This window comes from Traorella massiliensis (assembly GCF_900104665.1).
In the GTDB taxonomy this organism is placed as follows: Bacteria; Bacillota_I; Bacilli_A; order Erysipelotrichales; family Erysipelotrichaceae; genus Traorella; species Traorella massiliensis.
Genome location: NZ_LT629969.1, coordinates 1 through 57,671, shown reverse-complemented (window position 1 = coordinate 57,671; position 57,671 = coordinate 1). Strand labels below are relative to the sequence as shown.

57 protein-coding genes are annotated in these 57,671 nt (G+C 33.7%); 12 read left to right on the top strand and 45 right to left on the bottom strand.

Annotation, left to right across the window (positions count from 1 at the left end):
* Positions 1–370: 370 nt before the first annotated feature.
* The 3 genes from BQ5367_RS07510 to BQ5367_RS07500 form a co-directional block, all read right to left on the bottom strand.
* Entirely contained in the window at positions 371–1,984 is a 1,614-nt protein-coding gene (locus BQ5367_RS07510; RefSeq protein ID WP_071441920.1) for an ABC transporter ATP-binding protein, read from the bottom strand.
* Between the two features lie 124 nt (positions 1,985–2,108).
* On the bottom strand, positions 2,109–3,365 hold the full coding sequence (locus BQ5367_RS07505) for a helix-turn-helix domain-containing protein (protein ID WP_071441919.1): 1,257 nt from the start codon (positions 3,363–3,365) through the stop codon (positions 2,109–2,111).
* A 17-nt stretch (positions 3,366–3,382) separates the two neighbouring features.
* Entirely contained in the window at positions 3,383–3,589 is a 207-nt protein-coding gene (locus BQ5367_RS07500; RefSeq protein ID WP_071441918.1) for a hypothetical protein, read from the bottom strand.
* A gap of 301 nt (positions 3,590–3,890) precedes the next feature.
* Here BQ5367_RS07500 and BQ5367_RS07495 point away from each other — a divergent pair, with 301 nt between their 5' ends.
* Positions 3,891–4,880, top strand: coding sequence for a hypothetical protein (locus BQ5367_RS07495; RefSeq protein WP_071441917.1), 990 nt, complete (start codon positions 3,891–3,893; stop codon positions 4,878–4,880).
* A gap of 41 nt (positions 4,881–4,921) precedes the next feature.
* On the opposite strand, the gene BQ5367_RS07490 is transcribed toward BQ5367_RS07495, so the two are convergent.
* The 3 genes from BQ5367_RS07490 to pfkB form a co-directional block, all read right to left on the bottom strand.
* Entirely contained in the window at positions 4,922–5,881 is a 960-nt protein-coding gene (locus BQ5367_RS07490) for an aldo/keto reductase (RefSeq protein ID WP_071441916.1), read from the bottom strand.
* An 84-nt stretch (positions 5,882–5,965) separates the two neighbouring features.
* On the bottom strand, positions 5,966–7,138 hold the full coding sequence (gene metK, locus BQ5367_RS07485; protein WP_071441915.1) for a methionine adenosyltransferase: 1,173 nt from the start codon (positions 7,136–7,138) through the stop codon (positions 5,966–5,968).
* Positions 7,135–8,049 carry a 1-phosphofructokinase gene (gene pfkB / locus BQ5367_RS07480; protein WP_071441914.1) on the bottom strand — a complete coding sequence of 305 codons (915 nt, stop codon included), beginning with the start codon at positions 8,047–8,049 and terminating at the stop codon, positions 7,135–7,137. Before pfkB ends, metK begins: the two co-directional genes overlap by 4 nt.
* A gap of 83 nt (positions 8,050–8,132) precedes the next feature.
* On the opposite strand from pfkB, the gene BQ5367_RS07475 reads away from it, so the two are divergent.
* Positions 8,133–8,945, top strand: coding sequence for a Cof-type HAD-IIB family hydrolase (locus BQ5367_RS07475; protein WP_071441913.1), 813 nt, complete (start codon positions 8,133–8,135; stop codon positions 8,943–8,945).
* A gap of 36 nt (positions 8,946–8,981) precedes the next feature.
* Here BQ5367_RS07475 and BQ5367_RS07470 read toward each other — a convergent pair whose 3' ends face one another.
* The 13 genes from BQ5367_RS07470 to BQ5367_RS07410 form a co-directional block, all read right to left on the bottom strand.
* Positions 8,982–9,533 carry a GNAT family N-acetyltransferase gene (locus BQ5367_RS07470; RefSeq protein WP_071441912.1) on the bottom strand — a complete coding sequence of 184 codons (552 nt, stop codon included), beginning with the start codon at positions 9,531–9,533 and terminating at the stop codon, positions 8,982–8,984.
* 610 nt (positions 9,534–10,143) lie between these two features.
* Positions 10,144–11,301, bottom strand: a complete 1,158-nt coding sequence (locus BQ5367_RS07465) for an alanyl-tRNA editing protein (RefSeq protein WP_071441911.1) — start codon at positions 11,299–11,301, stop codon at positions 10,144–10,146.
* Between the two features lie 61 nt (positions 11,302–11,362).
* Positions 11,363–11,617 carry a hypothetical protein gene (locus BQ5367_RS07460; RefSeq protein ID WP_071441910.1) on the bottom strand — a complete coding sequence of 85 codons (255 nt, stop codon included), beginning with the start codon at positions 11,615–11,617 and terminating at the stop codon, positions 11,363–11,365.
* Position 11,618: 1 nt separating this feature from the next.
* On the bottom strand, positions 11,619–12,113 hold the full coding sequence (locus BQ5367_RS07455; RefSeq protein ID WP_071441909.1) for a helix-turn-helix domain-containing protein: 495 nt from the start codon (positions 12,111–12,113) through the stop codon (positions 11,619–11,621).
* A 244-nt stretch (positions 12,114–12,357) separates the two neighbouring features.
* The gene (locus BQ5367_RS07450; RefSeq protein WP_071441908.1) at positions 12,358–12,879 is read right to left on the bottom strand and encodes a cysteine hydrolase family protein; all 522 of its coding nucleotides are present in this window, start codon (positions 12,877–12,879) and stop codon (positions 12,358–12,360) included.
* A 9-nt stretch (positions 12,880–12,888) separates the two neighbouring features.
* The gene (locus BQ5367_RS07445) at positions 12,889–13,758 is read right to left on the bottom strand and encodes a methionyl aminopeptidase (RefSeq protein WP_071441907.1); all 870 of its coding nucleotides are present in this window, start codon (positions 13,756–13,758) and stop codon (positions 12,889–12,891) included.
* Positions 13,759–13,835: 77 nt separating this feature from the next.
* Complete coding sequence (locus BQ5367_RS07440; protein ID WP_071441906.1) at positions 13,836–16,604, bottom strand: CDP-glycerol glycerophosphotransferase family protein; 2,769 nt, start codon at positions 16,602–16,604, stop codon at positions 13,836–13,838.
* On the bottom strand, positions 16,604–17,863 hold the full coding sequence (locus BQ5367_RS07435; RefSeq protein WP_161940481.1) for a CDP-glycerol glycerophosphotransferase family protein: 1,260 nt from the start codon (positions 17,861–17,863) through the stop codon (positions 16,604–16,606). Before BQ5367_RS07435 ends, BQ5367_RS07440 begins: the two co-directional genes overlap by 1 nt.
* On the bottom strand, positions 17,863–18,972 hold the full coding sequence (locus tag BQ5367_RS07430; RefSeq protein ID WP_071441905.1) for a CDP-glycerol glycerophosphotransferase family protein: 1,110 nt from the start codon (positions 18,970–18,972) through the stop codon (positions 17,863–17,865). Before BQ5367_RS07430 ends, BQ5367_RS07435 begins: the two co-directional genes overlap by 1 nt.
* 17 nt (positions 18,973–18,989) lie before the next feature.
* On the bottom strand, positions 18,990–20,171 hold the full coding sequence (locus BQ5367_RS07425; RefSeq protein ID WP_235858749.1) for a CDP-glycerol glycerophosphotransferase family protein: 1,182 nt from the start codon (positions 20,169–20,171) through the stop codon (positions 18,990–18,992).
* An 8-nt stretch (positions 20,172–20,179) separates the two neighbouring features.
* The gene (gene tagD / locus BQ5367_RS07420; protein WP_071441904.1) at positions 20,180–20,572 is read right to left on the bottom strand and encodes a glycerol-3-phosphate cytidylyltransferase; all 393 of its coding nucleotides are present in this window, start codon (positions 20,570–20,572) and stop codon (positions 20,180–20,182) included.
* Between the two features lie 10 nt (positions 20,573–20,582).
* Positions 20,583–21,401: an ABC transporter ATP-binding protein gene (locus BQ5367_RS07415; RefSeq protein WP_071441903.1), complete on the bottom strand. Its 819-nt coding sequence runs from the start codon at positions 21,399–21,401 to the stop codon at positions 20,583–20,585.
* A gap of 10 nt (positions 21,402–21,411) precedes the next feature.
* The gene (locus tag BQ5367_RS07410) at positions 21,412–22,218 is read right to left on the bottom strand and encodes an ABC transporter permease (protein ID WP_071441902.1); all 807 of its coding nucleotides are present in this window, start codon (positions 22,216–22,218) and stop codon (positions 21,412–21,414) included.
* A gap of 675 nt (positions 22,219–22,893) precedes the next feature.
* Between BQ5367_RS07410 and BQ5367_RS07405 the strand changes: the two genes are divergently transcribed.
* On the top strand, positions 22,894–23,850 hold the full coding sequence (locus BQ5367_RS07405; protein ID WP_071441901.1) for a FliH/SctL family protein: 957 nt from the start codon (positions 22,894–22,896) through the stop codon (positions 23,848–23,850).
* A 25-nt stretch (positions 23,851–23,875) separates the two neighbouring features.
* On the opposite strand, the gene BQ5367_RS07400 is transcribed toward BQ5367_RS07405, so the two are convergent.
* The 4 genes from BQ5367_RS07400 to BQ5367_RS07385 all read right to left on the bottom strand — a co-directional run bounded on the left by BQ5367_RS07400 (position 23,876) and on the right by BQ5367_RS07385 (position 28,360).
* Positions 23,876–25,852 carry an ABC transporter permease gene (locus tag BQ5367_RS07400; protein WP_071441900.1) on the bottom strand — a complete coding sequence of 659 codons (1,977 nt, stop codon included), beginning with the start codon at positions 25,850–25,852 and terminating at the stop codon, positions 23,876–23,878.
* A complete protein-coding gene (locus BQ5367_RS07395; RefSeq protein ID WP_071441899.1) occupies positions 25,845–26,609 on the bottom strand; it encodes an ABC transporter ATP-binding protein in 765 nt (254 codons plus the stop codon). Before BQ5367_RS07395 ends, BQ5367_RS07400 begins: the two co-directional genes overlap by 8 nt.
* 105 nt (positions 26,610–26,714) lie before the next feature.
* Positions 26,715–27,692 (bottom strand): sensor histidine kinase, encoded by a 978-nt coding sequence (locus BQ5367_RS07390; protein ID WP_071441898.1) that lies wholly within the window; start codon positions 27,690–27,692, stop codon positions 26,715–26,717.
* Positions 27,689–28,360, bottom strand: coding sequence for a response regulator transcription factor (locus BQ5367_RS07385; protein WP_071441897.1), 672 nt, complete (start codon positions 28,358–28,360; stop codon positions 27,689–27,691). The genes BQ5367_RS07390 and BQ5367_RS07385 overlap by 4 nt, the downstream gene beginning before the upstream one ends.
* Before the next feature lie 139 nt (positions 28,361–28,499).
* Here BQ5367_RS07385 and BQ5367_RS07380 point away from each other — a divergent pair, with 139 nt between their 5' ends.
* Entirely contained in the window at positions 28,500–29,072 is a 573-nt protein-coding gene (locus BQ5367_RS07380) for a hypothetical protein (protein ID WP_071441896.1), read from the top strand.
* Between the two features lie 206 nt (positions 29,073–29,278).
* Here BQ5367_RS07380 and BQ5367_RS07375 read toward each other — a convergent pair whose 3' ends face one another.
* Positions 29,279–29,941: a hypothetical protein gene (locus tag BQ5367_RS07375; RefSeq protein WP_071441895.1), complete on the bottom strand. Its 663-nt coding sequence runs from the start codon at positions 29,939–29,941 to the stop codon at positions 29,279–29,281.
* Between the two features lie 48 nt (positions 29,942–29,989).
* The gene (locus BQ5367_RS07370) at positions 29,990–31,327 is read right to left on the bottom strand and encodes an RsmB/NOP family class I SAM-dependent RNA methyltransferase (RefSeq protein WP_071441894.1); all 1,338 of its coding nucleotides are present in this window, start codon (positions 31,325–31,327) and stop codon (positions 29,990–29,992) included.
* Between the two features lie 54 nt (positions 31,328–31,381).
* On the opposite strand from BQ5367_RS07370, the gene BQ5367_RS07365 reads away from it, so the two are divergent.
* The 3 genes from BQ5367_RS07365 to bcp are packed head-to-tail and all read left to right on the top strand — an operon-like array spanning position 31,382 to position 32,863.
* Entirely contained in the window at positions 31,382–32,050 is a 669-nt protein-coding gene (locus tag BQ5367_RS07365; RefSeq protein WP_071441893.1) for an MBL fold metallo-hydrolase, read from the top strand.
* Positions 32,040–32,402, top strand: coding sequence for a VOC family protein (locus BQ5367_RS07360; protein ID WP_071441892.1), 363 nt, complete (start codon positions 32,040–32,042; stop codon positions 32,400–32,402). The genes BQ5367_RS07365 and BQ5367_RS07360 overlap by 11 nt, the downstream gene beginning before the upstream one ends.
* A 2-nt stretch (positions 32,403–32,404) precedes the next feature.
* A complete protein-coding gene (bcp, locus tag BQ5367_RS07355; protein ID WP_071441891.1) occupies positions 32,405–32,863 on the top strand; it encodes a thioredoxin-dependent thiol peroxidase in 459 nt (152 codons plus the stop codon).
* A 39-nt stretch (positions 32,864–32,902) separates the two neighbouring features.
* Here the strand turns inward: bcp and BQ5367_RS07350 are convergent, their stop codons facing one another.
* From BQ5367_RS07350 to BQ5367_RS07315, 9 genes are all read right to left on the bottom strand, one after another.
* Positions 32,903–34,276: an aldehyde dehydrogenase gene (locus BQ5367_RS07350; protein ID WP_071441890.1), complete on the bottom strand. Its 1,374-nt coding sequence runs from the start codon at positions 34,274–34,276 to the stop codon at positions 32,903–32,905.
* A complete protein-coding gene (locus tag BQ5367_RS07345; protein ID WP_071441889.1) occupies positions 34,266–35,477 on the bottom strand; it encodes an iron-containing alcohol dehydrogenase in 1,212 nt (403 codons plus the stop codon). Before BQ5367_RS07345 ends, BQ5367_RS07350 begins: the two co-directional genes overlap by 11 nt.
* Positions 35,477–35,929, bottom strand: coding sequence for a MarR family winged helix-turn-helix transcriptional regulator (locus BQ5367_RS07340; RefSeq protein WP_071441888.1), 453 nt, complete (start codon positions 35,927–35,929; stop codon positions 35,477–35,479). Before BQ5367_RS07340 ends, BQ5367_RS07345 begins: the two co-directional genes overlap by 1 nt.
* 107 nt (positions 35,930–36,036) lie before the next feature.
* Positions 36,037–36,465, bottom strand: coding sequence for an Hsp20/alpha crystallin family protein (locus tag BQ5367_RS07335; RefSeq protein ID WP_071441788.1), 429 nt, complete (start codon positions 36,463–36,465; stop codon positions 36,037–36,039).
* 165 nt (positions 36,466–36,630) lie between these two features.
* On the bottom strand, positions 36,631–37,572 hold the full coding sequence (locus BQ5367_RS07330) for a TIGR03943 family putative permease subunit (RefSeq protein WP_071441887.1): 942 nt from the start codon (positions 37,570–37,572) through the stop codon (positions 36,631–36,633).
* A 1-nt stretch (position 37,573) separates the two neighbouring features.
* Positions 37,574–38,644 (bottom strand): CobW family GTP-binding protein, encoded by a 1,071-nt coding sequence (locus BQ5367_RS07325; protein ID WP_071441886.1) that lies wholly within the window; start codon positions 38,642–38,644, stop codon positions 37,574–37,576.
* Between the two features lie 2 nt (positions 38,645–38,646).
* Positions 38,647–39,738, bottom strand: a complete 1,092-nt coding sequence (locus BQ5367_RS07320) for a hypothetical protein (protein ID WP_143052367.1) — start codon at positions 39,736–39,738, stop codon at positions 38,647–38,649.
* 115 nt (positions 39,739–39,853) lie between these two features.
* Positions 39,854–40,027 (bottom strand): hypothetical protein, encoded by a 174-nt coding sequence (locus tag BQ5367_RS13515; RefSeq protein WP_154667086.1) that lies wholly within the window; start codon positions 40,025–40,027, stop codon positions 39,854–39,856.
* A complete protein-coding gene (locus BQ5367_RS07315) occupies positions 40,024–40,590 on the bottom strand; it encodes a hypothetical protein (RefSeq protein ID WP_143052366.1) in 567 nt (188 codons plus the stop codon). The genes BQ5367_RS13515 and BQ5367_RS07315 overlap by 4 nt, the downstream gene beginning before the upstream one ends.
* 127 nt (positions 40,591–40,717) lie before the next feature.
* Here BQ5367_RS07315 and BQ5367_RS07310 point away from each other — a divergent pair, with 127 nt between their 5' ends.
* The 3 genes from BQ5367_RS07310 to BQ5367_RS07300 all read left to right on the top strand — a co-directional run bounded on the left by BQ5367_RS07310 (position 40,718) and on the right by BQ5367_RS07300 (position 44,868).
* The gene (locus BQ5367_RS07310) at positions 40,718–42,373 is read left to right on the top strand and encodes a GNAT family N-acetyltransferase (protein ID WP_071441883.1); all 1,656 of its coding nucleotides are present in this window, start codon (positions 40,718–40,720) and stop codon (positions 42,371–42,373) included.
* A 68-nt stretch (positions 42,374–42,441) separates the two neighbouring features.
* Positions 42,442–42,999, top strand: a complete 558-nt coding sequence (locus tag BQ5367_RS07305) for a LemA family protein (RefSeq protein WP_071441882.1) — start codon at positions 42,442–42,444, stop codon at positions 42,997–42,999.
* A gap of 21 nt (positions 43,000–43,020) precedes the next feature.
* Entirely contained in the window at positions 43,021–44,868 is a 1,848-nt protein-coding gene (locus tag BQ5367_RS07300; protein WP_071441881.1) for a DUF2207 domain-containing protein, read from the top strand.
* Between the two features lie 27 nt (positions 44,869–44,895).
* Here BQ5367_RS07300 and BQ5367_RS07295 read toward each other — a convergent pair whose 3' ends face one another.
* The 6 genes from BQ5367_RS07295 to BQ5367_RS07270 all read right to left on the bottom strand — a co-directional run bounded on the left by BQ5367_RS07295 (position 44,896) and on the right by BQ5367_RS07270 (position 49,973).
* Positions 44,896–45,396, bottom strand: a complete 501-nt coding sequence (locus BQ5367_RS07295; protein ID WP_071441880.1) for a GNAT family N-acetyltransferase — start codon at positions 45,394–45,396, stop codon at positions 44,896–44,898.
* Complete coding sequence (locus BQ5367_RS07290; RefSeq protein ID WP_161940480.1) at positions 45,375–46,031, bottom strand: HAD family hydrolase; 657 nt, start codon at positions 46,029–46,031, stop codon at positions 45,375–45,377. The genes BQ5367_RS07295 and BQ5367_RS07290 overlap by 22 nt, the downstream gene beginning before the upstream one ends.
* Positions 46,032–46,070: 39 nt before the next feature.
* Positions 46,071–47,384, bottom strand: coding sequence for a glucose-6-phosphate dehydrogenase (locus BQ5367_RS07285; protein ID WP_071441878.1), 1,314 nt, complete (start codon positions 47,382–47,384; stop codon positions 46,071–46,073).
* Positions 47,385–47,446: 62 nt separating this feature from the next.
* Positions 47,447–47,920, bottom strand: a complete 474-nt coding sequence (locus tag BQ5367_RS07280; RefSeq protein WP_071441877.1) for a nucleoside-diphosphate kinase — start codon at positions 47,918–47,920, stop codon at positions 47,447–47,449.
* A 66-nt stretch (positions 47,921–47,986) separates the two neighbouring features.
* The gene (locus tag BQ5367_RS07275; protein WP_071441876.1) at positions 47,987–49,300 is read right to left on the bottom strand and encodes a sensor histidine kinase; all 1,314 of its coding nucleotides are present in this window, start codon (positions 49,298–49,300) and stop codon (positions 47,987–47,989) included.
* Between the two features lies 1 nt (position 49,301).
* Complete coding sequence (locus BQ5367_RS07270) at positions 49,302–49,973, bottom strand: response regulator transcription factor (protein WP_071441875.1); 672 nt, start codon at positions 49,971–49,973, stop codon at positions 49,302–49,304.
* A 217-nt stretch (positions 49,974–50,190) separates the two neighbouring features.
* Between BQ5367_RS07270 and BQ5367_RS07265 the strand changes: the two genes are divergently transcribed.
* Positions 50,191–51,069 carry a DMT family transporter gene (locus BQ5367_RS07265; protein ID WP_071441874.1) on the top strand — a complete coding sequence of 293 codons (879 nt, stop codon included), beginning with the start codon at positions 50,191–50,193 and terminating at the stop codon, positions 51,067–51,069.
* Positions 51,070–51,164: 95 nt separating this feature from the next.
* On the opposite strand, the gene BQ5367_RS07260 is transcribed toward BQ5367_RS07265, so the two are convergent.
* From BQ5367_RS07260 to arcA, 5 genes are all read right to left on the bottom strand, one after another.
* Entirely contained in the window at positions 51,165–51,560 is a 396-nt protein-coding gene (locus BQ5367_RS07260) for a hypothetical protein (protein WP_071441873.1), read from the bottom strand.
* A gap of 145 nt (positions 51,561–51,705) precedes the next feature.
* A complete protein-coding gene (locus tag BQ5367_RS07255; RefSeq protein WP_071441872.1) occupies positions 51,706–53,136 on the bottom strand; it encodes a YfcC family protein in 1,431 nt (476 codons plus the stop codon).
* A gap of 26 nt (positions 53,137–53,162) precedes the next feature.
* Positions 53,163–54,098 carry a carbamate kinase gene (gene arcC, locus BQ5367_RS07250; RefSeq protein WP_071441871.1) on the bottom strand — a complete coding sequence of 312 codons (936 nt, stop codon included), beginning with the start codon at positions 54,096–54,098 and terminating at the stop codon, positions 53,163–53,165.
* An 11-nt stretch (positions 54,099–54,109) separates the two neighbouring features.
* Positions 54,110–55,102 (bottom strand): ornithine carbamoyltransferase, encoded by a 993-nt coding sequence (argF, locus tag BQ5367_RS07245; protein WP_071441870.1) that lies wholly within the window; start codon positions 55,100–55,102, stop codon positions 54,110–54,112.
* Between the two features lie 18 nt (positions 55,103–55,120).
* Positions 55,121–56,347 (bottom strand): arginine deiminase, encoded by a 1,227-nt coding sequence (gene arcA, locus BQ5367_RS07240; protein WP_071441869.1) that lies wholly within the window; start codon positions 56,345–56,347, stop codon positions 55,121–55,123.
* A gap of 292 nt (positions 56,348–56,639) precedes the next feature.
* On the opposite strand from arcA, the gene BQ5367_RS07235 reads away from it, so the two are divergent.
* Positions 56,640–57,476, top strand: a complete 837-nt coding sequence (locus BQ5367_RS07235; RefSeq protein WP_071441868.1) for a hypothetical protein — start codon at positions 56,640–56,642, stop codon at positions 57,474–57,476.
* Positions 57,477–57,671: the final 195 nt, after the last annotated feature.

Sequence of the window (57,671 nt, the reverse complement as noted above, 5' to 3'; positions counted from 1 at the left end):
TATTCATATTATGCTAGGATTTTTTTACTTGGGCAAAGTTAAGCATTAACTTTATCCTCTGTTGTTACTGGTTCAATCATTGCTCTATCCTCCCAAACTCCAATATATAGATAAAATTCAAGCATCCCCAATCCCTCATTTTATCTAATATATCTTAATATGAGTTTATTTTTCAAAATCATTATAATCGTTTTCATATTTTTTTGTAAACATTTTATTCGGCTGAATTTTCAATATAAAATGAATATTCTTATTTCTTTACTATATAATTACTACATAATTTAACCAATGATCCATATTTATTTTCTAAATATTTTATAATAAAAAGCATCTTCATCTAGAAAATGCTTTATAAATATTTATAATCTTATTATAACTTTAAAAGGGAATCTACTTCTTTATGAAAAGCATGATCATGACTTACACTAATGATTGTTACTCCCTTTTTTACCATATCCGCAAAATACTGACGTATTTTTTCAGCGTTTTCTTTATCTACATTTGCACAGATTTCATCCAGTAAATAAATCTTGGTATTTCTTAATAAAGCGATTGCTATACTAAGACGTTGCTGCTGTCCACCTGATAAAAGCTTGCCCGCTTCCTTGATATCACTCTCTAAACTTTGAGGTAATGCCATAATCGCATCATAAAGTCCTACAGCTTCTAAAACTTCTTTAATCTCTTCATCACTGGCATTATTTTTACCAAGATAAAGATTTTCACGGATAGTCATCGGAAATAAGGAAGGTTTCTGGGCTACATAAGTAATCTGTGAATATAGAGATTCAGTAGAGATTCTAGAAATCGATGTTCCATCTATCAAAATATCTCCCTTATCAATATCATAAAATTTTTCAATAAGCTTTAGAATCGTACTTTTTCCTTTTCCGCTTTCTCCTTCGATCCCATTCCATTTATTCATTTCAAATGTCCATGAAAAATCATCTAAGACCTTGACTTCTTCATTATAAGCAAAATCAACGTGATCAAATACGATTTTATCTTTGATTTCAACTTTCTCCAACTGTTTTCTTTCAGAAAGCTGGTCAAAATAACTAAATGTCTTAGTAAATTCACTTTCAATCTTCGTTTTCTGCAGTTGTGTCATAAAAATTGTACAGAAACCACTATATAATAAAGCACAATAACTCATGATCGAAAACATCTCTCCATAACTGAAAAGATGAATCTTTGAAACAATCAAATAAGCAATAAGCCCAAAACTCATTCCCGTAAATAAAGAGGTTACAAAACCACTCATCCACATGCCACTCAAAGAATCAAGCAAAGCAACCTGTCCCCATAGCTTTACGATCTTCTGATTGATATGATTGATATCTTCAATTCTTTTTTCTTCCAGCTGATTGCTTTTCACAAAAGCAACAGCCTGAAAAGTATCCGCCTTTGACTGATTCATAGAAGCGTTATATTCCATTACTTTCATCACTTTATCATTAACTATTTTCTGAAATTTTCTTACTGGGAAAATACCTAATGGAATAAAGCATAGCTGTAATATTGCCAGTAATGGATGATAAAAGCATAAAATGACTAAAAGAAAAACTGAAATGACAATTGTCACATAATATTTCGGAATATCACTAATCTTGAAATTCAGATATTTCGATATTTCACGTCCAGAATGGGTCATTAATTCAATTGAATTTTCTTTGTCGAAAAAAGATAATGGTTGTGACAACAGATGCCTCATAAGATCTATAGAATATTCATTCCCTTTATTTCTGGCAAAAACGATCGTTACATAATTAAAAAGAGAAGTAATCAAAACAAAAATACAAGGTATCAGAACAAAAGATAAGATACCTAATATGATCTGATTAATATTTTGATTTGCTATACCTTCATCAACAACATACTGCATGATCGTCGGTGTAATAAGATTTACTGTATGACTCAGTAAAAATAATGCTCCTGCAATCCATGCATATTTTCTTATTTCTTTTTCTATTTTCTTAAACATATATTCTTACCCCATTTAATATCATCGTATATTTTAGTATTTATAATAGTATTTATTTATCTAGTGCGTGATAATTCTCTTTTCGGCTGAATAAAGCTACATTTTCTAGAAAAACACCATAAAATTAATGTTTTTTTTGAAGAATTTTTAATAATTCTTTTTGATACATATATCCTTCATTGATTAATTCGTATTGATCGCAATATTCAATAATATATTCAAGTGCCATGACCCGATCAAAAGCATAGCCCTTTTTATTTAACTTCTTATATAGATCAACAAGTGTCTTATAATATGTCTTATCTTTATTATTTAATTTTGCTTTTAAACACTTTTCATAATGATCAATAATATAATCATCATGTTTATTTGTTTTTTCTAAATAATGATAATATTTTTCAAAATTTACATTATCTCCCATTTCCATGTACACCCATGCGAGAATATAATAACATTCTGTAAGGTAATAATTCATCTTAATTACTTGATTTGCATATGTAATTGCATCCTCATAACGTCTTCCATACATTGAATAATAAGCTAAATTATATAAAGATTTTCGTTTGATATCATCATTATTATATGTAATCGCAAAATCATAGGTTTTCAGATATTGCTGTTTCATTTCATCAAATCTTCTTAACTCAGCTAAAATATTCCCAACCGTTAATTCCAATTGAATAGACCTTCGATAATAACCGTACTTTTTTAGTATTTCTATACCTTTTTTTTGATATTCTAAAGCCATACTTAAATGATAATCAAGAGTTATTAAATTTCCTAATTGATTGTAAGTAAAACCAGTAATGGCTGCTTCAGGCGAATATTGAATTGATTTTTTCAGATTATCTTTAGCCAATTCAAATTTTCCCAGATCATAAAATTCATATATTGCTTTCATAAGTAAATATATACTTTTTTCGTGATTATTAAAAATAGTAAATAACTCTTCACACTTTGCATTAATATCATCATAAAAAAAATCAATTTCATCTAGAACAGTTGCCATAAATTTAGTTAGTTGTATTAAAGGGTAGGCATAGGAAAACTCCCAAGCAGAATTGCTGGTAAGTTTCACCATATATTCTTTTCGCTTTTTTAGATCCTGATTAAGATAAACATGGATCATTTCCTCAAATAATACATAAACTTCATCTAATGTTGTTTGATTATAGTTAAAATCAATTCCAATTAATGAAAACAATTTTGAAATTGTTGGTTCATATATTTTTTTATTCCCATTCTCAATTTCAGAAATATACTGAATCGTTTTTCCCGATGCAGTTAAATCCTGTAATCTAATATCTCTGCTTTTCCTTTCAACATTTAATATTTTTCCTATTAGAATTTGTTCATTATACAGATTACTCATTTGTTTCATTATATCTCCCATTTTATTTATCCTTTAGGTTTATTCCACTTGCCATCATGAGTATCCACCTGCCCCATCTCTTCTAAGCATTGAAGATATTCCTCTTCATTTTTGATGGTTCCATCTTCATTGTATTCTAGAACACATACTTCCGTTTCAGGTTCTTGGGCTTTTATGGGTATTAGTGCAAATACAAATGCACAAGTTGTTAATAAAATAAATAATTTTTTCATAAATATTCCTCCATTTTTAATTATTCTAGTGCAGTAATTTTAGAATGTATATCAATTTTTCGGCTGAATAATGGAGCTCTGTATAAATTATACTATAAATTTGCTCATTTGTTCTAAATGCAGACAAGATTTATCGAGTTTCATAAGAAAAAATTTGATATGTTAATACTGATATTAAGATCGTTATCACAAAGGTTTAAGTAATATATTTTCAAAACAGATGTACTCTTTCTTTTCAAAATTTTAAAGATTTTTGGGAATTTTATCATTTTTGTGCATATAGAATAGTAGGAGGTATTCAATGAAGATTAAAAAAAATAAAATCCCTATCGATCAAATCATCAAGATAATCCTAAGAGAAAAACCTGTTCTTTCTGTTCTCATGAAGGAACTTATTGAGGAATATAGTCCCTACTCTTTGAGGGAAATCGAACAATGTATCGAACCTCAAGGAGATGTACCTTTACATAGCCGCCTGACACCGGGGCACCGAAATGAAAACAACGAGGATTATAGAAGCATTTATTTTGATTCTCTTGTCTATGCCTCTTTACCACAGGATCATGGAAAGATCGCTATGATTATCAATCTTGAGGCACAAGGCGTTTTAAAAGGAAAAAGCCATGTGCTGAGCAGAGGAAATTATTATACCAGCAGAAATATTTCTATGCAGGTAGGGAAATTCTTTGACCATGGACAATATGACGATATCGTAAAGGTCGTATCAATCTGGATCGTGTTCAATGCACCCTTGTACAAGCAGGGATGCATCAACCGCTATCGGATGAGAGAGGAGCACATACTGGGAAATGTGTGCGAAGATGAGAAATATTTTGATAAACAAGAGATCATTGTGCTATACTTAGGGTATGAGGAAAACGAATCGATTTCATCCAATGTGTTAAGGATCTTGCTTGATGAGAGCATGACAGCAGCAAAGAAAAAAGAGGAACTAAAAAAATATGATTTTAAGCTGACAGAAAGCCTAGCAGAGGAGGTAGAAGAGATGTGTGACTATAGCGTTTATCTAGAACAGAAATACATGGAGAAAGGATTAAAAAGAGGATTTGAGCAGGGAATAGAAAAAGGAATTGAGCAAGGAATTGAGCAAGGAATTGAGCAAGGAATAGAACAAGGAATAGAACAAGGAATTGAGCAAGGAATTTATTCATCTTTATGTTCATTGATGAAGAATATGAAGATTGATTTACAGGAAGCCATGAAGTTATTGAATATTCCTGAAAGTGAATATGAACAGTATTTTCAAATGATGAATCAAGTAAAAGAATAAATGATATGACCGCAAAAAAAATCGTGATTATTTCACGATTTTTATATTTGATCAAGTCCTAATTCATGTAAATGATCATCAATACGTTTCATCTCATCACTGGTTAATTGCCATTTAAAGGCATCCATGTTTTCTTGCACATGACGCATGCTGGTAACACCAATCAAGGCACTGCTGACATAATCTTTCTGACATGTCCAGTTGATGGCTACTTGTGATACGGTAGCCTGATGAGCAGCTGCGATATCATCTAGTGTTTTCATCAGTTCCATGACTTTGCTGAAGGCAGGTTCGCTAAATCCTTTATAGAACGTATAGCGGACATCATGGGCTGGCCAGTTTGGAATGCTGCGATATTTGCCTGTTAATATACCGCCGCCCATTGAACCATAGGCCATGACATCGATACCATGTTCACTTGCCCATTCCATTGTTTCTTTATAACGCTGATCGATCATGGAGAAAGGTGGCTGGATGACATCGACTTGTCCATATTTTAATGCTTCTTTTAATAATGGAAGTTCTGTATTTGAAAGACCAATATAACGGATCTTACCCTGTTCCTTTAAGAAATTCAAGGCACACATCGTTTCCGCAATTGGTGTAGAAACATCTGGCCAATGCATAAAGTAAAAATCAATATAGTCTGTTTTCATATTTTTTAATGAACCCGCACATTCACGCATAACCGTACCAAAGCGGGCATCACGGTAAACACCACCTGTAAAGAGATCATTTTGAGTACCGAATTTCGTAGAGATAAGAATCTTGGAACGATCGACACTTTTCAACAATTCTCCTACTACTTTTTCACTTGTTCCATTACCATAATTGGCAGCTGTATCGATCAGATTGACACCTTGATCAATTAAGGCTTTCATGGCTTCTAAGGCTTCACTGATACCTCCATGTCCATTCCATCTTGAATCATCTAATCCCCATGTTCCTAGAGCAAATTCACTCACATCAACATTTGCATTTTTATAGTGTTTATATCTCATAATTGACTCCTTTTTTATTCCTTTATCATTATAAAATCATGTACTATGAGTGTCAAGAAGGCAAAGAAAAAGGTTCTTTCGAACCTATTTCAAACAATTTAAGATTTCTTCAACTTTATTTGTCTTTTCCCAAGGAATATCTAGATCATCTCTTCCAAAATGACCATAAGCAGCTAACTGACGATAGATCGGTCTTCTAAGATCAAGAGTATCAATGATTGCACTTGGTCTTAGATCAAAGACTTTGTTGATGATTTCGATCAACTGTTCTTCACTGTATGTACTTGTACCAAAAGTATCTACATGGATACTTAATGGATGAGCTACACCGATCGCATAAGCTAACTGGATTTCTACTTTCTTTGCCAGTTTGGCTGCTACTAAGTTTTTAGCAACCCAGCGTGCTGCATAGGCTGCAGAGCGATCCACTTTTGTTGGATCTTTTCCTGAGAAGGCACCACCGCCATGACGGGCCATACCGCCATAAGTATCAACGATCAGTTTTCTTCCTGTCAATCCACTATCTCCCTGTGGACCACCAATCACAAAACGGCCTGTTGGATTTACATAGATCTTCGTATTTTCATCCATAAGTTCTGCTGGGATAATCTCATTGATGACATGATGAATGATATCTTCTCTGATCTGACTTAATTCAACAGCATCTGAATGTTGTGTTGAAATAACAACTGCTTCGATACGTTTGACCTCATCACCATCATATTCTACTGTTACCTGGCTCTTACCATCTGGTCTTAAATAGCTCAAGGTACCATCTTTTCTTACTTTCGCAAGCTGTCTTGCCAGTTTATGTGCTAACATGATCGGCATTGGCATCAATTCTTTTGTTTCATCACAGGCATAACCAAACATCATTCCCTGATCACCGGCACCATTTTCATGATCATCACTTTCTCTTGTTTCTAAAGCTGCATCAACACCCATCGCAATATCGCCTGACTGCTCATCAATAGCACTTAACACAGCACATGTATTACCATCAAAACCATATTTAGCTCGATCATAACCAATTTCTAAAACTACATTTCTGGCAATCTTTGGAATATCCACATAACAATTTGTCGTAATTTCACCCATTACGAGTACCATACCTGTTGTTGTACATGTTTCACAGGCCACTCTTGCCATTGGATCTTTTTCTAAGATCGCATCTAATACGGCATCACTGATCGCATCACAGATCTTATCTGGATGTCCTTCCGTCACCGATTCCGATGTGAAAAACTTTTTACTCATTTTCTTACCTCCAGTTCGTTATAACATCTTTCAATCATTTCTATTTTCGCAAGATCTTCACTAAAAGCCGTGGCACTTCCACAAGCCATTGCCAGCTTAAAGGCTTCTTCATAATTTGAACACTTCAAATAAGCTGCGACAAATCCGGCTACCATAGAATCCCCACAGCCAACAGAAGAAATACATTCACCCTTTAGTCCTTTACTTTCAAATATACCACCATTTTCATCTACCAGTACTGCCCCTTCTTTTCCTCTGGAAATCATGACGTTACGGGCTCCCATTTCCTGCAGTTTTTTTGCTGCTTCCACGACTTGTTTGGTAGTCAATAATGATTCATTTAAAATTTCTTCACATTCCGCAACATTCGGTTTGATCAGAAACGGATGATGTTTCAGCGTATTGACTAAAAGATCTTTTGTCGCATCTACGATACACAAGACCCCTTTGGCATTTTGCACCGATAAAATTGTTTCATAAATATTATCATTTAAACATTTCGGAATACTTCCGGAAAGTATTAATACATCCTCTTTGCCTAGCATATCCAGCTGATCATACAGCTGTTTCATATCACTGCCGCCAATCAACGGTCCTTCTCCATTGATCTCTGTTTCTACTTTTCCTAGTACTTTGACATTAATACGTGAGGTTCCTTCTTCAAGCTCAATTAGTTTTTCATTGAGTCCAAACTGATAGATGAGTCTTTGAATTTCATCACCGACAAAGCCGCCACGAAAACCAAGGATCACCGATTCAAAACCAAGCTCATGAAGAATATGTGATACGTTAATACCCTTACCACCCAAACGATAGCTTTCATGCGTGCTTCGATTCGTATGAGATAAAGAAAGATGTGCCAGATTCATTTCATAATCAATAGAAGGATTAAATGTTAATGTATAGATCATATTCTCATTCCTTTTCTTACTCCTATACTCTACCACTTTTTTCACGATTCGTGTATAATAATCATGTTTTTTGGAGGTAAAAGATGTCTAAAATCATATTTATGGATATAGATGGCACGCTTTTAGATCATATTCGCTACCACCGTGTCTTAGATTCTACCATTGAGGCTATTCAAAAAGCAAGAGCCAATGGCCATAAAATCATTTTATGTACCGGAAGATCTAAAAGTAATGTCCTTGAAGGAATGATTCCTTTTGAATCAGATGGACAGATTTATGGAGCTGGTGCCATGCTTGAAACAAAGAATAAGCTTTTATATCATATATGCATTCCTGAAGATGATTTAAAACTGCTCATCGATGATTTTACTACTTATCATTTTGGATTTAAGCTTGAAGGTGAAGAAGAAAGCTTTGCAGATTCCTTTGTTTTCAAACGCCGAAATATGGTAAAAAAAATAACCGGAGTTCTTTCTTCAGAAGCTTTATTTTCAATGAATGAGTTTCATTTAGAAAAGGCTCATATCAGTAAGGCTACCCTTTATTATCAGTCAAAAGAAGATCTAAAAGCCTTCCAGGAAAAATGGAAATCTAAATATACTTGTATTGAACATGGTAAAAAGGACTATGATACTCATTTTATGTGTGAATTACTCATCAATCATGTCAATAAAACAAGTGGTATTAAAAAGATGCTTGAATATTTTAATATGAAACAAGAAGATACGATTGCTTTTGGCGATAGTATGAATGATTTAGATATGCTGTTATTTGCCAACATTGGCATTTGTATGGAAAATGGTGCTGATCAATTAAAAAAAGCTGCTGATATGATCTGTGGGCCCTCTTATGAAGACAGCATCTATGACATGTTTCAACAGCTAAAATTGATATAAAAGAAATTATTTCCTTGGAAATAGTCGAAATGACAATTATTTTAATCGACAAATCATCATGAGCAAATCTACATACTCTCCATTTTTCAATTTAAACCCATGATAAATTTGTCCACATTCCTCAAAGCCCTTTTTCTTATAAAGAGAAAGAGCTTTTTCATTATCTGCACGAACTTCTAGTTCGATTTGTTCATATCCAAACTTCACTGCATGATCTAAGATCTCATCCATCAGCAAAGACCCTAATCCAATTCCCTGTACCTCTTCAAATACAGCCATTCCAAGACCACAGCGATGTTTTAATTTTATACGTTCTCCAATACAGCTTAACGAAGCATTCCCCTTAATTTTCCCATCTATGAATGCTGAAACAAAACACTCTCTTTCATTTTTCTCTATATTTTCAAGCATTCTCTCTTCATCCTGAAGTGTTAACACTAATTCTTCTGGATAACGAACTAAATTTTCACTTTCTTCTGCAGTTTTTTTCATATAAGCAATCAGCTGGGCAGCATCTTTAGCTGTAGGACTTGCCAATAATACTTCTTTACCATTTTTTAAAGTACATCTTTTGGGTTCTATTTTCATACATATTCATTCCTTTTTTCTATTATAAGACAAAAGTAAAAGATGTGCTAGGGGACACACATCTTTTACTCAATTATTATTTTTAAAGGGGATAGAATATGAATGAAAATAAATTAGGGGTTCTTTATTTTCAACTGTACAAGTATTTCCTTGTACACCTATAATATACATGAAAGCCTTCAAATAAATGCCTAGAATTCATGGTAAATTATGTGAAATGAATTTTTATATCAAAAAATGTGCGTTAGGGGATACGCACATTTTTTGTCATGATCTTTTGTCATGTTTTTAAAAGGGGATAAAATATGAATGAAAAAAATTATTCTTGTACAGAGATGTTTTTCTGTACATTTATAATATATCTTTTTTAAATCAAATGAATATATGATAACAGTGTTAAATTATGTGAAACACAATACTTGCAAACAAAAAACATGCTAGGGGGAGCATGTTCTTTGTAATAAATTAAATTATATATAAGGGGATAGAATATGAATGAAAATAAATTTAGGGGACATTTATTTTCAATGTACAAGTATTTCCTTGTACACTTATAATATATCCGATTCTTATCGGATAATTTTATTTAAAACGTGTTAAATTGTGTGATTTAAAGATTTTCAACAATTATCTTTAGTTCTTCTAGGATGTTGGCATCGTAAGTCCCGCCACCCTGAGCCATTCCAGGATTTCCGCCGCCACGAAGATGAAACTTTTCCGCAAGAGATTTAAATAGCTCATTTGATTTAAAAGATAATGAAGGATGGTGTGCAATGATGACATGACATCGGTCATGATCTTTACATACACAGAAAAGTCCTTTTGGATAATTCCGAACAACCGTTGAACATAATATTTGAAAAGATTTGATATCTAAATCATCCATTTCTGTTACGATATAGACTTCTTGACTTTCCCCCAATATTTGAATGCGCAGATCAAGGAAACGTTGTTTCCATGCTGCTTCACTTGCCTTTAGCTCTTTCATATCTTGACGAAGCTTTAAAAGGCTCGGATAAATTTCGCTTTGTGCTGTATTAAAATTCTTAGCACATGCATCCAAAATATTTAATTGATGACCATATGTTTTTAAAAGCTGATTGCCACAGACAAAAAATAACTTATATCCACGAGTTGTTCTCTCATAGCTCAACAGCTTCATTGCCTGCAGATAACGTAATGAAGGCACATGGATACAACCGCACATATTATAGTCGATATCTCCAATTAAGACAGCACGAAGCTCATCATGATCTAATTTGCTGTCAGAAACATGTTTTTTAGCTTCCTGAGCAGTAGGATATATGATATGGATCGGCAGATCTTGAACGATGTATTCATTGACTTCTCTTTCAATCTGATTCATCAATGAATCATCCATAGAAGTGAATTCCATTTCACACCCGCTCATATCTTCATGAGTAAAAAAGGCAATCGTTTTCGCATGATACTTTTTATTGATCCATCCGCAAAGCAGATGTGAACCGCTATGAATCTGCGCTTTCCAGATACGTTGTTCAACATCTACTTTCATATGGGCCATTCCTGTGAGTGGTACACGTGTCTTATGATAATAAAAGCCATTTTCATAATAAATATCTTCTACTTCTACATCATTGATCGTTCCTGTATCTCTCTCCATGCCACCGCCTTCTACATAGAAGATCGTATCTTTTGTTTTTACCCAATATGCCTCTTGATCCTGTAAACAATCATATATTTCAAAACTTTTATCGCATTCTAGCCAATGATCATAATGCTTATTCATCATTTCTCACCTCAATACTATTTTAACAAAAATTATTAGTTTCTACGATTAAAAACATGAATTATAAACATATTTTTAGAAAATTGCCATCACTTGTTTCGATATGTACCAAGTCAAAATGTCCAAATTGTTTGACATATCGCTTTATTTCTTTCATCAGTCTTTTTAGCTGTTCTTTGGTGATCGTATTTTCTTGAGTATTCTCTTCAATGACTCTGCCGGCGATCATGGCTCCTAATTTGTTGAAGATCACTCCATTGGGGATTGTAAGCCGTATGTCCTTTTCTTCTTCTGGTTCATGTATATAGATTTTCATATTACTCCACAAAGATCTCTATGTGATCTCCATCTGCACTTTCAATCTCAATCAGCTTTCCTACCAGTCCCTGATCTACCAGCTTCATGATCTGTTCAAAGTCAATCCCCTGCAATGCGTCCTTGCCGTTTACCTGGGGCATGCTCATTCCAATCGCCATCCCTGCCTTGACAAGCGGAATGGGAAGATTGATCCTCACCTTATCTCCATCGCTTGAATTGATCACGATCTTCACCATCATCTGCTCCGGATCCTTTCTTAGCTGGGGCTCTACGACTCTTGCTATTTCTGCATTCTCTTTCTGGCGGATCAGTTCATCCAAAGATACATTGAAAATATCCGATAATTCGATCAGAATCGGCAGATCGGGAATGCTTAGATCATTCTCCCACTTGCTGACTGCCTGTGAGGAGACATTCAGCTTAGAAGCTAATTCTTCCTGTGTCATTTTCTTAAGCTTGCGATATTCGGCAATTTTTGTTCCTAGTGTTTTCATGGCTATCTTTCCTTTCTCAAAAGAGCTGCGATCATTTTTTCCTGTTCTCTTTTCAATTCATCTCTGACTTCTTCTTCATGATAATAGTATTTCATAGTTTCTACCACCTTTCATGCCTTCATTATAGAATTAAGAAGAGAAAAAGAGAACAGATTGCCAGTTGAATCTATCAACGCTTCGTTGTATTTTACTCAACTGTCAGTTGGATTATCTTTTTGTATACAAAAAAAAGCGAAAACTCGCTTTATTCAATCATAATTCCTGCCTGTTCCATTAGCTGAAGAGCTATTTGATGATATTGCTTTGCTGGATGATATGGTGCATCATAAGTTGCAATTCCTTTTTCTACAACTCTAACAGGCTGCGTCATATTCATCTGATTTAGATAAGTCTTAAGACTAAGAGCTAGCTGCATCACACAGATGTCGCTGCAGCAGCCTACGATCTTAAAAGAATCATAATCTTTTAAGATTGCTTTATTTAAGACATGAAAAGTATTCGTAGAATTTTTTTCTAACACTTCTTTTACATAAGGCTTTAATTCATCAATGATTTCTGATTCAGAAGTTCCTTTGATACAATGAGGCGGAAAACTTCTAAATTCCATTGCCTCTTTTTCATGTGTATCAGCAATAAATAAACGATCTTCATGGGCTTCACATTCTTTTTGAATCACTTCTACAATATCCATGATCTTCGCATCATGCATGCTACCTTCTTTCACAAAACCATTGACCATATCCACGACAAATAATAGTTCTTTCATTTTCTCTCCTTACTGTGTCAGTATTTCATAACCATCTTCGGTAACTAATACCATGACTTCCCATTGAGCGCTCAGCTTCTTATCCTTCGTTGTTACTGTCCATCCATCTTCCGGATCGATCTCCACATCATACGTACCTTCATTGATCATCGGTTCAATCGTAAAAGTCATTCCTGGAGCTGTTACCATTCCTGTATTAGGTCTTCCCACATGTGCTACAAAAGGTTCTTCATGAAACTCTTTTCCAACCCCATGGCCACCAAAAACACGCACGACATTATAGCCATTGCTTTCTGCTACCTGTTGAATGGCATGACCGATATCTCCCAGTGTACCCCAAGGTTTTAAGGCATCTAAGCCTGCCTGTAAGGCCTGACGGGTAACTTCAACTAATTTTCTGGCATTGTCACTGACTTCACCGATCATAAACATACGACTTGCATCTGAAAAATATCCTTTAAAAATTGTCGATACATCAACATTGACAATATCCCCACTCTTTAAGATACGTTTACTATCAGGAATACCATGACAAACGACCTCATTAATGCTCGTACAAACGCTCTTAGGATATCCTTCATAGCGATAAGGAGCACATTTCGCATGATGTGCATGCGTTACCTCTGTTACGATATCATCAATTTCCTGAGTACTCATTCCTTCACAAATTTTTTTTGCAACTGCATCCAATACTGCCGTATTGATCTTGGCACTTTCCCTTAAGATCTGAATATCTTTTTGATTCCGAATGATTGATTTTGGAGGAACTTCATATCCTTGCATTTTCATCTGTATCAGTTTTTGATCAAACTCATAATGACAATGCTTATATTTCTTTTTACTACCGCACCAGCAGGCACCATTTTTTGAATATATCATTTTTATCACCGTTTCTATTATAGAGTTATTTATGAAAAAAATCAAAGATTAAGATTTTTCACTTTTTTAAAGAAAATTTATTTAAAAAATTCATCAAACGACAACAATTCCTTTACTAAAACATTATTTCCCTGATATAAACATTGTCGTTTTACAGTTTTATTCCTATAAATAACATAATCAAACTTTTCATAAACAGACTTTGGTACACGATTGTTAAAATCATTTGCATCAGTAATATAAAGTACCTTTTTCCCTTTTGACAATACAGCCATAAGAATATTCTTTACACTTTCATAACCAAATACTACACATGTATCAAAATTTATATTATGATAAGCTCTTTTCCATTCTCTTAAAATTGCCTTATGAATTCTATGCTTGAAGATTCGGTAAATGATTGGATGATTCTCTATTAAACTCAACAAAATACAGTCAATGGGTGGATTGCAGCTAAAAGCATTTAAAACTCCCATATAGTTAATCTTTCGTGGCAGTTCTTTAAGAAATAAACGATCACGTATTTCTTTAGTAACGTAAGTTAAATAAATCAATCCGTTGTTCATGTTCACATTCGCAAAAAGATCTTTCAACTGATCTACGATATGCACATCTCTGAAATCATTCGCAAAAACAAGCAACTTTTTTTGACTAATTTGCAATTGATCTATATGAAGAGATGTTTTTTTATTTTGGATCACCTGCTCACATATCTGCTTTGAAACATCATTTTTATCATAATGGCAATAAGTGTCAATAAAAGCAGAATAATCAACATTGTTTTCATTTGTATTTATTTCCGCAATTAAATCATCTACAGTATTCACCTTTACAAAAGGAAGTTCCGCAAAATTCATATATACCCCACGATCGTGGAAATATTCTTCTTCATCGTAGGCAAACAAAATAATTTTCTTTTTTGATACAGCATAATCAAAGAATACACTTGAATAATCCGTTACCAAAATATCAGAACAGTTTAAAAAATCATATGTTTCTAAATGATCCGGGAATTTATAAATATGCCTATAAACATTATAGTTAATTGAATTACTAACATATGGATGCAAATTTACAACCATTACTTGATCATCATTCAATTTACAATCTATTTCATCAAGCATATATTGAAGCTCATCTTTTTGACCGGCATCGACGCTTCGTAAATTCCCACGCCATGTTGGCATATATGCAATTACTTGCTTATTTTTAAAACCATATTGTTCACGAAGCAATGCTCCCCTTTCCTGATCGAAAAATATTTCATTTCTTGGATATCCACATTGCAGAATCTTATTTTCAGCTATCCCCCTTAACATATAGTCCCTGAGCATCCATCTTGTCATATAAGAGCTTGGATAAAGTAAATAATCTGCAGCCACAAAGTTTTTCTGTAAATTTGCGATATCATAATAATCATTGGCTGTACTTCTGCCTAATGTCTTTAAAGGTGTTCCATGCCACGTATTAAGATAAACTTGCCCTTCTTTTTTTATAAAATAAACCGGAAAACTCGTATCATTAAACAAATACTTAGAAGTTGCAAGAAAACCTGCATACTCTTTACTGTTATTTTTTAAATAAACAAGTTTTCGATTGACAAAACCATATTCTTCAATCAGTTTTTTAAAATGACTCAATGCTCTATCATTTTTATAAGTAATTCCTATTTCATAATTGTAATAATCTTCATTAGAGCATAGCTCCTTTAATATATAAAACATATTACCGTTTAATGTTACACCATGCTGAGAATTAACTAAAATACGTTTCTCTTTAAGATTAGTGTTTTTATATGCCCTATAGTAATAACTGCCAGCACGATTAAAATTTAAATTATGCACAAATGCATTAAAATGTTTCTTTAAAATACGCAAATTTCTTGGTAATAGTGAATAAAGACGCCAATACATTTTTTTAGAATATAAAAATTTATTCTTTTTATATTTCCTATAATATACAACATAGTCTTTCCAATATGGATAGTTTTTCTCCATATACTCAAAACCTTGATTAATAAATTTATATTTTAATGGCAAATTTGACAAAGAAACTTCACTACCACATACCACATAAATATGATTCATCAAGATAAAAAGAAGCTCTTCATCAAAATGATAAAAACAATTATTTTCTTTATAATAACGAATCAGTGAATCGAATGCCGCAAACAAATCAAATCTTTTACTTGAAAATGTAAAAGTCAATGAATCGTTTCGTGAAAATATATAACTATATAAGGCTTCATTAACTCTCGAAATACGATTTGCTTTTAAAAATAATTTGAACGTAAAAACTAAATCCTCAAAAATATGAAGATTTTCTTCAAACTTTATCCCTGTACTTTCAATAAGTGAACGTTTAAATAACTTATTCCAGATATATGGAACATTATTTATAAGTAAATCTGGTGCTTGAAATACATTTTTTCCAAAACATTTATGGGCTGCAATATCCCTACGCTGAATATCTTTATAATCTATACGATAATATCCACAAGTCGTAATATCTGCTTGATCAGATTTAGCCAACTGATAAAGCTTTTCAAACATCGTTCTATCTACATAATCATCACTATCAACAAAACCTATATATTCACCCTGTGCTAATTCTAAACCGATATTTCTCGCATGAGCCGCTCCACTATTTTTTATAAAACGAGCAATGATCTTATCAGGATATAGTTGCTGATATTTTTTAATGATTTCTTTTGAATGATCTGTACTTCCATCATCAATCAAAATAATCTCAATGTCCTCAAGTGTCTGTCTAAGCAAAGAATCAATACTTCGATCAAGATACTTGTCAACATTATAGATTGGCATAATAACGGAAACTTTTTTCATTACGCACGCTCTCCTTTCACACAAATATCTATGACCCTCTTTCCTGAATCCTTATCATCCAGATAATTATAAGTCTGTTTAAATTTTTGATAACGTTCTTTATATTTATCTGTAATCTCATCAATATGATAAATTGCATGAAGAAGTTCTCTTTCATTTTTAACAATAGGACCAGGAAGTTCTTTTAAATCGATATAAAAATCTCGTACGTTTGATTGATATTCATCTAAATCATACATATAAAACAGCATTGGCCGATTCAAATTTGCATAGTCGAAGAATACACTTGAATAATCTGTGACCAGCATATCGCTTACAACGTATAAGCGATTAATGTCATCTAAACGAGAATAATCAATGGCTTTCCCTTTAAAGGCACTAAGATCAAGTTGATTAGCAACCAAGTAATGAAGACGCAAAATAACCATATAGTCATCACTAATTGATTCAAGGAAATCATTGATATATTTTGAAGCATCGAAAGTATATCCAACACCCAATTGATGTTGATTATCTCTCCATGTAGGTGCATACAGAATAATTTTTTTATTTTCAGGTAAATGAAGCTCTTTTTTTAAATTTCTTACGTCTTCTTCAGTATAACGAAATAAAAAATCGTTTCGTGGATAACCTGTTTCGATTAAAATATTTTGTTTATTTAATTGATTTAATCCAAATGCACTTGCAAATACCTTCGTACAAAACGCAGAAGGTGAAATAAAATAATCGTATTTTTTTGCATCATTTAGATACATAGCATGCCCCTTTTTCTGAGATGTTGTCGCATTCCCTTCAATTTCTAAATCCATTCCTATTTTTTTCAAAGGGGTCCCATGCCATGTCTGTATTAGAATTTGATTATCCTTTTTTATAATAGCATCAGATAATCGCCAATTTGTAATCCAATATTTTGCTCGTGCGTAATAGCGAAAATATCTACGTGAATTATATTTCACAATTACTGTTCGATGATCAGTAAATTCCATTCTTCTTTGAGCAGGATTTCTAAATACCCACACAAATATAAAGTCTTTAAAATATTCATCACGAAGCATTGCCTCATAAAGAGCTTTAGGACTGCAAGCAAACTGTTTACCTAAAAATGCTTCAAAAATAACTAATTTATCATCCACTTTCATTGTCTGATACATTTTCTTGTAATATCTTTTTCTTCTGTATGCTTGAATGCTGTCAATACACTTATTTATAATTCGATATTGCTTCCCAATTTTTTTTATCATTCTTTTGATTTTTTTCATCATGCACCATCCTTTGACATAATATCTTTAATTAGTGTTAATACCCTGGATAATGAATGACCATCATTATACTTATGATATTTTCTGCAAAAGACTTCTATTTTGGATAAATCAAATTCATCAGCAAGAATGCTGTTTGCAACTTCTTCTTCATTATAACACACAGGACCTGGCATCTCATTCAAATAATCTAGGAAAATACCCGTTTCCTCTTTATATTTATCTAAATCAAAAGCATAAAATATCATCGGTTTATTCATAATGGAAAAATCAAAGATGATAGCTGAATAGTCTGATATAAAATAATCAGTTATAGAAAAAAGGTGATAAAGATTCTCAGAATTACAACAGATAATATTAGGATGATTACTAATGATATGATTTTTTAATAAAGGATGCAGCTTATACATAATTACATATTCTTCTCCTAATAACTCATGTAATTTATTTAAATCCATATATACATTTTTAAATCCGCTTGTAATTCGCCCCCTAAAAGTAGGTGCATATAAAACTTTTTTTTTATTTTGTATTTGAGGATATTTTTCGATTATTTTTATTTTTCGTGATTCTAAGTATTCAGGATTGTATAAGCAGTCGCATTTAGGAATACCTGTTACTATAACTTGCTGTTCTGAAACTCCAAAAGCTTTTGCATAATAAGGCTTAAATTGATCTGAATTGGCAATTACATAATCATAATTGGCAATTGGATAGTCCCTTTTTGTTTCATTTCCAAACTTTTTAATGGCACCACTGGCATGCCAAAGCTGCAAGACCTGAACACCCTTGCGTTTAAATTTAGAAACAACATAATTATTATAATCAAGTATGACTAATTTGCTTGTATTTATTTCAAAAAATTGATGAATACAAACAAAAAAATATTTTACTGTTCCTAATAATGTACCATCAAATTTAAAAAGCACATATTGTAAATCATATTGATTATCCCTCATCAATTGTTTACTAAGCATTTTAAATTCATTTTCAAGTTTATTGCTTTCCAATGAAACGAATACTATTTTATTAGATCTGATTTTCATAAAAGGAAAAAATACTTTTAATAAACTGAGTGTAATATAAAGAATCTTTTCTTTCCAATACATTTTTCGACTCCTCCCGCCTAACAAAATACCGTATCTATAACTTTTTTTGAACACTGACCATCTTGGAAGCAATTAAATTCATGATTGAATTCTTTTAATTTCTGATAATCGAATTTTTTATCTTTAACATCTTCCAACATTTCGTCTTCATTTTCATATACTTTGCCAGGAAGGTCTTTATCTACATCGAGATAAAATCCCCTCAGTTGATGCTGATAATTGCTACGATCATACATATAAAAATAAATAGGACGATTTAAAATCGCATAATCAAAAAAGACACTCGAATAATCTGTAATTAGAATATCACTAACTAAATATAAATAATTGATATCAAAATCTGCATCAATTGAATATAAGAAGCCGTCTAATTCCTGAATACTATCTATCTTATTTACGATTAAATAATGTGGTTTAAACAGCACAATATATTCATCTTGTAAAAGTATTTTCCATTTTTTAAAATCTGCTTTTAATTCAAACGTATAGCCTTTTGTAACAAATGAATCATCACGCCAGGTTGGTGCATATAAAATAACCTTTTTATCGAATGGTAAATTTAAGGTTCTTTTTATGTTTTCAATTAATTCTACATTTTGATTGCTTAATATGTCATTTCTCGGATAACCTACTTCTATAAGCTTTTCAGGACTAATATGAAAAGCTGATGGAAAAACTTTAGTGGTAAAAGGATTCGGAGAGATTAAATAGTTATATTTAGCTACATCATCGTCATATGTACATAACATTTCTTTTTGACTAAGACCACTTCTGTAAAATTTCATATCTGCTGATACTTCAATATCATGTCCTAACTTTTTCAAAGGTGTTCCATGCCATGTTTGAAGATAGATTTGATTCTTTTTTTTATAAATATATTGCGGAAGCTTACAGTTTACAACCCAATATTTAGCTCTGGCAAATATATAAAGATAGTGTATACTCATATATTTGACAGATATGGCATTTGAAGGACAATCATTTTTATGACGCAAAACCCAATAAAATTGATAATCTTTAAATTTTGGATCTTTTGTCATTTCCTCATAAATAGCTTTTGGATTGTCTAAGTATCCTCTGCCATGATAGGCCATAAAAACAATAGAATTGTCTTTAACTGGTACAACAGCATAAAATATTCGGCATAAAATTTTTAAAATCCAAACTATCCCTTTTTTAGCAATCTGCAAAGATTTCATAAGAAGCCTCACATACTTTCTTTCATTTCTTCCTTAATCTGTGTTGTACTAATTCCTTCCGTTCTAGGAAGATACACTACTTCACAGTAATCTTTTAGAAAATCAAATTTTCCCTTCCAGTCATCTCCCATTACAAAGATATCTACATCATATTTCTGCACATCTGATATTTTTTGTTCCCAAGATTCTTCTAAAATGACCTTATCAACATATTTGATTGCCTGTACGATCTCCATACGTTCATAATCAGGAATCGCACATTGCTTTCCCTTCATCGCATTAAATGCATCACTAGATACCGCTACGATAAGATAATCACCTAATTCTTTCGCTCGTCTTAATAAATTTAGATGCCCTACATGGAATAAATCAAATGTACCATATGTAATAACCTTTTTCATATAACCTCCGCTATTTGAATATATGTTCCCAGAAACCTTTTTTTATTTCCCCTTTTATAAGACGTTCATTAAATTTTTCATCACGAACTTTCTTTTTCTCTTTTTCATTTAATGAATTATAGTGATCTACATACGCTGCATAATGATCACACACTTCATTAATTTCTCCAAATTCAATCAGCTTTCCTCCTTCGATCCACATTCCTTTCTTACAGAAACTTCTCACCTGAGGAAGTGAATGGGAAATAAAGAAGATCGTTTTATTCTTTTCATCTCGAAGCTGCATCATCCGATTCAGACACTTCTGTGCAAAACCCTTATCTCCTACAGATAGTGCTTCATCGACAATAAATATATCCGGATTCAAAGCCAAAGAAATCGAAAATCCAAGTCTTGATTTCATACCACTGGAATATTTCTTTACCGGCTGATAAAGAAAATCACCTAATTCCGCAAATTCAATCACACCCTCTTTAATTTCCGCAATTCTTTTCTTAGAAAGACCTAACAACGCTCCCTTTACATTAATATTCTCTTCACCAGTCAATTGCTGATTCAAACCGGTATTGATTGAAATCAAAGCCTGTTCACCATTGACGATCATCTCTCCACCATCATGATCAGAAATACCTGCTAAGATCAATGACAAAGTTGACTTTCCTGAGCCATTCGTTCCTAAGATACCAACGACATCACCTTTTTCAATTTGAAAACTAATATCTTTTAAAGCATAAAAATATTCTTTCTTCTTTTTCTTTTCTTTTTGTTTTAGCGCATAAATTTTGGAAACATGATTCATTTCCACAGCATACTCTATTTTCTTATCCATGTTGCACCTCTTAGATCATATCAATCATTTTCTTCTTGAAATGGTACATCAGACTTGAACCTATGACAAACAGCACCAAAACAACGATCCAAAAATATAGTCCCATGGCTGGATGTCTTAAAAAGCTCTTATTAAAAAACACCGCATCACGATAACCTGTAACAATGTAATAAACCGGATTTAATTTCATCACAAATGTCATAAAAGGAAACTGACTAAAAGCAGCCGGCCAAAGTACAGGTGATAAATATAAAATCATACGCATCAAAGAAACAACAAGCTTCTTTACATCACGCCACATCATCGTTAAAACAGATGTAACTAACGATAATGACTCTACAAACATAAAAGCACAAAAGGCATAATAAATTAAATTCAGCCAATAAATATTCGGTCGATATCCATAAAGCAAAAGTACTACGATTGTAATTGCCATCATACATAAATGATTAAAAAATTCTTTAGCACATACTGTTGCCGGCAAAATGCTGATCGGAAATTTCATCTTCGTAATGACATCTTTTTTTGAGAATACAGCACTGCAGCCCTGAGTAATACATGGCTGAAGATACCACCATGCCGCAAAACCTACGATGACCCAAGGAAGATAGGGCACCCCATCATATCCTTTCCGATTCATTCCTATACCAAATACCAGCCAGTAAGTAATGACCTGAATTGCAGGAGAAGCAAAATTCCAAAATAAACCAAACTTAGAATCACGCATATCCGCAAGCAATTCATATCGAGAGATACAAAAAATTCGATATAGATTTGTAAAGTTCTCATTCAGTACATAGTATACGCTTTTAAGCATTTTCATGCCTTCCTTTCAAATTTATTCAAAATTTACTTCAATTATACAATAATTACTTGAATTTAACTATAACATTTTACATATAAACATCAAAATAAGCCCAGAATTACCCATTTTTACCTCCTTTTTTTTAAAAAACACAAAAAACATAATAAAAAAAATCAAAGACTATTTCTTTTGCCTTTGATTTCGATAGTGAAAATAAAGCATCAATATACCCCAAATCACTACTTCTATTAAAATACATATAAACTGCAAATTAGTTTCCATGCTCACTCACCTTATACAATCCAATAAACATCAATCCCATCAAAATACTTAATAATATAATTTCCTTTGCGAAATCCATCTCTATCTTCCCCTTTTCTGTTTCATTATTAAAACCAATGCTCCAAGTACGATACCGCTTCCTATTAATAAATACTGAAAACTTTTCTTCATAATCATACACTCCTTTGATGCTTTTATTATAAAAGAAAAGACCTAGAAAAATCCTTTAATAATACTTACAATTTTCTTAAATTCCTTACATTTCTGAAAGAATCAAAGATAGGTGCTTCATACTATATGTTTTCTTCCATCAAAACATGTCCATGTAAATTTTTATACAAATTTTTTTAAAAGTGGGAAATTTGAGAATTAAGTGCATATAAAAGAGTAGGGAGGTACTCTTTTATGAAGCAGAAAATCTTACTCGATCAGCATTTCAAAAATATCTTAAGGAACAAGCTGATCCTTGCTTATATCATGAAGGATCACCTTGAGGAATATGCAAATTCCTCTATCGGTGAAATCATGAAATGTATCGAGCCTCAAGGTGATGTCCCTTTGCATACGCATCTTATTTCTGGACATCGTAATGAGAATAATGAAGATGATGTCAGTGTTGTCTTCGATTCGCTTGTCTATGCTTCTCTGCCCCATAATAAAGGAAGGATCGCCATGATCATCAATCTGGAAGCACAGGGTGAACTGAAAGGAAGAAGCCATGTCTTAAGCAGAGCCAACTACTACAATTCCCGCAATATATCGATGCAGGTGAATGAGTTCTTCGACCATGCGCAGTATGACGATATCGTAAAGGTGGTATCGATCTGGATCGTGTTCAATGCCCCCAAGCATAAACAAAACTGCATCAACCGTTACCGGATGGTGGAGGAGCATATTATCGGGAATGCGTGCGAGGAAGAAAAATATTTTGATAAGCAGCAGATCCTTGTGCTATACTTAGGGTATAAGGAAAGCGAATATATTTCGATGAACATCCTAAGGATATTGGCAGATAATGGGATGGACTATGAAAAGAAGAATGAGGCATTAGAGAAGTACGATATAAGGCTTAAGGGAGGACTGGCAAAGGAGGTAAGAAGCATGTGCGACTATGGAGATTATGTAGAGAAGATGGGCACAGAGAAAGGAATTGCTCAGGGATTGCAGAGAGGAATTCAACAAGGACTTTTACAAGGCAAAAAAGAAGGTATCCTTGAGGGTAAAGAACATGAAAGATTAGAGGCAATCCACAGCTTAACAAAGACATTGAAATTAAGTGTTGATGAAGCGATGGATGCCTTACAGATTCCTATTGAAGAGAAGACTTATTACTTAAATCTTTTAAATAAAAAGGCTCAGTAATACATCAAAGTATTACTGAACTTTTTTAACTTACGATCTTATAGTAAACCTTAGCTGTTAGCTGATAGATAATGAAATAGAAAATCGAGAAAATCACATAAACAATAGCCATGACAGAAGCAAACATTGCCTTATTAGTCATACCAAAGGCCATGAACATCTGATAGATCATATTGAACGAGAACATCAGATGAATACCGGCCGTAATCAGTGGCATAAAGAAGACGATCATGATTTGTGAATGAATCGATTTCTTAACTTCTTCATGGCTCATACCTACTTTTTGAAGGATCTCATAACGTTTCACATCATCATAGCCTTCGCTGATCTGCTTATAATACATGATCAGTGTTGTCGCAATCATAAACAGAATACTTAAGAAAATACCAAGGAAGAAGAAACTGCCAAAGAATTCCATAAGTTCCTGTCGATAAGCTGATTGAAAGTTGACAGAATAGCCATAATCAAACTCAAGATCTTCAAACTGATCTGTTGTATCCTGATAAATCTGATAAATATCTTCTTGTAATTTTGTAAATTCTTCTTCACTAAGATCACAGTTAAAACCATAATTGTACTGTGGCCAATTTACATAGCCATAATGGCTGAGATCAATACTTTTAGACATCTGATCGATTGCTGCTTCATCCTCCATGACAATATAGACAAGTCCTTTAAATCCTGGATTATAATTAAACATACTATCTAAAGAACCATTTTCCAGATTATCAGAATTATATTTGACCTGATATGTTTGAGAACCAATCGTTAAATGGTCTATGATCGTTCCATCATCAAAATAAACAGCAATTTCATGATCTTTTAAATCAAGATCTTCTTGTATTGAAAAATATACATAATAATAATCACTATAATTTGTTTCATCCTCATCTTTTGGAATCATCGTATTATCTTCTAATTTTAAAGCCAGTGAAAAATTATAATTCCTAGTAAAATCAGTCATTTCAATATCTTTAAAATAATTCATAACATTTTGATCCACTGCCTGATTCACTTCCAGATAATAACTTCCAAAAGAGGCTTCTACATCTTTGCTGATCTCACGATTAATTAAATCATTAACACCGATAAATAAAGATCCAGTAGAAGAAATCATAACAAGTACCATCGTTGCCAGAATACAGATATTCGCTAATCCGACCGCATTCTGCTTCATACGATAAATCATATTAGACACAGATACAAAATGACTTGTCTTATAGTAATAACTTTTATTTTTCCGCATAAGCTTTAATAAAGCAATACTTCCGGCAGTAAATAAAAAATATGTTCCAAATATAACTAATATAACTGCGATAAAGAATAAATAAATCGCTTGAATAGGATCTTTTACTGTCACTGCCAGATAATATCCGCCAGCTAAACAAGCAATACCTAAAATGGTCATGATCCATTTTGTCTTTGGTTCTTTTTCACCTTCGCTCTTGCTTCTTAATAAATCGATAGGTTTTGATAAATGAATCTGTGAAACATTATAGAATGCTGTACAAAGAAAAATAATACCAAAAAGAAGATAAGTCCATTTGATGCTATCTAAAGATATTTCAAAGTTCATCGTTGGCAGATCACCAACCATCTTTACTAATAAAAGAAAGATTCCTTGCCCAAAAAGACTTCCTATACAAATACCTGCCGTAATGGAAATAAGTGCTAAAATAAGTATTTCATATATCAAGATACGGGATATATGATATTTTTCCATTCCTAAAATATTGTAAAGACCCAATTCACTCTTTCTTTGCTTAATAACAAAAGAATTTGTATAAAACAGAAAGATAAACGCAAAAATACCAATAACAATAACTCCCAAAGAAAGCATGACACCACGTGTCCGTCCATAAAATTCACTATGCAGCGACAACGCCAGGATCACATAAAACATCATTGAAAAAAGCGTGGCTGTCAAAAGATATGGAATGATCATCTTGGAATTTTTCTTAAGATTTTGAAGCGCCAGCTTTAAATAGAAAAACTTATTCATATTTCTCACCCGTTGCAATCAGAGTCAGCGTATCACTGATTTTCTGGTACATTTGGGCGGCACTTTGATCGCCACGATAAATCTGATGAAATACCTCACCATCTTTGATAAACATCACTCGTTTCGCATGTGAAGCTGCTTTTGTAGAGTGAGTTACCATCAAGATCGTCTGACCTGCTTCATTGATCTGATTAAAAAGTTCTAATAATTCATCCGTATTGCGAGAATCCAATGCTCCTGTCGGTTCATCCGCTAAAACGATATCCGGATGAGTAATGATTGCTCTGGCGACTGCTACACGCTGACGTTGCCCGCCACTGATTTCATAAGGCATTTTAGCCAAGATATCTTCAATACCTAATGAGCGTGCAACCGGCATGAGACTTGTTTCCATTTCCTTAACACTTTTTCTTGAAAGAACTAATGGCAACAAGATATTATCTTTGACACTAAAGGTGTCCAATAAATTAAAATCCTGAAAAACAAAGCCTAAATGCTCTCTTCGAAAAGCTGATATTTCTTTTTCACTGATCGAAGTAAGTTTTTTTCCTCTTAACAGTACTTCACCACTTGTTGGTTTATCTAAAGAAGCTAAAATGTTCAAAAGGGTCGTCTTACCACTACCGCTTTCTCCCATGATCGCAACATATTCACCTTCTTCTACTGAAAAGGAAACATTTTTTAACGCTTGAACATGATTTCCTCCAAATCGTGTCGTATAAACTTTCTTTAAGTTATTTGCTTCTAATATCATCATAACTTATCCTCCTTACTGACACCCTTATTCTACAAGAAATCATATTTGCGAGCCATTTCTTTAGCTTACAGTTTTCCTGTTAAACTTACAAATTGGTAAGCATCTTTATTCTACTTCTAAATCTATATGTCGCAAATCAATCATGACACGGGTATATTTTCCAAGTTCACTTTCAATACTGATCTTATGTCCCAAACGATTACAAACCTGTTTCACCAGATATAAACCAATCCCACTTGATTTTTTATCTTTACGTCCATTATAACCGGTAAATCCCTTTTCAAAGACACGTGGAAGATCTTCCTTCTGAATACCGATACCACTATCTTCAATGATAAGCATTTCATCTTTCACCTCTATATTCACATAACCAGAAGGTGTGTATTTAATGGCATTGGAAAGAAGCTGTTCAATAACAAAACAGAGCCATTTTTCATCTGTCAATACTTGCAAAGATCTTGCTTCATAATTCAGCTGAAGTTTTTTACGAATAAATAATTTCGCATATTTACGAATACACTGTTTGATACATGAATCAATATCTACAAACTCAAACTGAAAATCATTTCCCTGATGATCCACCTTTAAATAAGTCAAGACCATCTCTACATATTGTTCAATCTTAAAAAGTTCTTCTTCACATTCACTTTCTTCTTTATCGCTCAGCAAAAGACGCATCGCCGCAATAGGTGTCTTGATCTGATGCGCCCATAAAGTATAATATTCCATCATTTCTTCATAATCATGGTCTTTTTGAGTAATAAGATCAATCTTATCCTGATGAATCACTTTTATTAATTTCTGATAATCTTCTTCGCTTTGATTTGTTGCTTCTGGAAGTTCATCAATACTCAGCATCACCCGTTTTTGAAGATCTACCAACGTTTTATGCTGCTTATAAAAATGCCAGAAATCTATCAGAGCTCCTATGCTTCCAATAAAGGTACAAATTAGAAAAGCATAACCAACCGCATCTAAAGGAAGCCGATAAAGCCAAAAAATAACAAGAAAAATAACAGAAAATAAGAAATAAAAGAAAATGGTCTTACGATGCTGATACATATATTTAAAAAACAGCGTCATTCAATGATATACCCAATTCCTTTCTTTGTCGTAATAAAATCATCCAGACCAATACTTTCTAGTTTTCTTCTTAAACGTGTCATATTCACTGTCAATGTATTTTCATCAATATATTCATCACTTTCCCATAGCTTGACCATTAATGTTTCTCTGGAAATCACCTTTCCTTTATTTTCCATCAATGTCAAAAGAATACGATAATCATTTTTGGTCAAATCAAGCTTTGCGGAATGATACGTCAAAGTTGTATCATTTGTATTTAAAACAGCACCTCTATGTTCAAGCAAATTGTTATGTGCCGTAAAATCATAACTGCGGCGAAGCAATGCCTGGATCTTAGCCGTTAAAACTTCTAAATCAAAAGGTTTCGCAATAAAATCATCACCACCCATATTGATAGCCATAACAATATTCATATTATCTGGAGCACTTGAAATAAACAAGATTGGAATTTTCGAAACTTTTCTAATCTCGCTGCACCAGTGATAACCATTATAAAATGGCAAAGAAATATCCATCAAAACTAAATGAGGATCAAAAGCACCAAAATCAACAAATACATTCTGAAAATCTTCGACACATTTTACCTCATATCCCCAACTGCTGATACGATTTTCAATCTGCTTCGCAATAACTCGATCATCTTCTACGATTAATATACGATACATATTTTCACATCCCTGTTTATTATGATAATGCAAAATGATATAGAATGCAAATAAGCCTTTTAAATTTTTTAAATATAATTTTTATATTAAATTTTGGGAAATTTGCCGATTTGATGGATATATAAGAGTGGGTGTGTGTATGAGCAATCTCAACAAACAGTATGATACATTTTGTAAACAGATCCTCGCTCGTCCTATCTTTCTCTCATATATCCTTAAACGCTGTATTCATGAATTCAGTAATGTTGATGTCTTTATCATTGCCAGCAAGTGTATCCATGATATCTCTGTCAATCAGAAAGAAGTTCATCGTCTTTCACCTTTCATTACCCAGTTTGAAGATGATACTCTGGAAGAAGGAAAAGCTGTCTTTGATATCTTCTTTATGGCACATCTTCCTGAGCGTGATCAGGATATCGACTTCTACATCAATATCGAAATTCAGGATGACTTCTATCCCGGCTATCCTTTATCAGCAAGAGGGGTCTATTATGGCGGAAGGATGCTTTCCATGCAGTATGAGGATCAGATCAAAGGTTCCCATTATGAAAATCTCAAGAAGGTCTATTCGATCTGGATCTGCCTCAATCCTCCCAAGGAAGAAAGAGGCAGCATTACCGGTTATAGACAGCAAGATCATGAAGAACGGTGTTCTTCAGATCAGGGAATTCGCGGTAATAGAAACGGTTGGAAAGAGAAAAGACTTTCATGATGCCTCCTTGACAGAAATGAGATGTTTTGTACATATATTATATCATATTAATAACTATAATGATACTATAATTTCAAATTAATGATATATATTATCATAACATAAATAACACTTAACTTTTTTTATTTTCTTTCATCCTCTTTCTATCAATCAAAAAATGAAATTTCCTAATATATAAAAAACATCTATTTCTGAAAATAGATGCACTAGCAATTTGTATCACAATAAGTATTTGAAATTTTCTTTAGACCCTGTATGTAAATATCTTTAAGTTTCTGTTTTTGAGCATCTCCCATCATTACACTGGGATCTGCCTGGGATTCAACAGTGCTTTCATGCATAAGCACTACTTCACCATTTTTAATAAAGAAAACACTTGGAGCATATAATCGTTTTATCGTCACATCATTCAAGCCCTCATAAACATTTAAGCTTTCATATAAGGCATCATAGATTTTCTGATAATCCTCACTTTTTTCCTTAATAACCTCAATGATGCCTTCTTCATTTAATATAAGTTCATCACGAATCTCTTTGATATCGTAATAATAGATTTCTTCCACTTCTTTTTCCTGAAAAGCTTCAATCAAGACCGGTAAAGCATTCCGACACCATGGACATTCATCAAAGCCAAAATATATGATACCTTCACTATCAATGATTTCCATAAGTTTATCAATATCTGCATATATGATCGGATTCTCTTCTGGTATCGAAATATCCACATAATCAATGCCACTTGTATTTTCTTGACCGTTCAAAGACTCATATTCCTCTTTAAAACGTAAAGCATCCCTCTGACTATCTGAAGGAGCAGCACATGCTGCCACAAGTATCCCTATCAGTAAAGCACTGATTCGTTTTTTCATCATAGGTCTCCTTTACGCAAGTATAGCTTCTTTGACCCAAATAAGCAACTAATCTGTTCTATCAAATGCTTTCAATGTTCTTAAGCCTTTCGGATACTTATTTTTTATCTGAGTACCGTCTCCCTTGCCATAACCTAAAGGAATATGCTTATAACTACAGCATACATAACCTTTTTGCTCATAAGGAAAAACATTACCACTTAAAAATAGCTGTGCTTCCTCTTTATTCATATCAATTACATGACGATAATGCGACATCAGAAGTGAAGACATATAAAAATGCTGATGTGGCTCAAAACGATTTTTTACCACTTCACCTGTATAGATACCTTGTCTGAGTACATTCACATCTAAATCTAAAAACATCTCTTTCCTGGCATAAACCTTATTGTTGATTTCAATCAAATTCAAGGAAAGATCACTTTGCTCTTTTATAAATTCAATTGCTAGTGGACTGATTTTCTTTACTTTCTTATATTTTAAAATACTTGTCTTCATACCACCTTTTTTACGCATTTTCGCAAAGAAATGTCCTTCACCGCCATCCATCGGATAGATACGTCGCACCTTAGAAACATCCAGATCTTTATAAGGCAGACCTCTTCGCTTTACATGATCGCCGCCATCCATAAGTTCCATTTCCGGATGTCTCTTTAAAAATTCATAGATAACGGCCTCATTTTCTTCGATTGCATAGGTGCAGGTGGAATACACTAAAATGCCACCCTCTTTTAAACATGAAACAGCTTCATCTAAAATACGCAGCTGGCGTTTCTGACATGCCAGATTATTTTCTGCGCTCCACTCCACTGATGCCAGCTCATGTTTTTTCATCATGCCTTCTCCACTGCATGGTGCATCGACCAGTACTTTATCAAAGACACCCTGAATCTGAGGTGCCAGCCTTTCTAAAGGTGAGCAGGTGATCATATTCTCGCCAACCCCACATCTTTCCATATTCGATAAAAGGATATTCGCTCGTTTAGGATCGATCTCATTACTTAATAGAAAGCCGGTATTGTTTAGAGCACAGGCAATCTGATGACTTTTACCACCTGGAGCTGCACAAGCATCTAAAACCCAATCACCCTCTTGAATATCCAAAGCTTTCACAACACTGGCAGCACTTGGCTCCTGAAGATAATAAAGTCCTGCTAAGTGTGTCCAATGACTTCCTGCTTTGACATTCGCATCAAATAAATAACAATTCTCACCAAATGAAGAAGGCGTCAGTTTATAAGGAAAGTTTTCCTCTACAAAAGATGAGCTGCATTTTGTTGTATTGACACTTAGCCCCTTATACATTTCTTTATCTATGGTCATTAGAAATTCTTCATATTCATCTTGTAAATAATCTCTCATTCTTTCTAAATAATTTGTTTTCATGCATGTATTGTAACATATTTTTAAAAATGTGCTACAATGAGTTCGGAGGTAATCATGAAAATATATCCGATATATCACAGTGGTTTCATGGTTGAGCTTGAACATCATATTTTATTATTTGATTATTATATGAAAGACTTGCCAATCATTCAAAGTGACAAACCCTTATATGTGTTTGTCTCTCATAAACATCAGGATCATTACAATCCAGAAGTTTTTGAAAAAACGAAAGATTTCAAAAATCGTACGTTTATCTTGGCCAATGAGATCAAGCAGACCCCCATCCATGTCATTCACATGCATCATGATGAAACGATACATGTCGATGATATGACCATTTCAACATTGCTCTCTACAGACAGTGGGGTTGCTTTTATTGTAGAAGTAGAAGATAAAGTAATCTATCATGCAGGTGATTTACATCTATGGCTTTGGGAAGATGATAGTGAAAAGGAAGCAAAAATGATGCGTGGCAGTTTTATGGCTGAAATGAAAAAAATCAAAGACCGTCATTTTGACTTAGCTTTTCTTGTATTAGATCCTCGTCAGGGTGATGAGCTTGCCTGTGAAGGACTTGAAATCTTTAATGAATGGACAGATACCTCAGTTATTTTTCCAATGCATTTCTCAAGTGATCCTGCCCGTATGGAAGAATTGTTGTTGAAAGTGAAAAATAGCGAAAATATTGTCAATACAGAAAGGGTGAAAGAATATGAATTTTAAGATGATCCATGAAAATTATAACGTATCTGATCTAGACGCTTCGTTAAAATTTTATGAAGAAGCTTTAGGACTTAAAGAAGTAAGACGAAAAGAAACAGAAACGTTTACGATCGTTTATGTGAAAAATGATCAAAGTGATTTTGAATTAGAACTGACCCAGCTACATGATCATCCTCAAAGCTATGATTTAGGTGAATGTGAATTTCATTTAGCTTTTGAATGTGATGATTTTGAAAATGCGTATAAGAAGCATAAAGAAATGGGCTGTGTATGTTTTGAAAATCCATCAATGGGTATTTATTTTATTGAAGACCCTGATGGTTATTGGCTAGAAATTGTTCCAAGGAGGTAAATATGTTAGCAGTGAATACAAAAGCCATTGATTTTACATTGCCAGATGAAAATGGTAATCCTATCTCTCTTTCTTCTTTTAAAGGTAAGAAAGTTGTTTTATACTTTTATCCAAAAGATAATACTCCAGGATGTACAAAACAGGCCTGTGCGTTTAAAAATGCCTATGATGATTTTAAAAAGCTGGATGTGGCTGTTATCGGTATCAGTAAAGATACATCCAAATCTCATCTTAATTTTAAAAATAAATATGATCTTCCTTTTATCCTGCTTTCCGATGTTGATCATAAGGTGATTGAAGCTTATGATGTATGGAAAGAAAAGAAACTTTATGGAAAAACATATATGGGCATCATGCGTTCTACCTATGTTATTGATGAAGAAGGTATGATCATTAAAACATTTGAAAAAGCAAGTCCAGAGAATAACGCTAAAGAAATATTGGAATATCTTCAAAACTAATTATCAAAAAAAGTGCCATTAAACGATGACACTTTTCTTTTATCTTAAAAACAAATGTAACAGTTTTTCGTGCAAACCTTTTCGATATGGCTGATAACGCATGGGAAGATCCATCCATGTTTTCTTATCAACAATACTTTTCGTATGTGAGAAGGCATCAAAGCCAATCTTTCCATGATAAGCCCCCATACCACTTTCGCCAACACCACCAAAACCCATTTCGCTCGTCGCTAAATGAATGATGACATCATTGATACAGCCACCACCATAACGACAGCGATTGCTCAGCTTTTGGATCACAGCTTTATCTTCTGAAAAAATATAAAATGCTAACGGTTTTGGCTTATCAGCAAGCACATCAATGACTTCATCTATCTTGTTAAATGTCAATACTGGTAAAATAGGCCCAAAGATTTCTTCTTGCATGATTGCATCTTCCCAAGTAACCTGATCCATTAAAGTAGGTGCAATCTTATGAACCTTTTGATCTGCCTCACCACCGATAATCACCTTCTTTTGATCAATCAGACCTAAAAGACGTTCAAAATGTTTTTGATTGACAATTTTTCCATAATCATGATTTTCTAATGGCTGTTCCCCAAATTGTTTTTTGATCTGTAGACAAATTTCTTGAATCAGCTGATCTTTCACACTTTCATGACAAAGAATATAGTCAGGGGCAACACAAGTCTGACCACAGTTTAAATATTTTCCAAAAACGATTCTTTTAGCTGCTAATTTTATTTTTGCACTTTTGTCAACGATGCAAGGGCTCTTGCCTCCTAACTCTAAAACTGCAGGAGTCAGATATTCAGCAGCATGACGCAGCACCTCTTTTCCAACATTCTGACTACCGGTAAAAAAGATAAAATCAAATTTCTTTTCTAAAAGAGCTGCATTTTCTTTTCTTCCTCCGGTCACAACAGCAATGTATTCACTAGGAAAACATTCTTTTATCATTTTATCAATCAGATTGCTAGTAGCCGGTGAATAAGCGCTAGGCTTTACAATAGCCGTATTACCGGCTGCAATTGCATCTGCCAGCGGATCGATCGTTAAAAGTAATGGATAGTTCCAAGGACTCATGATCAGTGTATTTCCATAAGGAACAGATTGTTTATAGCTAACAGCTGCAAACTGTGAAAGAGGAGTATATACATAGTGTTTACGAGCATATTTTCTAACATGACGAATCATATAACTGATTTCACTCAGTACAAGACCTGTTTCACACATATAGCTTTCGTATTCGCTTTTTCCTAAATCTTCTTTTAATGCACAAGCAATCTCTTTTTCATATTTGGTAATCACATTTCTTAACTTTTTCAACATTTCTATACGGAAATCTACCGATAATGTTGCACCACTTTGAAAATAAAGACGCTGTTTTTCTAAAATTTCATCAATGTTCATTTTTTCCTCCAATAGAAACCATGTAGTAAAACTTTTCTAATTCTTTTGCATTCATCAGCTTAGGTACAGGATATAAAGGATTTGCTTCCTTAGAGGCATATCTTGCCATCACTGGTATATCTTCTTCCAAAATTCCTTCAAATTTTGTAGGAATATTCATCTTTTGATTTAAATTTTCAATAGCCATGATAAACTTATTTGCACCTTGTTCATGCGAATCATTTTCAGATGCAACTCCTGCTGCAATTCCTAGTTCATGTAATTTTTTATGAGCAGATATTCCATAATCCTTTAGTACATAAGGCATTAAAACAGCATTTGCCAATCCATGAGGAATATTATACTGTCCTCCTAAAGAATGTGCTATTGCATGTATATAGCCTACATATGACTTTGAAAAAGCAATACCAGCAATATAGGAAGCATGAAGCATCTTTTTGCGAGCTTCATAATCATCTCCCTTAGTATAAGCTTTTTCAATATTCTTAAAAATTAAATGTACTGCTTCTAGTGAACATCTTCTTGTCTGTTTACTTGTAGAGTTACCGATATACGCTTCAACCGCATGAGTTAAAGCATCCATTCCTGTTGTTGCAGTTAGATGTGGAGGTAATGAATACGTAACTTTCGGATCAAGAATTGCATGGCTTGGAATCAGCGTAAAACTATTCATTGTGTATTTATGTTTCTTCTCGCTATCCGTAATTACCGCTGTTATCGTTACCTCACTACCAGTTCCGGCTGTAGTTGGGATGGCAATGAGTGGTGGTATCTTTTTTAAGACACGTAAAAGTCCTTTTAACCGATCTAATGATTTATTCGGGTAAGCAATACGTGCGCCTACCCCTTTTGCGCAATCCATTGAAGAACCGCCACCAAAAGCAATCAAAGCTTCACAGTTTTCTTTTAGATAAAGTTCACGTGCTTCTTCTACATTCCAGACTGTTGGATTCGCACATGTCTTATCATAGAGTGCATAATGAATGCCTTGATCACGAAGTAATTCTTCTAACGGCTTTCTGTTTTCTTTTAAAGCCGTATCACTGACAAGCAATACAGATCTTACATTGAGTTTCTTTAAAAGATCCTTGATATCTTCAATACTTGAATATAATTCCGGTTCCCGATAAGGTAATAAAGGTAAAGCTAAATGAAAGACCCCTTGATAAATTCGACAAAAACATTTAACTATAGGATTCATTATTCTGGTAAACCCTCCTTATTCAGTTTCCGAAGATTGGTAACAATCTGTTCCAAAGCTTCATATAAGACTATTCTTTTTTCTTCACTCAAATCTTTACTTGCAAGATCCACCGCTAAAGAAGCCCTCTTGGAAACAAACAAAGCTGCTTTTTTTCCTTCTTCAGTCAATTTAAAAACTCCCTTATATAGATTCTGATGAATCCCTTCTTTCTTCACTAATCCCTTTCCTTCAAGTAAAGCCATCATTCGTGAAACATCAGCCTTATCTTTTCCACAATACTCGCAAAGCTGTGGCGCACTAATACCTTCAGGATAACGCAGCATTGTTAAAAGATATATCGAATGAGCACCTTTTAAACCATATTTTTTCATTTCCTCTGCTGTCAGCTTATGCCAATAACGCAGTATTTCAAATAACAATAAAGAAAAACGTTCAAAACGATCTACCATAGTTTTCTCCTCTACTTGTTGACAATTCAACTTCTGTATTGTAATTCCAACTTGTTGATTTGTCAACGTAATTCACTCCTATCAAAAAAAAAGAGCAAGTCAATGACTTACTCAATCGAAATATATTTCTTTTCCTCTACCTTCGGCTGATCTTTCTTTGGAATGTTCAAATGCAAGACTCCACTCTCAAATCGTGCCTTGATATCTTCATGCGTTACATCCTCGCCTACATAGAAGCTTCTCGAACATGATCCATAATATCTTTCCTGTCGGATATAGTTGCCTTTGTCATCCTTATCATCCACTTCATGGTTCTTATCCGCACTGATCGTCAAGTATCCATTCTCCAATTCAATCTTGACATCTTCCTTCTTGAATCCCGGAAGATCCATATCCAGTTCATAAGAATCGCCTGCATCCTTTATATCCGTCTTCATCCAGTTTCTTTCATGTTTTCCAAATACATGCCTGCTTGGCATCCAGTCATCAAATACATCATCAAACAAATCATCATCAAATAATCTAGGTAGTAACATAACTAACGCCTCCTTTAGATATCATCTCTGTAATCTAGTATGTTCTTCCTGATTACACTTATGATTATAGTCATCTTTTTAGCACTGTCAAGTATAGACTGCTAATGATTACGACAAATTGTCCAATGTGTCAAAAAAAACAGAAATCTGTTTCAAATTTCTGTTTTAACTAAAATATACTAATTCTTCTTTTAATGGTGGAATCCTCTTATAAGATATTTCTTCCAGCATCGGCACTTCACCACGATATTCTTCATCATAGACAACATGCATCTTAGCTTTTAACTGTAACCAGTCGCCATCTACCATTTGTTCTGCATGCTTACTTTTCACCATATAACCAATCAATTGTGTATCTTCTGCACAACAAACCATCGCCTTACGACCAATGACATAAATATCATCTGGATCTTCCATCCGACGCATGACCCTGCCTTGAATCACAACCGTCTTACCATCATATTTACGAGCATTATCTAATGCATCCATATACCATAATCCATAATCATCATCATTTATTTCAATGACATCAGCACGAAGATCAAATGGCATTTCTTCATCCGTCATTGGTGATATCGTACCATCTTTCATCTCATAAATAATTTGTGCACCTTTATTGATCGATTTCACATTGGTACGCAAATAGGCTTTTTTCGTATCTTCATCACAGCGATTAAATACGATCACATCAGCCGGATTGATCACATTAAACATGAATGTACGCATATTATTGATATAGTTGGTAAAAGTAGAGGCATCAATGGTACTTAATATCTGGACAACGATCCAATCTAATGGCATTTCGATATCCAAAAAGTCATCAATATTCCATGTACCATTAAATTCTACCATAACACGATCAGGAGTATATTTATTATCTAATTCACGAAGGATATCCGTGTTCAATTGACTTAAATCGTCAAAATATTCAACATCTGTATTTGTTTCCTTCAAGAATTTAGAATCATATTCTTCAATACCTTCTTCAAATACTAGAAGCAGTGTTTTCTCACCTTCATTGAATCCTTCATCTTTTAAGGTCGTCTGAATCAGCGTTGTTTTCCCGCTTTCCAGAAAACCACAGAAAATATATACAGGTATCGCCATCTTATCCTATCCTAAAGATCTCTTTGATCTTTTCTTCATCTACAACACTGCCAATCACAACGATTTTACCAATTGTCTGCACCTCTCCTGGACGAATATCAATTTCATTAGGAACATAATCAAAGAACAGCCATCCCTCATCTGACTTTACCATTCCTTTAGCTCTCAAAATAGTTTCATCCAATTGAGCAAGCATATCATGCAATTCATCTTTCGTATAACTATGTGCTGTATCATAAGCTACACTTACAAAATCATCATCTGCATGATGATGTCCGTGATGGTGATGATGTCCATGTCCACAGCCACATTCGTGATCATCATGATCGTGACAGCATTCGTGATCATGTTCATCGTGGTCATGACAGCAGCACTCATGGTCTTCATCATGATGATGTCCGCAGCATTCATGTTCTTCTTCATGATGATGTCCACAGCATTCATGTTCTTCTTCATGATGATGGCAGCAATGATGCTCTTCTTCTTTTGGAAGCTCATCCATTACTTCTAGGATCTGATGATCACTCAATTCATTCCAGTCACTAATGATGCATTTTGCATTCGGATTGAATTCATGAATCATGTGTACGACTTCTTCAACCTTTTCATCACTAACATCCTGTGTACGACTTAAAATTACCGTTTTCGCATATTCAATCTGATTATCAAAGAATTCTTTAAAATTCTTATGATACATCTTCGCCTTCTTCACATCTACGACACAAACAAGTGCATTGACATTCAGATTCACATCTTCAATAGCCTCAATAACATCACTTAGCTTACCAACACCACTTGGTTCAATAATCAATCTCTCAGGAGCATATTCTTCTACGACCTTCACAAGTGCTTCTCTGAAATCACCTACAAGTGAACAACAAATACATCCGGAATTGATCTCTTTAATTTCAATACCAGCTTCTCTTAAAAATGTGCCATCAATTCCAACATCACCAAATTCATTTTCAATGAGAACGACCTTTTCATTTTTCAGTTCACCTTCCAGCAGTTTCTTGATCAATGTTGTTTTTCCTGCTCCTAAAAAACCAGAAATTACATCTACTTTCGTCATCTTTACATCTTCCTTTCTTCCAACAATTTCACAAATTCCTTTGTATCCTCAACAATTCCCTCATAAGGATGAGTCTTGCAGGCATCATTAAAATACTTTAAATCAACTTTTGCCTGTTCCTCATCTTTATTCACCAAAAGATCAATACCGTACTGATCCAGCAAAGAAGAAATATCACTCTTATCCCTATTCATTCGCTTCTTCATTTTCTCATCCAGATATTTATCCACATTTATATCCTGACTTGTCAGAAGTTCGATCAAAACAAGATCATAAATGACACAAGAACGATATATCATTGATATATCCTTTTGATAAAGGTTTTCCAGACATTCCTTTGCCTCATCATACTTTTTCAAAGCTAAAAGACGTGAACCTTTATTCGCTTCAATACAGGTATTCAAAGGATTTGTCAAATCAGCACCCTCATAAAGTTCAAAAAGCTTTCCATCTATCTCATTCCATCTTTTTCCATCCGCAAACTCTTTTGCCAGCATCAGCTGCTGATAAATAGACTGTACAGATTCCTTCTCCTTCAACATACAATAAATATTATACCCATCATTTGGCACTTCTGCATCGATTGGAATCAGATTTAATAAACCAGTCAGCAATCCTAACCCAATCATACAGAAACAGAAAATTCGAAACAGCATATCACCAAATAGGAGTCCCAGTATCAAAAAAATCAAAGTCGCAAGAAGATTACAAATGCCGCCTCCTGCACAATATAAACAATACGCTTTAAGATCTGGCTGTGTTGGCTCCATTAAACACTGTCCGCCTGTTCCTGTTAATTGATATCGTTTAAATTTGATTTTACCATGATCCTTCACCCACATATAAGAACCAATTCGAAAAGAGATAAATTCAAATCCATTAAGAAGACCAAATAGACAATGCCCACCCTCATGAATTATGATTTGAAGGATATAAGCAACAACTGCCATGATCAAAAAATAAATCATGATATCAATACCAAAACGTTCCAGTTCAAACATAGAAACCAGAAAACCGCCTAAAAATAATCCCAAAAAAAGTCCCATTAACAACTGCACCAAAACAGTCTTTATTTTTTTGTACGACTTCTTCATTAACTTCCTCACTTCCCAAATATCAACGATCAAGATAACTTTGATATTTCACTATCGCTCTTTATTATAATACAAAAGCAAAAGATTTTCATCTTTTGCTCCACTTTTTTTTCTATTAAACTCCTTTACTTTCAACTAAATCTGATGGAATCAATTCTTCCTGCTGAGCCTGACTATTCTGAATATTTGCATTGATTTCAATTGAAAAGGAAATCAATATCATAATAAACACTAAAAGTAAAATTCCCATTAAAATACGTACATGCAGATTTGATTCAATTTTCTTCATAAACTGCCTCCTAAGATTGAGACATCTATACCAATACTTTTTTCATTAAAAATAAGATACTTACTAAATTCTTTTGAATAAACAACATCATTCATTTGATCAGATGTTCTAAAATAAACTGTATTTGGCATTTTTACATCAAACATTTGACCTTCTTTTTCAACTCTAAAATAAAATTTATGTGCTTTAAGCTCTTCTGTTAGAAACCAGGCATCATCCTTGCTAATATTAACTACTGTTGATACTGATTTAGGATCATTCATGCCACATTCAGAAAGCACCCTTTCCTTGCTGATTGAATATTTATTAACATCACCCTTCCCTGTTTTTGAATACTTAAGACTTATTTCATCAATAATATTAAAATCCTCTTCATTTTCTATAATGTATTCACCCATTGTTTCATAATAAATAGAAATATTATACATATCATCATCAAAAGATACGACATAAGTACACATCTTACCTACTTGTCCACTTTCCGGTGGTATCACTTTTTTTTCTTTTGGCTGACATCCCATCAACAACAATCCTGCTAATATCCACGATATCATCTTTTTCATAATTTTTCCCTTTCCTTTTCCCATTTTTATTAATTATATTATACAAAATAATTATCTAAAAATAAATAACTTTTTCTTACTTGCATATTTCTTGCATTATTTATAAGTTAGATTATAATGTTGGAGTATGAAGAAATTAAATAAAGAGGATCTTCCTAAATTAAAAGAATTTTCAAAGAAAGCTCAATACAATGAATATAATTCCAATGTTGTGACCATGGTCATGTGGGATCATGTATATGAGATATTTTATGAATTACATGAAAACTTTGCTCTTATCTTAGTGAATTACCATCATCGTTTTGGATGGCTGATGCCCCTGTGCGATGAAAAATATCTCACAGAAGCCTTTATAGAAATGAACAGATATTCTTGTGAACACCATATTCCTTATGAAATTCACGGGATGAATCAGAAACTTAAAGACTATTGTGAAAGTCATGGACTGTCTTTTGTTTATCACAATGATATCGATGCACAGGATTACATTTATGATATTGAAATGCAAAGATCTTTAAGTGGAAAAAAAATGCAGAAAAGACGTAATCACTTTAATGCATTCATGAAAGAATATAAAGATCGTTTTGTCTATCGTCCTTTACGAAAAGAAGATCAAGATATGATCTTTGCTTTTCTTGAAAAATGGAAAAACAGTCATGCTGACCCTGAAGCAATCGAAAGAGAAATGAAAGGAATCAAGAAGTTATTTGAATGGTATGATGAATGTGAAATCAAGGGTGGCTGTATCTATATTGATGATGAATTAAAAGCTTTTTCCATGTATAGTGAGTTATCAGAAAATATGATTCAGATGCATGTGGAAAAGGCAGATCATACAATACGAGGCTTATATGTTGCTATTTTGAAATATACACTGATGAACTGTGATCCTAAATATATTTATCTTAATCGTGAAGATGATCTTGGATTAGAATCATTACGAAAAGCAAAAACGGATATGCATCCTATATACAAGATTAAGAAATATCTTGCTTATCAGGGCGAAGTAAATATCGTTCAAGCCACTGATGAACATTATGCTCAGATCAAAAAACTATGGAGCGAATCTTTTCCAGATGAAGATGAAGCAAGTACTGAATTTTATTTTAGTCATCTTTATCGTTCTGAAAACACATGGCTTGTCGTTCATGAATTTAAGGTATTATGTATGCTTCAGATGAGAGAAATGCAGATTTTTAAAGATGGAAAAATTCAAAATACTGCTTTTATTGTCGGGGTTGCTACAGATCCTTATTATCAGGGATGCGGTTATATGAAAATGCTCATGAATCATATTTTAAATGAATCAAAGTTTTCCTTCTTGCTCATCCAAGCTTATAATTGGGAGTTATATAAACCATTTGGTTTTAAAGAAACCTATACTCATTTCTTTTCTCACTTTGTAAGACAAGGAGAATTCAATGGACAATTATGTTATGACAGTGCTCATCTTTTGAAACTGTATGAAGGATTTACTAAAAATAAAGATGGCTGGCGTATCCGTGATTCAGCTTATTATGATGATTATCTGATCCCTTATAAAAAAATGGACAGTGAGATCTATGCCAATGATAAAGCCTATATCATTGTAAATAAAGAACATTCATATGTCAGTGAATGTATTTATACGGATCTACAGGCTTTAATATCTCTTTTAAACCATTTTGAAGAAATTGATGTCTGTGCCGATATTGCTTTTGGAACCTATGAAATTCGCAACAGCATGATGGTAAAAGGTGATTTTAAAAAGAACGATCATTTATTCATCTGCGAAAATTTGTAAATGACAATATTGTTACGTAAACCCAATGAATCTATGGTATACTTTGATTATTCAAAGGAGGACCACATATGAATTGGGTTTTAATTATTGTCGTTGCAGTAATTGCATTAATCGTTATATGGGCTATTGTTTCTTATAACGGATTTGTTTCTCTTAGAAATAGAGTGGAAGAAGCTTTTTCAACCATGGATGTGTATTTGAAAAAGCGTTATGATTTAATTCCAAATTTAGTAGAAACAGTAAAAGGTTATGCAAAGCATGAATCAGAAACACTGGCAACAGTGATCGATGCTCGTAATCATGCCGTAAATGCGAAAAGTGTTGATGAGAAAATTGCTGCTGAAAAGGAACTGGCACAGTCAATGTTTAATTTAAATGCTGTTGCTGAACAGTATCCAGACTTAAAAGCAAATACTAACTTCATGTCTTTACAGAATGATTTAAATCAGATGGAAGGCGAAATCGCAAATTCTCGTAAATATTACAATGCTTTAGTCCGTGACTTTAACATAAAGTGTGAAAAAGTGCCAAGTAACATTATTGCTTCTCTTTTCCATTTTGAAAGAGCGCCATTATTTGAAGTTGACAATGAAACAGAACGTCAGAATGTAAATGTTTCTTTTTAGAAACGAAATAAAGGGGACATTATGAAATATTTAAAAAAAGTATTCGTCCTTCTGCTCTGCCTATTTGTTTTCTTTGTACCATATCAGGTTCAGGCACAAGAAAATTTCAATATCTACAATTATAGTGTTGAAATACAAGTGAATGAAGATGGAAGTCTGGATATTCATGAAAAAATAGATATGGCCTTTACAGATTATGTTCATGGTTTTTATCGTAATATCCCGATAAAATATAACATGAACTGGGGTGAAATGGGAAAAAAGACCTATTATTTTCCTGTTTCTAATATTGAAGTCTTAAATGATCCTTATGAAGTAGATTCTGATAGTGATGGTGTGCAAATCAAAATTGGTGATCCTGATGAATATGTCTTTGGTACTAAGACTTATGACATTCGTTATACAGTCCAGACAAGAGATTTAGAGATTGACCAGGACTATTTCTATTATAATCTGATCGGTTCTTTTGACTGTCAGATTCAACATGTAGACTTCACTATTACTTTTCCATCATCTGTTGATACTTCAAGTCTAGAGATTACAGGACAAGATGATGTTTCTGTCATAACAGAGGGAAATGTAATTTATGGAGAAACTCACTCTCCTCTTTCCAATTATCAGTCACTGACAATGTATCTGGAACTTGGAGAAGACTATTTTGAATTTGTACCGATTGCTGATCATACAAATACTGCTATGATCATATGCACAGTTCTTTTATTAGCATGTTTCTTGCTTTATTTAAAATTTGGAAGATCTGTTAAACCAACTGTTACTGTTGAATTTCAGGCTCCAAAAGGATTGAGCAGTGCTGGGGTAGGTTATGTCATTGATGGTGAGGTCAATACTGAGGATGTTTTGTCTTTAATTATTGATTTCGCAAATCGTGGCTATATTACCATTCATGAAGATGAAGAAGACACCACAATCAAAAAAGTGAAAGACATCGACCCTTCATGTACCGGATTTGAAAAAAGTTTTTTCAACGCCATCTTTAAAGAAGCGGATGAAGTTACTATAAAAGATCTTCAGGCAAGGTATTTTGGTGATCAGATACAGAGTACCAAGGAAATGATTTCTAACTACTTTCATTTAAAAGAAAACAAAATCTATTCCAATGGTTCACTTACCCTACAGATCATTATGACATTGTTAGGTGGATTAGCTGTAGGATTGCTCTCATGTACTGCCTATTATCATAAAATCGGTATGTTGGATATCGCAATTTTGCCATTGATCATCTTGTGGCCGTTATTAAGTGCTTCAATGATTTTCTGGATCATCTTATCACGTAAAAAACATGTCTATTCAACATCTAAAAATATTTTAATGACTGTTTTAGCTGGTATTTTTCATCTGATACTTCTGCTTGTTTCACTGATTTTCTTACATGAAAATATATTTGCCTTCATATTTGCGACAGTTTATACACTACTAATGGCTTATATGATTGCGACAAGCAGCAAACGCAGTGAAATTGGAAATCGCTGGTTAGGACAAATATTAGGATTAAAAAACTTTATTATGGAAGCAGAGCAGGACAGACTGGAAATGCTGGCAGAAGAAGACCCATCCTATTTCTATCATATTCTTCCTTACGCTTATGTATTAGGAATCAGTGAAGTATGGTCAAAGAAATTTGAAGCCATTAATATTCCAACACCAGACTGGTATACTTCTTATAATACGTCAACTTTCACAACGATCTTGTGGATGTCACATTTTAATTCCACGATGCACTCCTTCAATTCACTCTCTAGTTCCATCACTCCACCATCTTCTTCAAGCGGAGGATTTGGCGGTGGCGGATTCTCAGGAGGCGGATTCTCAGGTGGAGGCTTCGGCGGAGGCGGAGGCGGAAGCTGGTAAAAAAAAGCATCAGGGCAACCTGATGCTTTATTTATTCCATTCTTGTTTTAAAAGTGAAAATAACTGATCGTCATATATGATACCATCATGACTTTTTACTGCATGACGTAAAATACCTTCCTGATGAAAACCAAGTTTTTTTAATAAGGAAACTGAAGCCTCATTGCCTACAAAAACACGTGCACACACTACTTCAGCTCCCTCATCAAATAAATATGAAAGAACTTTTCTCAAGGCTTCGCTCATATAACCTTTTCTAGTTTCTTTTTCATCAAGATAATATGAAATACATTTAGATTCTACTCCATAACGAAGAAAATCATTCTGCACACCAATACAGCCAATGATCTTATGATCATTTTTTCTTTCTAACACGAATTCATGGCTGATTTCTTTTAAAAGAGCTTCTTCATTCGCTATTTTCATAGGATTGTATTTCATAACAAAAGAACTATTTCTAATTTCAAGTAATTTTAATACATCCTCTTTCTTTCCTAAGCGAATGATCAATCTTTCTGTTTCCAGCATAATAAATCTCTCAACTCCTCAAAATCACCAACGATTCCCTTTACCTCTAAAGGAAACTTCTTCTTAGGAGAAATCACATAGATGTCTGAAATTCCTGCCTTTTTAGCGGCAATTACTCCAGCCGGCGAATCTTCTATCACCATTGCATCTTTAGGATCTACTCCCAGTTTCTCACATGCCAGTTTATAAATAGTTGGATCAGGTTTGCCAGGCAAATATCCATCATCATAAACAACTTTATCATAGTTAAACCATTTATCTAAATGAAAAACTTTAAAATAATAATCAACATTGCTTTTGTTAGCACCTGTCGCAATTGTAAAAGGAATCTGTTTTTCTTTTAATAAATCAAAAAACTCAGTTGCTCCCTTAGTAAGCGCAATATCCATTGTTGAACATACATCACGATATCTTTGTTCCTTTTCCTCTGAAATACGATGAATCTCGTCTAAATCATGAGTATTAAAAATATCCGCAATGATTGCATTATTGTCACGTCCAAAAATACGTTTTAAAAATTCCTCTGTCGTAAATTCAATATTTAACTTCTCTTTGATATATTTTTTCCACACATCAATATGAATATCCGTATCAAAGAAAAGTGTTCCATTAAAATCAAATAATACAGCTTTCATCATATCACCAAGTCTAGTTTAAATGTTTTTTTATGATTGTCAATAACTATGTGGAATTTCCACCCATTCAGTTAATGAATATGGAATCGTCTTATCATAAATAAAAGGCATTGGCTTTTGAATGTTTTCTATTAATGAAGAGCTTAATAAGATCTGTTCGAAAGAGGAAAAATATTCTCTTTGATGATGAAAGACTTCTTCAAATAAACGCTCATATGCTTCAGGTGTATTAATGCGATTGATTTCTACACAGCTCTGACAGAAATCCATTTGAACGGTTTCTATTTGATCTTTAGCACCTGGTTTTTTTATATTAAACTGAAGATAAACGCCTTCTGTTGGCTGAATCCTAATTTCTAATAAATTAGATGGACTCTCTTCTAAAGCCTTGAATTTCACAATTACAACGATTTCTCTTCTTTTTAATTTCTTTCCTGTGCGAATGTAGATTGGAACATTTTGCCATCTTTCATTATCAATAAAACATTTCAATTCCGCATAAGTTTCAGTAGTTGAATGTTCATCTACATCCTTTTCATTACGATAACCTTCATATTGACCAAGAAGAACTTGATTAATTCTGAGCTTTTTTAATATCTGCAGCTGAGCCTCATGCTGATTATTGCTCTCTTCCATCGTTAATATTGTAAGGATCTGAAGCAAATGATTCTGTACCATATCTTTAAGAGCACCACTTGAATCATAATATGCACCACGATTTAAAACACCATCTGCTTCTAAGGCAGATATTTGAATACTGTCAATCATTTCATGATTCCAGCTATTCTTAAAAAGAGCATTTTTAAAACGAATTGTTTTGATATTTTGAATCATTTCTTTGCCAAGATAATGATCAATATAATATATATGGTCTTTTGGGAATATTTTCATCAGTTTTTGATTGATATCAATCATATCCAAAGTACTTATTCCAAAAGGTTTTTCAATGATCACATTATTTCTTTCGATATGATCAAGTTTTTTAAATCCTTTGATCACCGAATGAAAAAAAAGTGGACTTAAAGCTAGATAAAAAGTTTGATCTTTGATTTGATGTTCATGATAAAAAATATTTAAATTTGTATAATCTGATTCTTCTGTCAGATTCATCTGATAATAAAAAATATGGGCTGAAAAATCTTTAAAAATATCCTCATCAAAAGAAAGGCGGGCATATTCACAAATCTTTGGTTTTATCATTTCGATAAATTCCTGATGGGTCAATGCTTTTCTGCCAATAGCTACAACCTTAAAATCATCATTTACTTTATTTAATGAATAGATATTATACAAGGCAGGAAATAGCTTACGCAAGCTTAAATCTCCTGTACTTCCAAAAATAGTTAGTGTCATAAATTACCTCTGATTCTAGTATATGTTTTTTAAGTACAAACTGCCAGTTAAATGCCTGAAAATTAAAGATGATCTTTCCACAATTCTAACTCCCGATTTGCACTTTGAACAGAGTCCGATGCATGAATACAATTTTGAATCAGCCTATTTTCTTTAGCTGCTTTTTCCATTGAATCTTTTGAAAAAAGAGCACGAATCGTACTGGATGTGGCTTTTTGAGGATCAGTTGAGCCAACCAGTTTACGTATATCCTCAATAAGTTCTTTTTCACTGCTTATACATATAACTCCTATTTTATGAGGTCCATTAAAATAATAACTGTTAAATAATTTCCCTACAAAATTGAATTCAGCTCCTAACCTATCAATCACTTCTTTATAATGCATAAGAAATACTTGCATGACTTTCATATCTACGATTATTTCTTTTTGACTTTCAATTTTATAACCCTTCTTTTTTAATATTGTGATGATATCATCAGCAATATGCCATTTATAACATTCAGGTTTTAAAAGTAATAATGTTTTATATTTCATATTGACCTCATCATACGTTAGTTTAAACTTTTTGTCGAGCAATATACAAAAAATGAGGAAGAATCCTCATTTTTTCTTAAAATGTACTACAATTTCAGTTCCCTTTCCTTCTTCACTATCAATTGAGAGAACCGCCTGATGATTTAATACGATATGTTTAACGATTGCAAGTCCTAAACCTGTACCTCCCGTTGCCTTAGAGCGACTCTTATCTACCCGATAGAAACGCTCAAAAATTCTATCATGATAACGTTTTGGAATGCCAATACCATTATCCTTCACACTTAAATAAGTTCCCTGTTCATCGTGATCCACAGTGATATCTACCCGTCCATTAGGTTTATTGTAACGAATAGCATTATCTACAAGATTTGAAATCAGTTCGATCATTCTCTCTTCACTTGCATTGATAATTTCACTTTGTCCATGCAGATAAACAGATACTTGATATTTTTTCGCACTTACTTCTAAAGATGGTAAAGCATCCTTGGCAATTTCATACAAGTCAACTTTATCATATAATTCGTGCCCTTCACTATCTAATTCAGAAAGACGAATGATATCATTGATCGTTGTCAATAAACGTGCACTGCTTTTATGAATCTCATGAGCAAAATGCTTTATGTCGCTTTCACTTGCCATACCTGTTTCAATAAGTTCTGAATAACCACTGATACTTGTCAATGGTGTTTTTAATTCATGGGTTACATTTGCAGTAAAATCTTGTCTCATTTTAGACTGCCGAATAATATTTTCATGTTGCTGCTGAATCGTATTAACAAAAGGGACTAGTTCTTTATAAATCTTAACATCCTGCATATGATCAATATTGCTCGCAAGTTCGTTGATAGGTTCCATGATTGAATGTGTCAGCATCCTCGAAATAACGACCGCTAAAATCATGATACAGATTACCAACGCTAATATCAAAGGCAGTGTTTCAAAAAAGATGCTGGAAACAGAGCTTACTTCTCGAGAGACACGCAAAACCCTGCCATCATCTAAACGCATTGCATAATAATATTCTGTCGTATCACTAAAAGTTGAAGAATTGCGAACCATCGTAGCCTCACCATTTTCTCTGGCTTCAATAACCTCAGGACGATCATTATGATTCTCCATTTCTGATACATCAGCTTCACTATCGATGCTCACAGTACCATCTTCTTCAATTAATGTGATACGAATATCTTCCTCATCTGCAATTTCTCCGGCTTTCTCCCATCCTTGCGTTTCTAAAAGGACCTGCCCGAATGTTTTTAAATCATAGGCCACCTGATCTTGAAAACGTTTATAGAAAACACCCATTGTCAGCAAAAGACTTGCTATGATCGAAACAGCAGCTATAAGAAAAAACTGTCGATGTATTTTATTTTCCATATTACTCCAGCATATATCCTACATTACGAACCGTTTTAATATAACTGCCCGCACTCTTTAGCTTCTGACGTAATGTTTTGATATGCATATCCAGTGTTCTAGACTCACCTTCAAAATCAGTACCCCAAACCTTTTCCATCAGTTTTTCACGTGTTAATACAATACCACTGTTGATCAGCAATAACTTTAAAAGTTCATACTCTTTAAAAGTCAGTTCAATTGCTTCATCATTCACATAAACACTTCTTTTTTCATCATCCATTAAAATTTCACGCAATGATAAAACCTTTTCACTTTCTGAATAACTGCTTCTTCTCAAAAGAGCCTTTACTCGAGAAATCAGTTCCATTACACCAAAAGGCTTCGTCAAATAGTCATCTGCGCCCATATCTAATCCTTTAACGACATCAATTTCACTTGTCTTTGCGCTGATCAAAAGAACAGGTACATTTTTAGTATCTGCTTTTTTTCGGAGACGCTGTACGATAGAAAGACCATCTTCATCTGGAAGCATGATATCTAATATGATCAGATTAGGTACTTTTTCATCCAGCTTTTTATAAAAATCTTTGGCACATTCAAAATCAACAACGCTATATCCGCTGTTTTTTAATGCAAATGTTTCAATTTCACGAATATTTAAATCATCTTCTACAATATATATAGTTGCCATATCAATATCCTCTTTTTTATTTTACCACGATTTTACATGATTAGTGTAACAAAAACAAGTAAAATAGAGAAGTCCTCATATGTAAATAGTATGTAAAGTTATAGATATTTTTAATAATTCTATTATTTTGAATATATTATGTATAAAATTTAATAGATTTCATTATTTTTGAGATTTAAATATGATAAGATATGTGCGTTATGCTGGAGGGGATTTTATGAATAAAAAAACACGTTCGTTAATACTTTTGACATTAACAGCTATTATCTGGGGATTTGCCTTTATTGCTCAACGTGTAGGCGGCAATTCAACTGGTTCACTAACATATAATGCTATACGTTTTGCGCTAGGTTCCCTTTCCCTGATTCCTGTTATGCTGATATTTGAAAAAAGGGCAAACAATAAAGATAAAAGGCGTCACACGATGCGTACGGGTATGCTTTGTGGAATCCTTTTGTTTACAGCTAGTACACTGCAACAGTATGGGGTCATGCTGACAGATTATGCCGGGAAAGCTGGATTCATCACTGATTTCTATATCATCTTGGTTCCCATTTTTGGAATCTTCCTACATAAGAAGACATCTCGCAGTGCTTGGGTTGGAGCTTTTTTAGCACTTGTTGGATTTTATTTTCTCTGCATGCAGGATTCCTTTTCCATCAATTTTGGAGATGCACTGATTTTCGCCTGTGCACTCTTCTTTGCTCTCCATATTCTTGCTGTTGAGCATTTTGCTCCTTCCATTTATGCCATTCGTTTTTCTTTTTATCAATATATAACATGTACTCTTTTAAGTGCGGTTGGCATGCTAATGTTTGAACGCATCCCTCTTGAAAACATCATTGATGCCACAATTCCTATCTTATATGGCGGTATCTTATCCGTAGGAGTTGGATATACCTTGCAAACTCTTGGTCAGATTGGGGTTGATTCGACAACAGCTGCCATCATTCTCAGCTGTGAATCTGTTTTCTGTGCTCTTGGAAGTGCGTTACTACTCAATGAGGTAATGACAATGCAAAGCTATTTTGGCTGTGCTTTGGTATTTATTGGTATCCTTGTTGCCCAGATTCCCTCCAAAAAAAGCAGTTCATAATTTAACTTTATAAAACTGAAAGAAGTGATCTTCTATAAATAAAATCAGGTGAAATCATTAACGATTTCACCCTTTTTATCATTATTTATCTTTTATTATCTTTCAATCCCTATAAATTCTGGAACTCCACTTATTCTTTCATAATTTACAGCAATATCTCCATCTATAAATAATAATTCATCTTCATAATAAACAATTATTATATCTTTTTCTTCAAAAGAAGCTTTATATACATTACCAGTATTTAATCTTTCAATCGTTCCTTCTTCATAAAATCCTTGTTGCTGATACCAGTAGGCTTTTTCACTCTGATCCACAACAAAATATTGTGCATCTACCTGAGTATTATCTTCAGTGATAAAGGTTCCTAGAATCTGTTCCTCTGTTTTAAACATGTTTAACTTTTGATTTAATTTTATAACTACAAAATTGTATCCTACAAATAAGATTCCTATGATGACGGCTATCATTATTTTATATTTTCTTTTCATAATGATTCTCCTAATTAATATTATATATATTTATAATGTGATATTGATATAAAGGATATTTTTCGAATCAAGCAGGAAAATGAGCCTGGCAGAGGCTCATTTTCTCCATAAATAGGGGATTATTATGTCATTGACTAATTATAAATTATAGCATTATCATTGCTATTGTTAAAATTACACAGCTGACAATAGCAATTGAAAGAATGATCTTAGCTGAGAATTTAAGCCATGTAGAGTATTCGATCTTAGCAATTTCAAGACCACCCATAATAGCTCCACAAGTTGGAGTAAACAAGTTTACCAAACCATTTCCGGCAACAAATATCATGATCATAACTTCTGGTGAGAAACCTAATTCAGCAGCAAGCGGACCCATGATTGGCATACTGGCTGTTGCCAGACCACTTGAAGAAGGAATCAAGAAAGAAAGCAAACAGTATAACAGATATGACAATGGAGCAAAAATACCAGCGCTCATTCCCTGAAGAGCATTTGCCGCATTCAATAGAATCCAATACTGTAAACCTGTACCACCTTCATCAACCGGAGCCATCAGTACACTAATACCACGTGCAAGTGCAATAATCAATACAACGCTCATCATATCACCAGCACCAGCAATGAAATCTTTCACAAATTTCTTTTCAGATAATTTTCCTGCAATACCAATCACGATTGACATTACTAAAAACCAAGTTGTTGCTTCAGCAAAATACCATGTACCAATGTCTGATCCTGTCAAGTGATTGCTCCATCCTTCAAAGAAAGAAACACCCAGATCTGCCCAAGGAATAAAAGCAATGATCATGATTACAAATGTCATTGCAAATAATACAAGGACGAATTTCTGATTCTTAGTTAAAGTATCATCGGCAACGATTTCCTTATCTACAAAGCTTTCTTTCATGCTTTCCTGCTCTTGTAAAGAAAGTATCGTTGAACCCTTATCAGCTTTTACCCTCTTAGCATACCGCATGACAAAGAATACCGAGATTGCATAAGAGCTTAGCCATAAGATAACACCTAATATAATAATGATACCATTATTGACGACAACACCACTATCAACAAGGGCACTTGTAGCTGCTCCTACAGCGAATGGATTAACCGTTGAACCTAATACTCCACTTCCTGCTCCTAATAAGACAACTGCTGCACCAACTAAGCTATCAAATCCAGCAGCTACCATTGTAGCAGCTAACAACAAATAGAATGGTGTCGTTTCTTCTAGCATTCCATAAGTAGTACCGCCAATAGAGAAGATAAACATCAGAATTGGAATTAGCTTTAATTCATTTCCATGCAGTTTCTTTACCAATGTTTTAATTCCTGAATCCAATGCTCCTGTACTAGATACAATTCCTAAGAATCCTCCTAATACTAATACGAAGATACAAACATCAATCGCATTTACGAACCCATTAAATGGAGCCATTGCCACCATCGAAAGTGTTGCTCCCTGAATAGGTGCCTCTTCACTTCCTGGAACAAACCAGGTAATAATTGCTACAACAATTAACAAAAGCAATAAAATACTAAATGATGATAACGATGTCCGGCTCTTTTTTTCAATCATGTCTTTTCCCTCCTTTAAAAAGTACATTAAGCTTTAATTATCGTTCCTGTTTCACCTTTAAGTGCCAATTTAGCTTTTTTCAAAGAAGTAATCAGAGCTGTTCCATTTGGCGTATTGGTAACATAATCCAAACAGGCTTCCACTTTTGGAAGCATGCTTCCTGGAGCAAAGTGTCCTTCAGCAATAAAGCGTCTTGCCTCATCAACACTCATCTCTGCAAGTTCTTTCTGATCCGGCTTATTGAAGTTTATACATACACGATCAACAGCCGTTAATATCACAAGCATATCTGCTTGTATATCCAATGCCAGCTTAGCACTTGAACGGTCTTTATCAATAACGGCTGCTACTCCTGTATATCCGCCATCAGCTTCAATAACAGGAATACCACCTCCACCAACAGTAATCACAATATCTCCTGCACTAACCAGTTGTTCCACTACTTTTAATTCAACGATCTTACATGGCTTTGGTGAAGGAACTACACGGCGATAACCACGTCCTGCATCTTCCACAAATGTATATCCTTTTTCTTTTTCAATTCTTTCTGCATCTTCTTTACTATAGAAAGAACCAACTGGTTTTGTAGGTTTTTGAAATGCACCGTCATTTTTATCAACAACTACCTGTGTAACAACACTTGCACATTCTTTTTCAATATTACGTGCTTTCAGTTCTCTTTGAATGGCTTGTTGTAAATGATATCCGATATATCCCTGACTCATGGCACCACATTCAGGAAATGGCATCAGTGGAGTATTACCGCCATTATTGGCACTATATTCCATTGCCAAATTAATCATGCCTACCTGTGGTCCATTCCCATGACCAACGATGACCTCATATCCTTCTTCAACAAGATCTACGATCGTAGAAGCTGTTTCTTTTACAAGCTCTAATTGTTCTTCAGGAGTATTTCCCAAAGCATTGCCTCCTAATGCAATTACAAGTCTTTTAGCCATATGTTCTCCTGCTATTTCAACGTTGCATACATAACAGCTTTGATCGTATGCATTCTATTTTCAGCTTCGTCAAATACTTTAGAAGCTCTTGACTCAAATACTTCATCAGTAACTTCCATTTCTTTTAAGCCAAACTTATCATAAATATCTTTACCAATAGTTGTTTTTAAATCATGGAATGAAGGCAAGCAATGCATGAAGATAGCACCCTCTGCAGCATTTTCCATCACTTCTTTATTTACCTGATAAGGTGAAAGTAAATTAATTCTTTCTTCCCAGACACTATCCGGTTCTCCCATAGATACCCAAATATCTGTATAAATGACATGAGCATCTTTTGTAGCTTCTTTTACATCTTCACTCAATGTAATCGTGCATCCATTTTCAGCTGCGATCTTCTTGCACACTTCAATTAATTCAGCATCTGGCATTTGTTTCTTTGGTCCACATGCTGTAAAATTGATCCCCATTTTTGCACATGCAACCATAAGTGAATTACCGACATTATTTCCTGCATCACCCATGAATACAAAATTTAATCCTTTCAGATAACCAAAGTTTTCTTCGATCGTCAATAAATCTGCCAACATCTGTGTTGGATGGAATTCATTAGTCAAACCATTCCAAACCGGAACACCTGCATAAGCAGCCAGTTCTTCAACGATAGACTGATCAAATCCACGATATTCGATACCATCATACATTCTTCCTAAAACACGTGCCGTATCTTCAATACTTTCTTTCTTACCCATCTGGCTTGAACCTGGATCAAGATAAGTAACGCCCATACCTAAATCTCTTCCTGCCACTTCAAATGAGCAACGTGTTCTTGTTGATGTCTTTTCAAATAATAAGACAATATTTTTCCCTTCTAAATAACGATGAGGGGTATTTGTCAGTTTTAAACGTTTTAGCTCTTTAGATAAATCTAATAAATATCGAATCTCTTCAGTTGTAAAATCTAATAATTTTAGAAAATTTCTTCCACTTAAATTTTTTGGCATTTCTTTCTCCTCGCTTTCTTAATCTTCACGCCATAATGGCATTGACATACATCTAGGACCACCACGTCCTCTTGATAATTCTGCACTTGGAATTGTAAGTACCTTTAGACCATGTTTTTCCAGCAATGCATTGGTCACATCATTTCTTTCATAAACAACGATCACACCTGGAGCAATACACAAGGTGTTAGAGCCATCATTCCACTGCTCACGCTCTGCCGCAATTCGGTCTTCTCCGCCACACTTAATCAAAGTTACCTTCTCAATGCCTAAGGCATCTTCAAGAATATGCTCCAAAGTATCCTCAATTTTATGTACCTTTACTTCTTCAACATCATCACCTGCCGTTATTTCATAAACTTCCAGTGGACCTAAAATACCAGGATGAACAGTAAATTTATCTACATCTATCTGCGTAAAAACTGTATCCAGATGCATAAATGCACGGCTATTTGGAATATTGAAAGCAAGTATCTTTTTGATTGCAGACTTAGGATTATTAAAGATATTTTTTGCTAAACTGTCGATGGCATCCGGCTCCGTACGCTGTGAAATACCAATTGCCAGTGTATCTTCTGTTAAATTTAAAATATCGCCACCTTCAATATGAAATGAATCATAACGATCATACCACTTTTCAACAATGCCTTTATAATCAGGATGATAATTAAAAATGTATTCAGCATAAATCGTTTCTCTATTACGAGTCACAGAATACATACGATTAAGTGATATCCCATGCCCAATAGAAGCAAATGGATCTCTTGTAAAATATAAATTCGGCATTGGTGCTAACACCATCTTGCTTTCTTCACTCACAAGATCTACCAGAGAATTTTCAATATTCCGTGTTAATTCATTTACATTAATCCCTTCCATTGTCTTTAAAACCAGTGTCTTATTATCTTTGATTTGATTCAAATAATCATAAATAATACGCTGATATTTATTTGTTCGAATACCACCTTCAACAATGAACTGTTTCAAAAATTTCTCACGAATAGCTGGATCAAGATCCAATACTTCTGCCATCAGATCTTCAAGATAAACAACTTCTACATCATTTGCACGCAAGACTCTGGCAAACGCATCATGTTCCTCTTGAGCAACTTTTAAGAATGGGATATCATCAAACAGAAGTTCTTGAAGCGTATCCGGTGTAAGATTCAAAAGTTCTCGGCCAGGCCTGTGAAGCAGCACTTTTTTTAGTGGCTTGATCTCACTCTTTACGTTAATACCTTTCATAAATGTACCTCTCTCCTTTTTTAATATTCTCTCCTATTTTTTCATAGGATCAAAGGGAATTATGTCAAAAATAAAGTGTTAGCGCTTACACTTTGCAAGAAAAAAATATATAACATCATATTGATCCATTTTTTTCTTTCCCTTTCTGTACTTTTATTTTACACTTTTTAGAAATAAATGTAGGACACTTGCTCAAAATTTCATTGTATAATTCTGTAAATTTTTTATTTGATTCCTATTCTAAATAAACTCATGTTAAAATAAAAGTAGAAAAGAGAAGGGATGTGAAAACATGAAAATATTCCGTAATATCATGCTCTCTATTTTGCTATGTCTGCCACTTTTTACACTAAGTGCCAGCGCTGATATGGGTCCTAAGCCTTCTGTAGAAATCAGCTTTGAAGGCTTAGAGGATGAAACATATTATGTAACTTTATTAGGAACATCAAAAAGTGGTCCATGGGACTCCAATGAAGAATATTATGATGATCCTTTACTGGCTGATATCGCAAATAAATTTAATTCTTTTCAGGATAAAGATGGTTACTATTTTTTAGGATACTTTGAAGATTGTTCTCAAACACATCAATTTGTATGGGGATATTTTCCACCAGAGAATTTCAAGATCCTTATCTATCTGCCAGAAGAAGATCTGTTCATCCTCTCAAATGACATTTATGAACAGTATGCTTTCACAAGTTCCTTTAAGGTCACCATAACTAATCATGTCATGGAAAGTGTTGTTTCAGCTCCGCAAATCATAAAAGAAATTATTTCTTTTTTCTGTCGTGTCATTTCTACGATTGCTATTGAATTGCTGGTAGCTCTCATCTTTGGCTTTAGAAAAATAACTCAGTTGAAATTTATTGCATTTATCAATGTCATTACTCAAATAATTTTAAATCTCGTATTGAGCTACTTTATTTATTTTGAAGGCTTTTTTACCTTTTGTATCGTGTATTGTATTGCAGAATTTATTGTCTCTATAGGAGAAGGTATTTTTTATCAAATAAAATTAAAAACAGAAGATATGCCTTTATCCAAACCATTTTTTTATTCACTAGCTGCGAATTGTGCTTCTTTCATTATTGGCTTAATCATTGTTGAATATTTTACAGGATTATTATAAAAGATGTAAATACAAAACCCTTAAAGCTAAATTTAAGGGTTTTTATTACAAGAAAATGATTTTGTAACCAAAATCATATGCAAATAAGCGACTCCCTATCTGCATACCCACCTGCCTTTCTAGCGGCGTGGTTCCACCGGCACCTTCACATCTCCTTCTTTTGCTCCTCTCTGAAGCGTAAGGCATTGGCGAAAT

What these genes read in the sequence shown, in the direction of transcription:
- BQ5367_RS07510 (WP_071441920.1), bottom strand. Translation starts at nt 1,984, where the DNA reads ATGTTTAAGAAAATAGAAAAAGAAATAAGAAAATATGCATGGATTGCA.
- BQ5367_RS07505 (WP_071441919.1), bottom strand. Translation starts at nt 3,365, where the DNA reads ATGAAACAAATGAGTAATCTGTATAATGAACAAATTCTAATAGGAAAA.
- BQ5367_RS07500 (WP_071441918.1), bottom strand. Translation starts at nt 3,589, where the DNA reads ATGAAAAAATTATTTATTTTATTAACAACTTGTGCATTTGTATTTGCA.
- BQ5367_RS07495 (WP_071441917.1), top strand. Translation starts at nt 3,891, where the DNA reads ATGAAGATTAAAAAAAATAAAATCCCTATCGATCAAATCATCAAGATA.
- BQ5367_RS07490 (WP_071441916.1), bottom strand. Translation starts at nt 5,881, where the DNA reads ATGAGATATAAACACTATAAAAATGCAAATGTTGATGTGAGTGAATTT.
- metK (WP_071441915.1), bottom strand. Translation starts at nt 7,138, where the DNA reads ATGAGTAAAAAGTTTTTCACATCGGAATCGGTGACGGAAGGACATCCA.
- pfkB (WP_071441914.1), bottom strand. Translation starts at nt 8,049, where the DNA reads ATGATCTATACATTAACATTTAATCCTTCTATTGATTATGAAATGAAT.
- BQ5367_RS07475 (WP_071441913.1), top strand. Translation starts at nt 8,133, where the DNA reads ATGTCTAAAATCATATTTATGGATATAGATGGCACGCTTTTAGATCAT.
- BQ5367_RS07470 (WP_071441912.1), bottom strand. Translation starts at nt 9,533, where the DNA reads ATGAAAATAGAACCCAAAAGATGTACTTTAAAAAATGGTAAAGAAGTA.
- BQ5367_RS07465 (WP_071441911.1), bottom strand. Translation starts at nt 11,301, where the DNA reads ATGAATAAGCATTATGATCATTGGCTAGAATGCGATAAAAGTTTTGAA.
- BQ5367_RS07460 (WP_071441910.1), bottom strand. Translation starts at nt 11,617, where the DNA reads ATGAAAATCTATATACATGAACCAGAAGAAGAAAAGGACATACGGCTT.
- BQ5367_RS07455 (WP_071441909.1), bottom strand. Translation starts at nt 12,113, where the DNA reads ATGAAAACACTAGGAACAAAAATTGCCGAATATCGCAAGCTTAAGAAA.
- BQ5367_RS07450 (WP_071441908.1), bottom strand. Translation starts at nt 12,879, where the DNA reads ATGAAAGAACTATTATTTGTCGTGGATATGGTCAATGGTTTTGTGAAA.
- BQ5367_RS07445 (WP_071441907.1), bottom strand. Translation starts at nt 13,758, where the DNA reads ATGATATATTCAAAAAATGGTGCCTGCTGGTGCGGTAGTAAAAAGAAA.
- BQ5367_RS07440 (WP_071441906.1), bottom strand. Translation starts at nt 16,604, where the DNA reads ATGAAAAAAGTTTCCGTTATTATGCCAATCTATAATGTTGACAAGTAT.
- BQ5367_RS07435 (WP_161940481.1), bottom strand. Translation starts at nt 17,863, where the DNA reads ATGAAAAAAATCAAAAGAATGATAAAAAAAATTGGGAAGCAATATCGA.
- BQ5367_RS07430 (WP_071441905.1), bottom strand. Translation starts at nt 18,972, where the DNA reads ATGTATTGGAAAGAAAAGATTCTTTATATTACACTCAGTTTATTAAAA.
- BQ5367_RS07425 (WP_235858749.1), bottom strand. Translation starts at nt 20,171, where the DNA reads ATGAAATCTTTGCAGATTGCTAAAAAAGGGATAGTTTGGATTTTAAAA.
- tagD (WP_071441904.1), bottom strand. Translation starts at nt 20,572, where the DNA reads ATGAAAAAGGTTATTACATATGGTACATTTGATTTATTCCATGTAGGG.
- BQ5367_RS07415 (WP_071441903.1), bottom strand. Translation starts at nt 21,401, where the DNA reads ATGGATAAGAAAATAGAGTATGCTGTGGAAATGAATCATGTTTCCAAA.
- BQ5367_RS07410 (WP_071441902.1), bottom strand. Translation starts at nt 22,218, where the DNA reads ATGCTTAAAAGCGTATACTATGTACTGAATGAGAACTTTACAAATCTA.
- BQ5367_RS07405 (WP_071441901.1), top strand. Translation starts at nt 22,894, where the DNA reads ATGAAGCAGAAAATCTTACTCGATCAGCATTTCAAAAATATCTTAAGG.
- BQ5367_RS07400 (WP_071441900.1), bottom strand. Translation starts at nt 25,852, where the DNA reads ATGAATAAGTTTTTCTATTTAAAGCTGGCGCTTCAAAATCTTAAGAAA.
- BQ5367_RS07395 (WP_071441899.1), bottom strand. Translation starts at nt 26,609, where the DNA reads ATGATGATATTAGAAGCAAATAACTTAAAGAAAGTTTATACGACACGA.
- BQ5367_RS07390 (WP_071441898.1), bottom strand. Translation starts at nt 27,692, where the DNA reads ATGACGCTGTTTTTTAAATATATGTATCAGCATCGTAAGACCATTTTC.
- BQ5367_RS07385 (WP_071441897.1), bottom strand. Translation starts at nt 28,360, where the DNA reads ATGTATCGTATATTAATCGTAGAAGATGATCGAGTTATTGCGAAGCAG.
- BQ5367_RS07380 (WP_071441896.1), top strand. Translation starts at nt 28,500, where the DNA reads ATGAGCAATCTCAACAAACAGTATGATACATTTTGTAAACAGATCCTC.
- BQ5367_RS07375 (WP_071441895.1), bottom strand. Translation starts at nt 29,941, where the DNA reads ATGAAAAAACGAATCAGTGCTTTACTGATAGGGATACTTGTGGCAGCA.
- BQ5367_RS07370 (WP_071441894.1), bottom strand. Translation starts at nt 31,327, where the DNA reads ATGAAAACAAATTATTTAGAAAGAATGAGAGATTATTTACAAGATGAA.
- BQ5367_RS07365 (WP_071441893.1), top strand. Translation starts at nt 31,382, where the DNA reads ATGAAAATATATCCGATATATCACAGTGGTTTCATGGTTGAGCTTGAA.
- BQ5367_RS07360 (WP_071441892.1), top strand. Translation starts at nt 32,040, where the DNA reads ATGAATTTTAAGATGATCCATGAAAATTATAACGTATCTGATCTAGAC.
- bcp (WP_071441891.1), top strand. Translation starts at nt 32,405, where the DNA reads ATGTTAGCAGTGAATACAAAAGCCATTGATTTTACATTGCCAGATGAA.
- BQ5367_RS07350 (WP_071441890.1), bottom strand. Translation starts at nt 34,276, where the DNA reads ATGAACATTGATGAAATTTTAGAAAAACAGCGTCTTTATTTTCAAAGT.
- BQ5367_RS07345 (WP_071441889.1), bottom strand. Translation starts at nt 35,477, where the DNA reads ATGAATCCTATAGTTAAATGTTTTTGTCGAATTTATCAAGGGGTCTTT.
- BQ5367_RS07340 (WP_071441888.1), bottom strand. Translation starts at nt 35,929, where the DNA reads ATGGTAGATCGTTTTGAACGTTTTTCTTTATTGTTATTTGAAATACTG.
- BQ5367_RS07335 (WP_071441788.1), bottom strand. Translation starts at nt 36,465, where the DNA reads ATGTTACTACCTAGATTATTTGATGATGATTTGTTTGATGATGTATTT.
- BQ5367_RS07330 (WP_071441887.1), bottom strand. Translation starts at nt 37,572, where the DNA reads ATGGCGATACCTGTATATATTTTCTGTGGTTTTCTGGAAAGCGGGAAA.
- BQ5367_RS07325 (WP_071441886.1), bottom strand. Translation starts at nt 38,644, where the DNA reads ATGACGAAAGTAGATGTAATTTCTGGTTTTTTAGGAGCAGGAAAAACA.
- BQ5367_RS07320 (WP_143052367.1), bottom strand. Translation starts at nt 39,738, where the DNA reads ATGAAGAAGTCGTACAAAAAAATAAAGACTGTTTTGGTGCAGTTGTTA.
- BQ5367_RS13515 (WP_154667086.1), bottom strand. Translation starts at nt 40,027, where the DNA reads ATGAAGAAAATTGAATCAAATCTGCATGTACGTATTTTAATGGGAATT.
- BQ5367_RS07315 (WP_143052366.1), bottom strand. Translation starts at nt 40,590, where the DNA reads ATGAAAAAGATGATATCGTGGATATTAGCAGGATTGTTGTTGATGGGA.
- BQ5367_RS07310 (WP_071441883.1), top strand. Translation starts at nt 40,718, where the DNA reads ATGAAGAAATTAAATAAAGAGGATCTTCCTAAATTAAAAGAATTTTCA.
- BQ5367_RS07305 (WP_071441882.1), top strand. Translation starts at nt 42,442, where the DNA reads ATGAATTGGGTTTTAATTATTGTCGTTGCAGTAATTGCATTAATCGTT.
- BQ5367_RS07300 (WP_071441881.1), top strand. Translation starts at nt 43,021, where the DNA reads ATGAAATATTTAAAAAAAGTATTCGTCCTTCTGCTCTGCCTATTTGTT.
- BQ5367_RS07295 (WP_071441880.1), bottom strand. Translation starts at nt 45,396, where the DNA reads ATGCTGGAAACAGAAAGATTGATCATTCGCTTAGGAAAGAAAGAGGAT.
- BQ5367_RS07290 (WP_161940480.1), bottom strand. Translation starts at nt 46,031, where the DNA reads ATGAAAGCTGTATTATTTGATTTTAATGGAACACTTTTCTTTGATACG.
- BQ5367_RS07285 (WP_071441878.1), bottom strand. Translation starts at nt 47,384, where the DNA reads ATGACACTAACTATTTTTGGAAGTACAGGAGATTTAAGCTTGCGTAAG.
- BQ5367_RS07280 (WP_071441877.1), bottom strand. Translation starts at nt 47,920, where the DNA reads ATGAAATATAAAACATTATTACTTTTAAAACCTGAATGTTATAAATGG.
- BQ5367_RS07275 (WP_071441876.1), bottom strand. Translation starts at nt 49,300, where the DNA reads ATGGAAAATAAAATACATCGACAGTTTTTTCTTATAGCTGCTGTTTCG.
- BQ5367_RS07270 (WP_071441875.1), bottom strand. Translation starts at nt 49,973, where the DNA reads ATGGCAACTATATATATTGTAGAAGATGATTTAAATATTCGTGAAATT.
- BQ5367_RS07265 (WP_071441874.1), top strand. Translation starts at nt 50,191, where the DNA reads ATGAATAAAAAAACACGTTCGTTAATACTTTTGACATTAACAGCTATT.
- BQ5367_RS07260 (WP_071441873.1), bottom strand. Translation starts at nt 51,560, where the DNA reads ATGAAAAGAAAATATAAAATAATGATAGCCGTCATCATAGGAATCTTA.
- BQ5367_RS07255 (WP_071441872.1), bottom strand. Translation starts at nt 53,136, where the DNA reads ATGATTGAAAAAAAGAGCCGGACATCGTTATCATCATTTAGTATTTTA.
- arcC (WP_071441871.1), bottom strand. Translation starts at nt 54,098, where the DNA reads ATGGCTAAAAGACTTGTAATTGCATTAGGAGGCAATGCTTTGGGAAAT.
- argF (WP_071441870.1), bottom strand. Translation starts at nt 55,102, where the DNA reads ATGCCAAAAAATTTAAGTGGAAGAAATTTTCTAAAATTATTAGATTTT.
- arcA (WP_071441869.1), bottom strand. Translation starts at nt 56,347, where the DNA reads ATGAAAGGTATTAACGTAAAGAGTGAGATCAAGCCACTAAAAAAAGTG.
- BQ5367_RS07235 (WP_071441868.1), top strand. Translation starts at nt 56,640, where the DNA reads ATGAAAATATTCCGTAATATCATGCTCTCTATTTTGCTATGTCTGCCA.